The organism is Bifidobacterium sp. 2450 (assembly GCF_041900695.1).
GTDB classification, from domain to species: domain Bacteria; phylum Actinomycetota; class Actinomycetes; order Actinomycetales; family Bifidobacteriaceae; genus Bifidobacterium; species Bifidobacterium longum.
In genome coordinates, this window is sequence record NZ_JBHEEA010000003.1 from 57,672 (window position 1) to 115,342 (window position 57,671).

A 57,671-nucleotide genomic window follows, 5' to 3' on the forward strand; every position below is an offset into this window, starting at 1 on the left:
TGGGCAGGCCGCTCGTGCATCACATTGAAAATGCCTTCTGAAGCCCCCCCAAAAAAAACAGCCACGTTGCGAAACACATTGTGAAAGGAGTAGACATGGCTATCGGCAGTGCCCTCTCAGTCGGACTGATCGGCCTTAAGGCCTTCATCGTCCAAGTGCAGGCTTTCATCAGCCCTGGCTTGCCATACTTCAGCATCATCGGATTGCCAGATGCATCGTTGTCCGAAGCCCGCGAGCGCGTGAAATCGGCGTGTCAAGCCACTGGATTCGGTTGGCCGCAAACCCGTGTAACCGTGAACATGAGCCCTGCGGCCATGCCCAAACGCGGTTCGTCGCATGATCTGACCATCGCGGCCAGCGTCCTATGTGCGGCGGGTGCCATAGGGCATGATTGCCTAGAAGATACCATTGTGCTCGGCGAAGTGAATCTTGACGGCTCGGTGCTGCCGATTCATGGGCTGCTCCCGATCATGCTGCATGCCGAGGAACGTGGCGTGCGCAAAATGATTGTTCCCCATCGCAATCTTGACGAGGCTTCGATGGTGGATGGACTGGATGTAGTGGGCGTGAGGCATGTGGGTGAGCTCATCGAACTGATGGGCGGCGATGCCACCTATACGATTCCCGATACACCGGTTACCGACGAGACCACCACGGATCAATCGCCCACAAGTCATCCCAACGATTGTGGCGATATGAACGAGGTTCTGGGTCAGGAGCATGCCAAATGGGCGCTGCAAGTGGCGGCGGCAGGCGGGCATAATCTCATCATGACCGGCCCACCAGGCAGCGGCAAAACCATGCTGGCCTCACGTATGCCCGGCATCATGTGCCCGTTGAACGAGGCGGAACAACTGGAGGTGGCATCGATTCGATCGCTGTGCGGCATACTGCCTCAGTACGGCATCACCGACATGCCGCCGTTCGAGGCACCGCACCACACCGCCAGCACGGCGGCCTTGGTGGGTGGTGGCAGCGGCATCGCCGTTCCCGGCGCAATCACGCGCGCGCATCGAGGCATTCTGTTTCTGGACGAGGCACCGGAATTCAGCGCACGCGCCCTGCAGACGTTGCGCGAACCATTGGAATCCGGGTATGTGGCGCTTTCCCGTTCAAAAGGCAGCACCTATTACCCGGCCTCATTCCAACTCATCATGGCGGCCAACCCCTGTCCGTGCGGATACTATTACGGCACCGGCGAACGTTGCGCTTGCCGGGAAAAAGACCGTATACGTTATTTCTCGCGATTGTCCGGACCGATATTGGATCGTGTGGATATTCAGATGGCGGTGCCACCAGTCTCGCGCATTGCCGCGCAAAGCGAGCCAATCGGCGAGTCCAGTGCCGGGATACAAGCTCGTGTGATTCGTGCCCGTCAAGTGGCCAAAGATCGGTTCAGACAGTATGGATGGGTGTGCAACGCGCAAGCTTCGGGCAAATGGCTGCACGCCAATACATCGCTGAAAGCGATGGAATTGGTCAATCGGGCCCTGTCCAATCATCAACTCACATTGCGCGGGGCTGATCGCGCCATGCGTCTGTCTTGGACGCTCGCCGATCTGGCCGGCCGCGTATCCCCCACTGAACAGGACGTCCATCAGGGCATCGAAATGAGAACGAGGATGACATGAGTAACGCTACTGATATCCGGCAATCTGGCGGCACCGCAGGCAGTGTGGATCACACCGATACGAGTCTCGCCGTTTCGCGCACTATTCCCGTACCTCCCACGGATACGTTGTATCGTGCCGCGCTCACGTTCTGTCTTGATGGTGCGGATGTGATGATGTACGCCACGCTCAAAGGCGCGGAAAACGCCGAATCCCTCTGGCATGCGTTGGCGCAATCCCACCCAAGCCAGCCATCTGAAATCTGCGGCCCGGCGCTGTCACGTATTGACCGCATGTTCGTGGACGGCCTCACTCGATGGGGCCGCAAGGCGTCGGCGAACGCGATGCGCTCCTTCCGCAATGCACTGGCCGGCTGGCATAACCGCATGATGGACCTGCCCTCGCAAGACATCATCCAACTGGCCGACTGGTTCACTATGGATGGCACGCAATGGATTATCGGCCCTGGCCATCCATGTTGGCCCTCGCAGTTGGCCGACCTGTCCATTCGCTCCGATTGGGCGCCACCGCTGTGTTTGTGGATCAAAGGCGATTCACGCGCATTGATCAGTTGCGCCAAACCGGTCGGCATCGTCGGTTCACGGGACGTGACCGAATATGGCCGGTATGTGGCACACACCGTAGCCGAACAGGCAGCCGTTGCCGGGCATCTGGTCGTGTCCGGAGGCGCGATGGGCACGGATGCGGCGGCACATTGGGGAGCGTTGAATGCGCTGCACGGCAGAATACCCGCCAATGTGGGCAGAACCGTTGCCGTATTCGCCGGCGGGCTCAACCATATCGGACCGATGCGTAACCGCACGCTGTTCGAACGTATCGAGGCGCAGGGTGGTGCACTGATCAGTGAACTGTGCCCAGGGACGATTCCCGAAGCCCGTCGTTTTCTACTCCGCAACCGCATTATCGCGGCCATGTCTTCCACATTGATTGTGACGCAAGCCCGGTTGCGTTCCGGAGCGCTCAACACCGCGGGATGGGCATGCGAATTGCTGCGCGAAGTGTATGCGGTTCCCGGTGACATCAATCAGCCTTGCAACGCCGGGTGCAATAAGATGATCGGCGACCAACGAGCGATGATTCTGTGTGCCGCCACATCCACCGAGGATATATGCCATGAACGGCATAAGCCCGTTATGGCAGCATGCCCCGGCATATCGAAATCCACAGGTCAGGACTCGTCCGAAAACGAGGAGGCCATGGAAGTGCCGGCAACGACTCCGTTATCGCCAGCATCCTCGGAATCATCGGCGTCACAGGAGTCGTCACAAGATTCAGGTCATTCGAAACGTCTTAAGACCAAGCATACTCAGCCTACACTCGTTCAATCCAAGGATGGGCCGGCGAGCGCAACTGCCGAAGCCGGTGCCAACAAGAGCAAGGGTGAAGAGCTGCCCTCGTCGCATCAGATGCCGGATCTTCGTGCCAAGCCGAAGCCCGATCCCGAGAAGGAAGCCCAACAACGTATCATTATCGCCAAGCTGCCGGAAATGGAACGCACATTAGTGGCATTGATTCGTGAATGCCGTAAACGACATCTCATCGTCACCCCGGACGCACTATTGCGTGTGGCGCGAGAGACGGTACCCGACGAGATTCCCAATATCGGCACCATACTTGAGCTACTCGGCGCATTGGAGCTGAAGGGAGTGATCGAGCGTGATGCCGGCATACTCAAGCTGAGCAGCCGTGTCGGCTAATCGGCTTCCATGACACGGCTCGAAGGCTGTTCGGCGGGTGTGCGAGAATCGAACCCATGAGTCCGAAACGTTTGGAAGATATGTATGATGCGGTGATCGTCGGCGCCGGAGCGGCCGGCCTGTCGGCGGCGTTGGGACTGCTGCGCTCCCCCGAAATCACCGAGCTCAAGGAACAAGGCGTGGACCCGAAGATCCTCGTGGTCTCCAAACTGCAGCCGCTGCGTTCGCACACCGGTTCGGCCGAGGGCGGCATCGCCGCGAGCCTGGGCAATGTGGAGTTCGATGACTGGCACTGGCATTACTACGACACCATCAAGGGCGGCGACTGGCTCGTCGACCAGGACGCGGCCAAACTGCTCGCCGAATACGCGCCGCAGACCGTGATCAACCTGGAGCGTCAGGGCGTGGCCTTCTCCCGTACCGATGACGGGCATATCGCCCAGCGCCGGTTCGGCGGCCACACGCGCGAGTTCGGCGGTGCCCCGGTCAAGCGCGCCGCCTATGCGGCCGACCGCATCGGCCACCAGATTCTGCACGCCTTGTGGCAGCAGTGCGTGGCGGCAGGCGTCGAGTTCGCCGAGGAATGGTATGTGACCGACCTGGTGCTCGCCGACGACGGCAAGCAGGCGGCCAGCATCGTGGCATTTGACACGCATTCGGGCAAGATTCAAGCCATCCACGCGCGCAACGTGCTTCTTGCCACCGGTGGCGCGGGCCGACTGTTCCACACCACGTCGAATTCCTGGGACCTGACCGGCGACGGCATGGCATTGACCTTGGCCGCCGGATTGCAGCTTGAGGACATCGAATTCGTGCAGTTCCACCCCACCGGGCTCGCACACACCGGCATCCTGCTGTCCGAGGCGGCCCGCGCCGAAGGCGGCATCCTGAGGAACGCCGACGGTGAGCCGTTCATGGAACGCTACGCCCCGGAGCATAGGGATCTGGCCGCACGAGACGTGGTCTCCCGCTCCATCATGGCAGAGATCGACGCCGGCCGCGGCGTCGCCGACCCAAAGGACCCGGATGGTCCGAAGGACTGCGTCTGGCTGGACATGACCGGCATCAACCCCGAACGTATGAAGGAAGTGCTGCCGCAGGTGGTCGAAACCATCGAGCAATACGCGAACCTCGATCCGGCCAAGGACCTGGTGCCTATCAAGCCCACTGCGCATTACACGATGGGCGGCATCCCCATCACCACCAATGGCGAGGTGTACCGTTGGGCCGACGGTGCCGTGCAGGTAGTCGATGGATTGTTCGCCGCTGGCGAATGCTCTTGTGTCTCCGTACATGGTGCGAATCGTCTGGGCGGCAATTCTCTGCTCGACGCCTGTCTGTTCGGTACACGTGCTGGTCAGACGATGGCCGCACGCATCGCCGAGAACCCGGTTGACTCCCCCATGGCCGATGATTCGGCCGATGACATGCTGACCGATGCCGCCGGTCAGGCTGCCGATTCCCGCAAGGCAGAGCTTGACGAACTGCTCGCTGGACCGATGGATGATTCAGACGATGGCGGGCCCACCGACAATCCTTATCAGCTCATGGCCCAACTCGGATCAGTGATGGAGCAGGCTCTGGCCGTACGTTGCACCGCTCAGACCATCGATACGGCGTTGACTCAGATCAACAACGACATCACACCGGTTGCCGATACCTTGCGGGCCCATGACAAGACCGCCGCATTCAATCAGGAGGTCACCGCCATCTGGGAAGTCCGTCATCTGATTGAACTGGCCGAGGCCATGCTGCACGCTTCCGAATCCCGTCAGGAATCTCGCGGATCCATGCAACGCCTTGATTTCCCCGAACGCGACGATGAGCATTTCCTTGCTCACTCGATGGTCGCCGATGATGGTTCGGTAAGTTTCAAGCCGGTGCACATCACCGACTATCCGCCCAAGAAGCGCGAGTACTGATCCGCTGGTGGTAATACCCAAGCCGCCTAGGGCTTGTGGCACAATAGGTTGGCTAATATTGGACTTGACATCCCACTGTTTCATGGAGGCAGAACATGGCTGAGTCGAGCAACACGACGGTTACCCTGCAAGTGCATCGTTTCACGCCGCGACCCGGGCGTGCCGAACGTGCACGCGGTGGCAGCCCGTTTGCCAAGAAAAGCTCCCCGTTCGGCGGCGGCTCGGATTCGGCGGCGCGCCGTCGTCCGCGCGGCAAGCAGTGGGTGCAGGAATACACGATTCCCGCGCGCCCCTCGGACACCGTGCTCGACTGCCTGCTGACCATCAAACGCACCGTCGACCCGACGCTGGCCTTCCGTTATTCATGCGGTCATGGCATGTGCGGTTCGGACGCCGTGGCCATCAACGGCATCCCCACCCTGCTGTGCACAGCCACCATCCGCGATTGGGCCAAGCAACCCGGCGCCATGCCCGAAGTCGATGACGAAGGGTTCCGACACACCGGCACCGAGGCTGAGGAATCCGACGATTCCGCGGAAAACGTCGCAAACGCGGCGGCCGACCAGAACTCAGCCGCAAACGGTTCGCTGGGAGTCATCGAACTGGCGTCCCTGCCCGGCTTCCCACCGCAGCGCGACCTCATCGCCGACATCGACCCTATGCTCAACCAGATCAGGAAGCTCACCCCGTATCTTCAGGCGGACGGCGTGCTCGCCACCACCGCCGAAGGCAAGGTGGACGTGTTCGAATACCTGCAGAACCCCGAACAACTCGCCAAATACGAGCTGCTGAGCAACTGCATCGCCTGCGGCGTGTGCGAAGGCGCCTGCCCGGTGTACGCCGGCGGCGACGCCTTCATCGGCCCGGGTGCGCTGATTTGGGCCTCCCGTTTCGTCAACGATTCGCGCGACACCAAGGCCATGGAGCGTATGGATGCCATCGACACCGCCGACGGCGTGGCCGCCTGCCAGTCCGTGCGCGCCTGCTCCCGCCACTGCCCGCGCGGCATCGATGTGGGCGAGGAGATGTGGCAGATCGTGGCTAAGGTCCGCGAGCGCTAAGCCGCGCCGCGGCTGGCTGCGGCGATCGCCTAAGCACGTGCGTCGATGCATCCGCCGGGTGCCCGCACGAGAGAAGACATGAAGGAACGAGTTATGGACAGAACGCAGTACACCAACCTCGCCAAGGCATGGGAATTCACCGAGGAACACGCGCGCGAACGTGAATCCGATGCGTTGACCGACACCCGTACGGCCACCGACGAGTCCGGCCAGTTGCAGGGTTCGGCGGCGCAGGCCCGTCTGCTGGGCATGCTGGTGCGCATCACCGGCGCCGCTTCGGTGATCGCCGTGGGCACCGGCTCGCTGGTGGAGACCTTGCAGCTCGCCCATGCGCTGGATAACAAGGGCCTGCTGACTGCGGTCGATTCCACCGCTCAGGGCATCGCGCTGATTCGCAAGGCGTTCGCCGAGCTGCAGGATGAGACCGACACCACGTTGCGTGCGGTGAACGCCCCGGCCAGCGTGTTTCTGCCGCGCCTCAACGCCAATGATTACGATCTGATCGTGGTGGCGGGCGACGCCGAGAACTATGCCGCCACGTTCGCCCAGGCCTCTCGTCTGCTGCGCGCGCACGGCGTGATCGTGTTCACCGATGTGCTGGCGTTGGAGGACGGTCAGGGCGGCGTGATCAATCCGGCCGACCGCAGCGACAAGGCCATCGCCATGCGTGAGCTGCTCACCACCGTCGAAGATGACGAAGGTTTCGAGTCCACGCTCACCCCTGACGGCACCGGCCTGCTCATCGCCTACAAAAAGTAACTCTGTCCTTGGCTCCCCTCTCCGAGGGGAGCCACTCTATCTCGCTTACCTCACAATTGCGCTGACGGCCACGTCCACGGCTTCGTCGGCGTCATCGGTTACCGTGACCAGTTTCGGGTCGATCGTTGAGATCATGCCGTGCTCGGCCACCGGACCGTTGAGCCAGTCAAAGAGCCCCTGCCAGTATTCCTTGCCGTAGAGCACCACCGGAATATTCGCCACCTTGTGGGTCTGGACCAAGGTCAGCAGCTCGAACATCTCATCCAGTGTGCCGAAGCCGCCCGGGCATACGATCACGCCGGAGGAATACTTGATGAACATGGTTTTCCGCACAAAGAAGTACCGGAAGCTCATGCCGAGGTTCACCCACTGGTTCAACCCCTGCTCGTGCGGCAATTCGATGCCGAGTCCCACGGATTTGCCGCCGGCCAGTGCCGCTCCCCTATTCGCGGCTTCCATGATGCCGGGACCACCGCCGGTGATGACGGCGATGTTGCGCTTGGCTATCTGACTACCCATGCGCCGTGCTGCCTTGTAGATCGATTCGGTGCGCTGGGTGCGTGCGGAGCCGAAAATTGAGACCGCGGGTCCGAGCTCGGCGAGTGCCCCGAAACCGTCCACGAATTCCGATTGGATGCGCAGCACACGCCATGGATCCATGTGCAGCCAGCCGGTGTCCTGATCGGGTTTCAGCAGGTTGGCGGTGGTGTTGTCCGAAGGAATCATCTGGCCGCGTAGAATCACCGAGCCGCGATGATAGGTGTCGCCCAGCGGCGAGGCGTCCTCCAAGTCGACCGGGTTCACCGGTGTGGCCGCAGCCTCAGTTGCTGTCTCAGCCTCCAACGTTGCCATATCATTCGCAGCTGTGGCTTCCAATGGTTCCATATCGTCCACGACTGCGGACTCGGATGCGGCCTCGGCTAGATTCTTTGCTTCAGCGGCCTTCTTGCCGTCGTTCTTCTTGGATTTCTTCTGCTTCTTTGCCATCCAATGTCCTCCCGTACGGTGCTATCGACTCTTCGCATTCTAGCGCCTGAAGCTCTGCATACGTTTTCCGCGAAATCATCCTTGACTTCGTGAAGAACGTACGGTGAGTGACACTGAGCGTACGGTTTTCACGAAACAAGGCCTCATCTCGTGAAGAACGTACGGTGAGTGACACTGAGCGTACGGTTTTCACGAAACAAGGCCTCATCTCGTGAAGAACGTACACTGAGCACGTCTCAGCGTACGGTTTTCACGAAACAAGGCCAACAATGGAGCAGGGACCGTCTAAGCAATCAGTGGCGGAAGTCGATTTCCACACTGGCGGTGCCGTCGGCGAGGGTGCCGGGGTGTTCCGTGGGCGTGGTGGGCTTTGTGGTGTGGCTTGGCTGCCCGGTGCCATCACCATCAATCGATTCGTCATCCTCCGCATCGGCCGCTGCTGCAGCTGCGGCCTTCTCGAATCGCTTGGACTGACGGCTCAGCAGCACACCGGAAATCGCGGCGGCAATCAGGGAGGCCACCAGCACGCCGAAGCGCGCCTCAGCGGAAAGTTCCGCGTTCTTGTACGCCAGCGAAGCGATGAGGAAGGACACAGTGAAGCCAATGCCGCAGGCGACGGCAGCGGGAATCATGTCGCGCACGCGCAGCCCCTTGGCCATCTTGAGCCCGCCCACATGCGTGGACAGCCATGCCGTGGTGATGATACCCAGAGGTTTGCCGACCACCAAAGCCACAATCAGTGCGATGACCAGCGGCGAGGCCAACAATAGCGGGCTCATCGACTCGAAGTGTACGCCGGTGGCGAACAAGGCGAAGATGGGCAGGGCCAGCAGTGCGGAGAATGGCTGGAGCTTGTTGGCATAGCGTTCGGCACGCGGCGAGAGTTCGCCGTGCATTTCACGAGAGGGGGTCAGCAGGCCAACCAGCACGCCGGCCAGTGTGGGGTGCACGCCTGCCTCGAACATCATGATCCAAGCGAGGATACCGACGATGCCAACCGCGATCCACGGCACTTTTTTCAGTCGTACGAGGTATGCCCAGATGGCGGCGCATACGGCGATGCCGATGGACCAATACCAGGCGTTAATCGAGGAGAAGAATACGGCGATCAGAATAATGGCCAGCAGGTCGTCGACGGTGGCAAGCGTCATCAGGAACGCGCGGATCGAACCGGGCAGGGCCTTGGCAAACAGGGCGAGCACGGCCAGCGAGAACGCGATATCCGTGGCGGTGGGCACTGCCCAGCCGTGCGACATCTCCGAGAACGGGATGCTGCTGCCGGTGGTGGTCAGAATCAGCGTGCCGGGTTCACCAGGCCCGATCTGAGAGAACAATGCCGTGACGGCCAGGAACAGGATGGGCGGGGCGATCATGCCGCCCACCGCGCACAGCATCGGCACGGCGGCCGCTTTCGGATTGGCGAGCGAGCCGGTGGTGAGTTCCTGCTTCAGTTCGAGGCCCACGGTCAGGAAGAAGATGGTAAGCAGACCGTCCTGGGCCCAGTGGCCAATCGGCAGGTCGAGATTGGTGTAGGGGATGAACAGATGCGTTTCCGCGACGGTCTCGAACGCATGCGCGGTGGCGGGCAGGTTCGCGAGCACCAGGCCGGTGAGCGCGAAGCCGAGCATGATGAGTCCGGAAATACGGTCTGAGGCGGCGATTCGCCTGATGGTGGACCAAAGTCCCTTCTTCGCGCCGGCGGTCGTGGCCATCGCGTCTCCTTGCTGCACTCTCTTGGATGAACCGTATGTAATAGTACGGAATATCTCAGGACGTTCCGCTCCGGGCTGAGTCGCGAAGGGCAACCTTAGCCCAACCCTGTGTGGCCGACTCAACCGACTCAAACGGGCCAATACAATTGGAAAAGCCTCGAAAGCATTTCGCTTTCGAGGCTCACTGTGCGCCAGACAGGATTCGAACCTGCGACCTGCTGATCCGTAGTCAGCTGCTCTAATCCGCTGGGCTACTGGCGCATACCACTGTTATCCCCGTGGTTCGGGAGTGCGCCAGACAGGATTCGAACCTGCGACCTGCTGATCCGTAGTCAGCTGCTCTAATCCGCTGGGCTACTGGCGCATGTTGTCTTTCAGACAGCTCGATATATAATACACGCCGTTCAGCTGAATGCAACTCGGCGTGTTGCGGCGAGTCGCACCATCCCGACCACTACTGCAACGGCGTATTTACTGGCCTCACGCCTCGTGTGTGCGAACTCGGTCAAGCAAAACCGACTACACAACTTTGAGACGTCCCTGCGGCACATCCACGGCTTCGCGCAAGAGTTTGGGCGTGCTGGAACCCTCTACGGACGCCTTGTCCACAATCACCTGCCTCACATCATCCAAACTCGGCAACTGGAACATCGTGTCCTGCAACGTACGTTCGATAATCGAACGCAACCCGCGTGCGCCGGTCCCCTGCTTGATAGCGATATCAGCAATCGCCCGAATGGCCTGTTCTGTGAATTGCAGGTCGACGCCGTCGACGGCGAACAGTTTACGGTACTGCTTGATCAGCGCGTTGGCTGGCTGGGTGAGAATCGCCGTCAGATCGTCTACGGTAAGTTCCTTCAGCACACTGGTGACCGGCAAACGTCCGATGAACTCAGGCAACAGTCCGAACTCGGCCAGATCATCGGCATTGACCTGTTCGAGCAATTCCTCGTCTTTCATGTCGGCGTCGTGCCAATTCGCGCCGAAGCCGGTCTCTCGACGGCCCAATCGCTTGCGAACAATGTCCGTCAGCCCCACGAACGCACCGCCGCAGATGAATAGGATGCCGCGTGTGTCCATCTGCGCAACGTCCTGCTCCTTATGCTTGCGCGTGCCCTCCAACGGCACGGAGGCGATGGTTCCTTCCAAGATCTTCAGCAACGCCTGCTGAACGCCCTCACCGGACACGTCACGGGTGATGGAGGTGTTCTCACCGGATTTGCGGGCGATCTTATCGATTTCGTCAATGTAGATGATGCCGTGCTGGGCTCGGCTTACATCGCCATCCGCGGCTTGGAGAAGACGTTGGAGCACGGTTTCCACATCGTCGCCTACATAGCCGGCTTCAGTCAGGGTGGTGGCGTCGGTGATGACGAACGGCACGTTCATTACGCGGGCCAACGCCTGCGCAAGATAGGTTTTGCCCACGCCGGTGGGGCCAAGCAATAGAATGTTTGATTTGGCGACCTCGACGTCAGCCAAAGGGTCATTGCTGCGGCGGGTAGCACGCGTCTGGGTGGGAGCGGATTGCTTGGCTTGTTTGCCGGTCTGGCCACTGTGCCCGTTATTCCCGTCAAGCTGCTCAGCGGACTCCTGAAGCTCCATATTGACGCGCTTGTAATGGTTGTATACGGCTACGGACAATGCGCGCTTAGCGTTCTCCTGACCGATGACGTAGCGGTTGAGATAATCGAAAATCTGAGCGGGCTTGGGCAGGCTCAGCGAATTGACCTCGGCATCTTTGACACGCTCCTCGGAGATGATGTCCACGCACAGGGCGATGCATTCATCGCAGATGGAGGCATTGGGACCGGCCACCAGTTTTCGTACCTGATGTTCGGTTTTGCCGCAGAACGTGCAACGGGGTACGTCCTCGTTGTAGCTCACCACACGTCCCATGATTCTCCTTTGCCGACTGCGCCGCACCGTCGAACCGCCACGCTGCGCATTATCATTGTCATCCTTGAAGTACAATACCCCCGGTCGTTGCCGACCGAGGGTATTGCAATGTCCGGAAGTTTTACTGGCGGTGTTCCAACACCTCGTCCACGATGCCGTATTCCTTGGCTTCAGGAGCGGTCAGGAAAGTGTCCACTTCGATGTCGCGGCGAATCTTCTCGACGTCCTGGCCGGTGTGCTTGGCGAGGGTCTCCTCCAGCCATTCGCGCATACGCAGCATTTCCTTGGCCTGAATCTCGATCTCCGTGGCCTTGCCGAAGCCTTGGTCGATGGCCGGCTGGTGGATGAGCACACGGGCGTTCGGCAGCATCAGGCGCTTGTCCTTGGTGCCGGAGGCCAGCAGAATGGCAGCGGCGGAGGCGGCCTGGCCGAGACACACGGTCTGCACGTCGGGCTTGATGTACTGCATGGTGTCGTAGATGGCGGTCATGGCCGTCATCGAACCGCCGGGTGAGTTGATGTACATCATCACGTCACGGTTCGAATCTTGGGATTCGAGGACCAGCAGCTGGGCCATCACGTCGTCGGCGGAGGCGTCGTCCACCTGCACGCCGAGGAAGATGATGCGATCCTCGAACAGGCGGGAGTAGGCGTCCTGGGTCTTCATGCCATACGGGGTCTTCTCCACGAACTGCGGCATGATGTAACGGTTGGTCGGCGCGGGCTGGGCTGCGCGGGCGGAGGCCGGCATGAAACCGGCTACGCCCTGACGGCCGGCCAAGCGGTCGGCACGGGCGGCGAACTTTGCTTCTTCACTTGCCATGAGTCTCACTCCCCCTGCTGGTTGTTGCCGATGGTGTCCGGCGTGGTCACGAGCTTGTCCACGAAGCCATAGTCGAGGGCTTCCTGGGCGGTGAACCAGTGGTCGTATTCGTTGTCGCGGTAGATTTCCTCGAGGGTGTGGCCGGTCTGCTCAGCGGTCAGCTCGCTCATCGTCTTCTTCATGTCCATGATGAGCTCGGCGTTGATGCGCACGTCAGTGGCGGTGCCGCCGATGCCGCCGGAAGGCTGGTGCATGAGCACACGGGCGTGCGAGGTCAGGTATCGCTTGCCCTTGGTGCCGGAGCTCAGCAGGAACTGCCCCATGGAAGCACACATGCCCAGGCCCACGGTCGCCACGTCAGGCTCGATGAGCTGCATGGTGTCGTAGATGGCCATGCCGGCGGTGATGGAGCCGCCCGGCGAGTTGATGTACAGCCAGATGTCCTTCTTCGGGTCTTCGGCGGCCAGCATCAGCAGCTGAGCGCAGATGCGGTTGGCCATATCGTCCTTGACCTCTTCACCCATCCAGATGATGCGGTCTTTGAGCAGACGGTTAAAAATCGGGTCGACGGGGCCGGCCGGGACGTCATCGCCCGCCATGACCGGCAAGGTCGCAAAGGTATTGCTCACCTTGATTCTCCTTCTAATTACTCGAACATTGTTCAGACTACCGCCTTGAAGCGACTGAAGGCGTCTTTTCGCGTGCTTTTTGGCGGGTAGCGTAGGGATTTCGGTTTATTCCAAGGTATCGAGGACGTCGTCAATGAGGAGGCGCGTCTGGGAGGCGGCATCGTCGCCCAGACGCGGGAAGCGACGGGCGGCATTGGCGGGGCTGGCACCGGCGGCTCGCGCTACGTTGGACTTGCTGGCACCATGGGCCACGGCTTTTTCCGCAAGCCGATCGACCAGTGAATCGGCGACTTGGCGCATCTGTTCGGCCACCCATAATTGGGCCATATCCGCAGGTAAGTCGTAGTCTTCGGCCACATCGCTGGCTGCCTCCTGAATGGCGGCCCATAACACCATGAATGGCTTTCGATAGTAGTCAATCTGCTCAGTGAGCGGCTCAGCGGCAAGCAATTCAAGTGCCGAGCGAATTTCTGTATTTTCTGACATAGCTTTCTTTACCTCGGCTCCCCTCTCTGAGGGGAGCTGTCGCCATAGGCGGCTGAGGGGAGTTTCGACCGGGGCAGCTCCGCCTCAGAGAGGGGAGCCAGAATATATGTATTTACTTACTTACGACTCAGCAACCACTTTGATATCAGTGACGACGTGGCCACGGCCATGCCGACCGGCACAAAGAAGGCAATCGGCGCTTCAGAGAGCTCCATCACCAAGCACATGGCCATAAGCGGTGCCTGTTGTGAGGCCGAAAGCAACGAAGCCGCACCGATCAAGGCACACGCAGTTACCGAATCAGTCGGAAACATCAGTATCCATACGAGCCCGAGCATCGCACCCAGCGTGGAACCTAATGCGATGCCGGGCTGCAGCACACCGCCCGACGCACCGGAGCGAATGGTCATCAGCGTCACCAGCGCTTTGGCAACAAAGGTGAGTGCCAACACACCCAGCAACATCCAGATATTGGACTGGGACAGCGGGAAACCGGCGTTCATCACGGATCCAGAAGGGCCGCTCCCACCCTGAAGCATGGCCCAGAACGATGCCATTCCAGAGCCCGCTCCCCCGCCAGAGGCCGAATCGGATACATTACCGCCGCCCGTCAGCAAGTTCCATGGAGAGGCGGCCGCTGAAGATGCCGACTGCATGGCACCAGCAGTGCCGGCGGTTTCAGGAATGAATGTGCTGAATCCAAGTTGCGCTGCGGCACGGCCGTTGCCCATCACCTGCGGCACAACAATCGCCACCAAACCGGTGATGAGACCAGCCAGCGGCATCTGCCACAGAATAGCCTTACCGGTTGGCTTGTGCGCTTCCGCCCATTGCGAACCTTTTCGGAACAATGCGCCGCCCACTCCACATGCCGCACCGCAGATCGGAGCGAACAGCATTAACGTTGGCGTGGATTCCGGTTGCATGGCGGTAATGTCGTAGAACAGGTGATGCCCTTTGATCGCAACCGCCACGAATGCGGCAATGGCAGACATGCCCAGTCCAAACGCAACTTTTTCGATTGTCACATCTACCAACAGGATTTCGACGGCGAAGAACATGCCGGCCAGTGGCGCGTCATAGACGCCTCCTAGACCGGCACCGGCAGCCACTGCCACCACCATGCGCCGGTCGATGCCGTCAACGCCCTCGATATGGAACAGGTCGCAGAAACGTTGCGCGAGCATGGCGCCGAGTTCGCGTGGGGCGACTTCTCGGCCAATCGAGGCACCGGAGCCGACGATGAAAATCTGCAATACCACATGCACAATGGTTTGCCAGAAAGGCATTCGCTCCCCTGCCACTGCCTTCTTGACTGAAGGCATCGCAGTCGTTTTGCGCCGTAACAGATACCAGATAATGCCCGCGATGCTGAGTCCCACGGTCACCGATATCGCACGGCGTGCAGCGGGCACGCCGAATGGACCAGACAATTCTGGGCCTTCGATGTGGCCGAGCAGCACATGTTCAACGCCGTAGAGCAACAGGGTCAGCAGACCTGCTCCCACACCGATGAGCACGCCGAGCACAATGGTCGCCGCAGCGAGCCAACCAAGTCGTTTGATAGTAACCGTTGGCTGCATGTCAACCTCCGCACCCTATGCAACGAGTATGCCTTGGGAACTCCCCTTAGTCTCGCTACGCTCGACAGCTCCCCTCAAAGAGGGGAGCCAAAGAAATAGTCCTTTTGCCAGAATAGGAAGAGCCCGGAACCATGAAACACGATTCCGGGCTCAAACAATCACGCTAACGCGATGAGGCTATGCTCACTCAGCATCCTTGGCGTCATCCTTGGCGGACAGTTCGTCGGCCACGGCGGCAGCAGCGGAAGCGGCCTCGACGGACTCGGACTCTTCGTCCTCAACGGCCTCGCCCAGGAAGCCGGAGAGGTCCACAACCTCGCCATCAGCGGTGAACTTGACGGCGCGCATGCCGGCGAGCAGGCCCTTGGAACGGCCGACTTCCTGCACAGCGGAGCCAAGCTGGCCATTCTTGATGATGGCCTGGATAAAGTTGTTCGGGTCCATGCCGTACTGCTGGGCGATGGAAGCGAGGAAGTTGAACACGTCGGACTGGGACACCTGAACGTCCAGCTTCTCGGCCAGAGCGTCGAGCACCATCTGATCGCGCAGATCCTTCTCCACGGTCTCCTCGGCCTGAGCCTTCTGCTCCTTGGTGGCCTTCTCCGGGTCCGGGGTCAGGCCCTTGAGCTGCTCTTCGACCATGTTGGCCTTGACGCCCTTCGGCACCGGGATCTCGAGGCCTTCCTGCAGCTTGGCGATGAAGGCATCGCGAGCCTCGGTGGCCTGACGACCTTCGGCGTCCTGAGCGGCAGCCTTGCGAATGTCAGCCTTGAGCTCGTCCAGAGTGTCGAACTCGGAAGCTTCGGAAGCGAACTCATCGTTCAGCTCCGGCAGTTCCTCAGCCTTGACGGAGTTGACCTTGACCTTCACGGTGGCCTTCTGGCCCTCGTGCTCGCCGGCTTCCAGCGTGCCTTCGAAGGTGGTCTCCTCGCCGGCGGACAGGCCGTCAAGGGCCTCGTCCAGACCGTCAAGCATGGTGTTGGAGCCGAGCTCGTAGCTCACGCCTTCCTGGGAGTCGACGGTCTCGCCGTCAATCTCAGCAGTCAGGTCGATGTTGGCGAAGTCGCCCTTGGCGGCCGGGCGGTCCACGCCGACCAAGGTGCCGAAGCGCTGACGCAGGGTCTCGAGGCGCTTGTCGACGTCCTCATCCTTGACTTCCGGCTTGGAGATGGCGATCTCAAGACCGTCGATTTCCGGCAGTTCGATGTCAGGACGACGCTCGACGGTGGCGGTGAACTTCAGCTTGGTCTCGTCGTTGGCGGACTGCGGAACATCCTGCACGTCGAACTCCGGCTGAGCCATCGGGCGAATCTTCTTCTCATCCAGGGCCTTGGAGTACAGCTCCGGGACCGCGTCGTTCACGGCCTCACCGGCGACGGCGGCGAAACCGATGCGCTGGTCGATGATCTTGCCGGGAACGTGGCCCTTACGGAAGCCGGGAACGTTCACCTGCTTGGCGATTTCCTTACGGGCCGCATCCAGATACGGGTTGAGCTCTTCCGGTTCAACAGTGACGGTGAGCTTCACCTTGGTGGGCTCGAGGTTACGAACGCTGATCTTCACGCTAATGACTCCTCAAAAGTCGTTATTTCTTACAGTTCTGCCGTAAGGCAACCTATACATGATAACGCCACTTACGGACGGTGCAATGAGTTTCACTTGCCAGTTCCTTGCGCCCTGCTCGATCAGGAACGTCTCGACGTCCACTTCCACCGGGTCTTCCACCCAGCACAGGTTGCGTAGGGCCTGTGGCTTGATGATCATCTCGGCCGGCGTGCGGGTGTCTTCGGCGATGCGGTTGATCACACGCCGTACCCGTTGCAGACGGTCATAACGCTCCGGATGGCGCTGCTGCCACAGCCGCATGGATCGGGGCGCGTTCACCACACCGTTTTCGTCCTGTTCGGGGGCGGGCATGGTAGGCCATTGGGTGGGCTTCAGGGCCATGGCTCGATCGATGGCCTGCTTCCAGACCTTCGGTTTGACCGCACGCTGAATCGGCGCGTACCGCTCGAACATTTTGTCCTGCTCGGTGCCGGTATGGATGCGCACACGCTCGTTCAGGGATCGGAGCGCGCGGAATTGGGCAGCATTGTGCGGCTTGTTGGTCGCCGCCTCGATGATTGATGAATCGGCCAATAATAGGCTGGGCGCAATATCGTATTGCCGGGCGAGTCGGTCGCGCTCCTCCCATAGGGATTTGGCGATGGCCAAGCCCCTTGGATCACGACTCAGCTGGGTGATGCGCGAGATACGCAGCCAAGGAATCGGATGCGGTTTGCGCGGGGCAAGGCCCGCAACCAAAGCGTGAGAGAACTCTTCAGCGGCCCACTCGTCCTTGCCTGCGACTTTCAGGTCACGAAGCATTATGGTTTCAAGTTCGATAAGCACCTCCACGTCGAGCGCCGCATAGTTGCGCCAGTCGCGCGGCAGCGGACGGTAGGACCAATCGGCGGCGGAATGCTCTTTGGCTAGCGTGATGCCGAGGTAGTGTTCGGTGACGGCGGCCAGACCGAAGCGGTGCAGGCCGAGCAATCGCGCCGCTATTTCCGTGTCGAACAGGGCTTTGGGTTTGAGCCCGATTTCGGCGAATCCGGGCAAGTCCATCAGAGAATCATGCAGAATCCACGTGGCGTCGCCCACGGCGTCATTGAATTCATTCCAATCAGCTCCGGCCCGGGTCAGGGCGACGGGATCAAGCAAGGCGATGCCTGCACCCTCACGTTTGCACTGAATCAGCCAATCCTCGTGTCCATAGCGGAAGCCGGACGCCCGTTCGGCGTCGGCGGCCAGCGAGCCCGTCGCCTCGGCCAGCGCATCGCAGACACGATGATAGTCGTCCAGCGTCGAAGTGACATCGGGCACTCCCCCGCGAGGCTCTTTCAGCAGTCGGGGTTCGGTGTCACGGACGTCACTCAACTGGCGTCATCCTCCTCAAAACGGATGGTGGATCTGATGAATGCGGCCCACGAGCGGACTTGTGCGCCGGCGTCCATAGTACCGTCCGGCCCGGTCCCGTCAAGCGGGGTCCATGAGACGCGAATCTCACACCCGGCGCTGGTGGAGCCGGCCATCGAGCCAAAAGCCGTGTTCTGGGTCACGGTGACCGTGCCGGATACCGAATCCGGCTCGATGCCGTCGAAATAGTCGCACATGTCATCCCAGTACATGCCGGGGGTCAGAGAATCGTTTTCGGCGGTTTCCAGCGGCAGTCGCGCGAACGACACGCAACGCCAGTTGGAATCCCAGTCAATGCGCAGCTCATGAGCATAAAGCATCATGATCCAGCCTGTGGCGATTCGTGATTCAGCATCGCTGCCAAGACCGGCGGAAAAGGCATCGCCGAGGGCATGCTCTCCCGCTTCGAATTCCACGCCGATACCATAATCGGCCAAGGTGGAAGGCACGGGAATCTCCCGATAGCGCACGTCATGGATGCGCTTCATGGTGCTGACGGATTCGACGGCTGCCCATACTTCATCCGGCACACCCTGAGGGCGCACGGGGCGTCCGTCGTTGGACTCTCCCGTAGGAAATGCGTAGATGTCGGCCATATCTCTAGGGTATGGGCGAACGGGCCGAATCGTGGTATTTACGCGCGGTTCGGCCCTGCAATTTAATACACGGTGAAGCCGTGGTCCTTGAACTGGTTGGCCACCCGTTCGCGGGTGGCGGCGTTGGGTCCCTTCTGGTTCTCCAGCGGGTATGGGATGCGCAGTTCGTGCCACTTCGGGCGGCCAAGCTGGTGGAATCCCAGCACGTCGATGTGTTCGACGGCATCGCCGAAGGACTCGCAGATCTTCGCCACGTTTTCGACGTTCTCTTCGGAGTCGGTCAGGCCCGGCACGAGCACAAATCGCACCCAGATCTTCTTGCCGGCCTTGGCCAGTCGCTGGCCAAAATCGATGGTGGGCTGCAAGGTGCCGCCGGTGACCTTGTGATAGGTCTCCTCGTCGCCGGATTTGACGTCGAGCAGACACAGGTCGATGTCCTCGAGCATCTCGTCGGTGTAATTCGTGTTGAGGAAGCCGGACGTGTCGAGGCAGGTGTGCACGCCCATCTCCTTGGCGGCATGGAACACACGCGAGACGAAGGCGGGCTGCATCATGGATTCGCCGCCGGAGAAGGTGATACCGCCATGCGTGGCCTTGAACAGGTCCTTGTAACGATCGACCTTCTTGATCATGGCGTCAAGGTAGACGGGCTTGCCGTCGCGCATCTTCCAAGTGTCCGGGTTCTGGCAGTACTGGCAGCGCAGCGGGCAGCCGGACATGAACACGGTCATGCGGGTGCCCGGTCCGTCCACGGAGGTGTTGATGTCCCAAGAGTGGACGAAGCCGATATCGCCGGATTTCAGGGCGGAAAGGCGGTCACGTCGGTCGAGTCCGATTGGGGATTCAAAGCCGGAAAGGCCGCCCATCAAAGTCTGCGAGGCATAGGTCTTCGATTCCTTGAGCATATGCCTGGTCGTGGTGCGGAACGTGGGTGTTGCGGGCATCGTTGTCCTCCTGTTCCAAATGATGCGAAAGTCTGTGGGAAATAAGGAAGGGGTGGAGCCGTGCCCCACCCCTTCAGTTAGTCATTGCCGCGGTTCGCGGGGTTGGTCATCAGTCGACGACGGCACCCTGGTGGAAGGTACGGGAGATGACGTCGAGCTGCTGCTCCTTGGTGAGCTTGACGAAGTTCACCGCGTAGCCGGAGACACGCACAGTCAGGTGCGGGTACTTTTCGGGGTGCTCGACGGCGTCCTCCATGGTCTCCTTGCGCAGAACGTTGATGTTCGCGTGGTAGAGGCCGTGGCCGTTGCCGGCGTCCAGGATGCCGACCAGGTTGCCGATGCGCTCGTCCTCGTCGCGGCCCAGGCCATCAGGGGTGATGGTGTTGGTCAGCGAGATGCCGTCAAGAGCGTCGTTGTAGTCGATCTTGCCGACGGAGAACATGGACGGCAGCATGCCGTGGGAGTCCATGCCGTTCTCCGGGTTGGCGCCCGGAGCGTACGGAGTGCCCTTCTTGTGGCGGGACGGGAAGGAACCGGTGTTCTTGCCGTACTCCACGTTGGAGGTGATGGTCAGGATGGACTGGGTCGGGACAGCACCACGGTAGACGGGCAGACGCTTGACCTGGCCCATCACAGTAGAGACAACCCACTTGGCGATGTCGTCGGCGCGATCGTCGTCGTTGCCGTAGACCGGGAACTCGCCCTCGGTGCGGTAGCCGACAACCAGATCGTCATCAGCGCCCTCGACGTACTCGTACTCATGGCCTTCGAGGTCCTTGGCTTCCTTGTTGTAGATCGGGTACACCTTGGCGTACTTGATGGCAGCCAGGGAGTCGGCGGCGATGGACAGACCGGACATACCGCAACCGAGGGTACGGTACACTTCCTTGTCGTGCAGAGCCATCTCGATGGACTCGTAGGCGTACTTATCGTGCATGTAGTGGATGATGTTCAGGGCTTCGACGTAAGTCTCGGACAGCCACTCGAGAGCCTTCTCGTAGTTGTTCTTGACCTTCTCGTAGTCCAGGGTGCCGTCGGCTTCCGGGGTGACCGGGTCGATGACGCCCTTGTTGATGACCTGCATGCCGGTCATCTCATCGCGGCCGCCGTTGACGGCGTACAGCAGGGCCTTGGCGGAGTTCACGCGAGCGGCGAAGAACTGCATCTGCTTGCCCACGCGCATCGGGGAGACGCAGCATGCGATGGCAGCGTCGTCGCCCCAGTGGTTACGAATTTCCTTGTCGGACTCGTACTGGATGGCGGAGGTGTCGATGGAGATCTTGGCGCAGAAGCGCTTGTAGCCTTCCGGCAGCTTCGGATCCCAGAAGATGGTGATGTTCGGCTCAGGGCCAGGTCCGAGGTGCTCAAGGGTCAGGGTGTTGAGCAGACGGAAGGAGGTCTTGGTGACCATCGGACGGCCATCGTCGCCGAAGCCGGCGTCGGACCAAGTCGCCCAGTACGGGTCGCCGGAGAAGATGTTGTCGTAGTCCTTGGTGCGCAGGAAGCGGACGATGCGCAGCTTCATGACGATGTTGTCGATGAGCTCCTGGGCGTCAGTCTCGGTAATCTTGCCGGCCTCGAGGTCGCGCTCGATGAAGCAGTCGAGGAAGGCGGAATTACGGCCGAAGGACATGGCAGCACCGTCCTGAGACTTGATGGAGGCCAGGTAGCCCATGTAGGTCCACTGCACGGCTTCCTGAGCGGTCTGAGCCGGGCGGGACAGATCCAGACCGTACTCGTTGCCGAGGTTGATGAGCTGCTTCAGAGCCTTGATCTGCTCGTCGTGCTCCTCGCGGAAGCGGATCCAGTGCTCAATCTCCGGCTCGGTGAAGTCGTTGCGGTACGGGATGGAGTCCTTGTCGCGCTTCTTGAATGCGATCAGCTTGTTGACACCGTACAGGGCAACACGACGGTAGTCGCCGATGATGCGGCCACGGCCGTAGGCATCCGGCAGACCGGTGAGGATCTTGTTGTGGCGGGCGACCTTGATGTTCTTGGTGTAGACGCCGAACACGCCGTCATTGTGGGTCTTGCGGTACTTGGTGAAGATCTTCTTGATCTCCGGATCCGGCTCCCTGCCGGCTTCCTTGATGGCCTGCTCGACCATACGCCAGCCGCCGTTCGGCATCATGGCGCGCTTGCAGGGCACGTCGGTCTGCAAGCCGACGACCACGTTGTCGACTTCCGGGGAGTCGATGTAGCCGGCCGGGAAGGCATCGATGCCAGCCGGGGTGTGGGTGTCCACGTCGTAGACGCGCTGCTTGCGCTCCACGGCCAGGTAGTTGTCGTCGAGGTACTTCCACAGGTGCTTGGTCTTCTCGGTGGCAGGAGCCAGGAATGTCTCGTCGCCCTCGTACGGGGTGTAGTTCTTCTGGATGAAGTCGCGGACGTCAACATCCTTCTGCCAGTTGCCCTCGGTGAAGCCGGCCCACGCCTTGGCGTCGAGCTCCTCCTGGGAGACAGCTGCATTTTCCACTGCGGTCATGTCACTCCTTAAATGGGGTTGTAGGTTTCGCATCTTCACGGAACTCTTGCTTCACTAGTGTAGTTTGCACAGTCTTGAGAAAAACTGAAATTGGGAGTGAGCTATCTCACATTCTTCTGTGAGCGCTATCATTCCAATGGTTTCTAGCGTTTGCGGGCCTTATTATGGCCCATTGGACAAGAAAAAACCGCTCATGTCTCGCTGTGAGCATGAGCGGTTTCCCAACAATCGGACAATCGCCCCGCACTCGTCCGTCCTGACGGGCGGTGCGGGGCGCAACGGGAGGTCATAGGTCAGTCGTCTTCCTGTTGCGCCGACCTCACCCCGTAGTTCTTCCAGCGCCGGTTCTCTTCCTCCCATTTGGCGTTGCGATCCACGACGATATCCCAAGCGTGTTCGGCGTCCTCCTTGGTCTTATACGGCCCCATGCGCTGTTCGATCGGTGAGACCATGCCCAACTCGGCCTGCTTCTTGACGGTGTTGAAATACCACTGCTTCTTGTTATCGTCTGTCATTGGTACCTCCTCAACGGTATTACTTGCTCCCGCTGGCGGGAGCAATATATGTTTATTCCCTGAACGCGTTGGTGACGGGCAGGCGGCGGTCGCGGCCGAACGCGAGGGCCGTGACCTTCGGTCCCAGCGGGTATTGGCGGCGCTTCCATTCGGCGCGGTCCACCAATCGCATCACGGTGTCTACGGTGACCTGGTCGAAGCCGTCGGCTAACAGGTCGGCACGGCCGTGCGCGTGCTCGATGTATGCGGCGAGCACCTTGTCGAGCAGCGCGTATTCGGGCAGGGAGTCGGAGTCCTCCTGCCCGGGGCGCAACTCGGCCGAGGGTGCCTTCTCGATGGAGGAGACCGGAATCATCACGCCGTCCTCCAACGGGATGCCGGCGTTGCCGTCCTCATTGCCCACTATCTTGAGCCCGCCGATGCCGACGCCTGCGGCCGCGGCCTTGTTACGCCAACGGCTGATCTCCCAGACACGGGTCTTGAGCAGGTCCTTGATGGGCGCGTAGCCGCCTACCGCATCGCCGTAGATGGTCGAGTAGCCGCAGGCGAGCTCTGACTTGTTGCCGGTGGCCACGGCGAGCAGGCCGCGAGAATTGGAACTGGCCATCACGATCACACCGCGGATGCGGGCCTGCAGGTTCTCGGCGGAGACGCCATCAAGGTCAAGTTGCTGTTGGTAGGCGTTGAACAATGGCTCAATGGGCTGGACCTCGTAATGGGCACCGATGTTGGAGGCCAAATCGGCGGCGTCGTCTTTGGAACCATCGGAGGAGTACATGGAAGGCATGGAGATGCCCCAGACGTTCTCGCCGCCGCATGCGTCGGCCGCCATGGCGGCTACCAGTGCGGAGTCGATGCCTCCTGAAAGGCCCAGCGTCACGCCGGTGAAGTGGTTCTTGGCCATGTAGTCCTTGAGGCCGAGCACGCAGGCGGTGTATACCTCTTCGTCCGGGTCGAGTTCCGGAACGATCTCAGCCCTGGCCTGATGTTCGGCGGCGGAATCGAAGTCCCAGAACGTCAGGTTTTCCATGAACATCGGGCTGCGTTCGATAAGCGTGCCGTCGGCGTCGACCACGAAGCTGCCGCCGTCGAAGACGAGGTCGTCTTGACCGCCGACCTGATTCAGGTAGATGACCGGGGCGTTAACCTCGGCGGCACGACGCTGGGCGAGCTCGAAACGGGTGTTGGTCTTGCCTTCCTCATACGGCGAGCCGTTGATGGTGAGCAGCAGGTCGATGTTCTTGGTGGCCAGGTCGGCCACCGGGCCGCCGTCCTGCCAGATGTCCTCGCAGATGGCCACGCCAATGGTGGCGCCGTCCACGTCGAGGGTCACGGAGCGGTCGCCAGCGGAGAAGATGCGGAATTCATCGAACACGCCGTAGTTGGGCAGGAAGTGCTTGTCGTAGCCAGCCCAGACCACGCCCTGGTGCAAGACCACCAGTCGGTTGCGCGGCTTGGATGTCTTGCGGTCGGTGCCCACGGTGCCGACCACCACGAACAGATCGCCGAGGCCGTCGTCGTTGAGCTGGGTGGCGAGTTCGTTGGCCTTGTCCCATGCGGCTTGGCGGAAGGTGCGGCGCAGGGCCAGATCCTCGATGGGGTATCCGGTGAGGGTCATTTCCGAGAAGACGACCACCTGGGCGTTTCCTGCGGCGGCTTTACGGGAGTAGTCGAGCACCTTGGCGGCGTTGGCGTCGAGCGCGCCGACGCAGGTGTCGATTTGGGCGAGTGCGAAGCGAAGCTGTGTCATAGCTCCTTAGTGTAGCCGCGTATGGCGTCGGATTGCCCGTTCTTCCGGCTCGGCGCCATTCATTAGGTCGTTTTTGCATTCATTAGGTCATTGCAATGCGATATCGGTTGTTGCAATGACGCGATTCCAACAACCGGTATCGCCGCTCACCGACCTAATGAACGACGAATCGACCTAATGAACGAATGCCACTCCCTTCAGTCAGCTTCGCTGATAGCTCGTCCTGCACTTATGGACGGGCGAGGCCCGCGCATATCTGGTTCGGCTGTCGCCTCACCTTCGGCTACAGACAGCCCACTGGGCTGTCTGCCTAACGCCTCAGCCTCCAGAGGGGAGCCAGAAAAGGATTTACCTCAGCTCGTTGAGCACGCGCAGAGCGGTGTTGACGTAGAAGTTGACGAAGGTGGGAATGGATTCGTCGAGACCCACGAAATGCGGGCTATGCCAGTCGGCGCAACCTTCCTGGCCGTTTGACCCGACGAACGCGAACACCGGCAACGTCACCTTGGCGAATTCGCAGAAGTCCTCCCCCGCCATCGACTGACGTATCGGTTCGAGCTGCGCGTAGTCGTTGACATCCGCCGCCACGGCCTTGGCAAGACCTGGATCGGAGACCAGCGGGTCTTGAAAGTCATCCCAGACCACGTCGGCGCTGATGCCGTATGCCTCGGCGGTGTGTTCCACCACTTCCTTGAATCGGCGGCCGACCAGATTGCCATCCGACTTGTGGAAATAGCGCACAGTCCCTTGGAATCCGGCTTCGGCGGGCACCACGTTCCACACATGGCCGCCGTGCACTTCGGTAACGGACAGCACCAGCGGGTGGAAGGGCGTGACGTTGCGGCTCACGATGGTCTGCAGGCTCAGAATAATACTGGCGAGTGCTTCGATGGGCCCGGTGCCCTTGTACGGGTAGCCGGCGTGGGTGCCTTGGGCGTGGAGGGTCACGCGGAATTTCACGCAGCCGGCCATCATCGGCTCAACGCCGATGGCCAGCTGGCCGGGCGCATAGTTGGGGTTGTTGTGCGTACCGATAATGGCTTCGACGTCATCCACGAGTCCGGCGTCGATCATGGCGCGAGCGCCTTGGCCGGTCTCCTCACTCGGCTGGAACAGAATCTTGATTGAGCCGGCGAACTTGTCACGGTGCTCGGCGAGCCAGAAGGCGGCACCGAGCAGACCGGTCATGTGCAGGTCGTGGCCGCAGCCGTGCATCACGCCTCCATTGACGGAGCTGAACTCCAGTCCGGAGTCTTCCACGATGGGCAGGCCGTCGATGTCAGCGCGCAGCCCGATACGCGGCCCGGGACCGGCCTCGCCCTGAATGAGCCCCACAACACCAGTCTCCAGCGGATTGTGCAAGATCTCGATGCCGTGCGCCTTGAGCTGGTCGGTCAGATAGATGCTGGTGCCGAATTCACGGAAACTACGCTCCGGATGGGCGTGCAGGTAGTGGCGGATGGTGATGAGTTCGTGGTCGATGTCGATATGTTCACTCATGGTTCCCGATTCTAGTAGCGCGAAGAATATATTGCGGCCCTCGCTCCATATTGGCGAGGGCCGCTATCTATGGGGTCAGTATGCCTTGTTATTGCTGGCGTTTGAGCAGTCGTTTGGCGATGGCGTTGGCGATGCCCTGCACCACCTGGACCAGTACGATCATGATGATCACGGCCGTCCAGGTGACGGTCTGGTCGAACTTCTGGTAGCCGTAGGCGATGGCGAAGTTACCGAGACCGCCACCGCCGATGTAGCCGGCCATGGCAGACATGTCGAGCACGCCGATGAACAGGAAGGCGTAGGCCAGGATCAGCGGTGCCAGGGCTTCGGGGATGAGCACGGTGCGGATGATGGTGAGCTTGCCGGCACCCATCGAACGCGCGGCCTCGATTACTCCCGGGTCGACCGGCACGAGATTCTGCTCGACCAGACGAGAAGTGGCGAAGGTGCACATGACCACCATCGGGAAGATGGCGGCCACGGTGCCGATGGACGTGCCGACCACGACGATGGTGAGCGGCTGCATGGCTGCCAGGAAAATGATGAACGGAATCGGGCGCACGATGTTGACGATGATGTCAAGGATGCGGTAGACGACCGCGTTCTCGAACAGGTTGCCGGGGCGGGTGCCATAGAGCACCACGCCGAGGATCAGGCCGAGGAATCCGCCGATGACGAGGGTGACGAGCACCATGGTCAGGGTCTGGCCAATGGATTCGAACAGTAGCGGGCGCAGCACGTTCCAGTCGCTACGCGGGTTGGCGAGGATGATCATGCGTTGTCTCCTTCATGTGCGGCGGCGGATACAGCGGGCGCGGTGGATACAGAGGCAGTATCGGCCGCCAGCGGGTCATAGGATCGGTCTTCGGCGTAGGCGGCGTGTCCAGCGACCGCGTCGGCGTAAGCCACAGGCTTTGCGGCGGTGCCGAAGTCGATGACGTCGCTATTGACGGCGAGCTCGCGCAGGAATTCGTCCACATGCCAGCCGGGCCCGTTGAATTCGTAGGTGATGGCACCGATGGCGGTACCTTTGACCGTGTCGATACCGCCGTAGAGCAGGCTGGATTCAACGCCGTATTTGGCGATGAGTCCGGAGATATTCTGTCCGGATGCCTTGAGTTCATGGCCTTGGGTGCCGGAAACGTCCTTTTGGCGGATAAGCACGGTGACAATGCGGCCCGACCATTCGTGATGCAATCGCTCGACCCGGTCTTCCTCGGGCAGGCCAGACAATGCGGTGGCGATGAATCGCTTGGTCACCGGCTGCTGGGGTGCAGCGAACACGTCGTATACGTCGCCGGATTCGACCACGCGTCCGGCGCTCATTACGGCCACGCGGCCGGCAATCTGCTGGACCACGTTCATCTGATGGGTGATAAGCACAATGGTGATGCCGAATTCCTCGTTCACACGCTTGAGCAAGGCCAGCACTTCGGTGGTGGTTTCCGGATCGAGCGCGCTGGTGGCTTCGTCGGCGAGCAGAATCTCCGGATTAGTGGCCAGTGCGCGGGCGATGCCGACGCGCTGCTTCTGGCCGCCGGACAGCTGCGAAGGGTATTTGTTTGCGTGCTCACTGAGGCCCACGAATTCAAGGAGTTCGTTGACACGACGATCCTGATAGTCCTTGCGCCAGTGATCGAGTTGCAGCGGGTAGGCGATGTTCTGGGCCACGGTTTTGGTGGAGAACAGGTTGAACTGCTGGAAAATCATGCCGATTTTCTGGCGGATGGGCCGCAGCTTGGTCTCACTCAGAGAGGTGATATCAGTGCCAAGCACGGTCACAGTGCCGGAGGTGGGTCGTTCGAGCGCGTTGATAAGCCGGACCAGTGTGGATTTGCCTGCACCGGAATAGCCGATGATGCCGAAGATGTCGCCGCGATCGATGGTCAGGCTGACGTCATCCACGGCTCGTGCGATGTTCGCGCCGCGTCCGCGTGTTTTGAATTCCTTCACGACATGGTCGAAGGTGATGATGGGGTCGCTCATAGTGCTCCCTGATGCTGGTTGTTGGTGTCCGGTCACGGAAGCGGAGCGAATCCCGATTGTTGGCTCGGGTACTCGTTCCGCTTGGTGGTAATGGCTATGGATAGGTTAGTCGTGCACTCGTATCAGCACGGCTCACTGCTGGGCTTTGGCGTCCTTCTCAATGTCGGACAGGAAGCCTTGCAGCTCGCTGGCGCTGAACTTGTCGGCGAACACCGCGGTACCGCCGGAGTTCTCCTGCAGGGCGTCGAGCACATCTTTCTGCTGGTAGATGGAAACGAGCTTCTTGTAGGTCTCGTTGTTCACGTCCGCCTTGCGGGCCACCCACACGTTGATGTAGGGGCGAGCTTCTTCGGATTCGGCGTCATCCTGGTAGATGGCGTCCTTCGGGTCGAGACCGGCGTCGGCCACGTAGTCGTTGTTGATCACACCAGCGGCGATGGTCGGGTCCTTCAGGGTGGTGGCCACCTGTTCGGCCTTGAGCGGGGTGACCTTGACCTTGCTCTTGGCTTCGTTGATGTCGGCCGGGGTGGAGAAGGCGGTCCAGTCGCCCTTGAGCGTCACGAGACCGGCGGCCTTGAGCACGCCGATAGCGCGAGCCTGGTTGGTTTCGTCGTTCGGAATGGTGACGGTGTCGCCCTGCTTCAGGTCCTTGATGTCCTTGACCTTGGTGGAGTACACGCCGAGCGGGTAGATGGCGGTGCCGCCGATGGGCTGCAGGTCCTTCTTGTTGCTCACGTTGTAGTTGGCCAAGTAGAGCAGGTGCTGGAATTCGTTGAGGTCCAGCTCGCCGGAGTCAAGGGCCGGGTTTTCGGAGGTGTAGTCCTGGAAGTCGACGATGTCGACGTAGATGCCGGCCTTCTCGGCGTCCTGCTTGAACTTGACCCATTCGGGGTTGGTAGCGCCGACCACGCCGATCTTGACCGGGTTGCCCTTGCTGCCCTTGGCGGACGACTCGTTGGCACCGGCAAACGCGCGGTAGCCGAAGAACGCGGCCACGGCGATAATCGCCACGACCACGATGGTGATGATGACGTTGCGGGCGGTGTGGTTCACACGCACCGGCTCGTTATTGTTAGGAGCGGCCGGAGTTGCCGGCTGGGTTGCTGCGGTCATTGGATTTCCTCTCTCCAAAACCGATGTCGGGTAACACCATAACGCGCTTGAACCGCGAAAGTGGCGGAAATGGCCGATTGCCATATAGGTGTCTTTTATGGCGCGCATGCAATGTCCGGGATTCGTGCGTTTGATAACCCGCTATAGGCGTGCCGAACACGCCGGAAAGCACGTCGAGAGGGGCTTTGACAATGGAAACTATGACTACCGATACCGCCAATGCCGATATCCGAGCCGTATTCTTCGATATCGATGGCACGCTCACCAGTTTCACGACCCATACGGTGCCGGATTCCACAATCGAGGCGATTCACCGGCTGCAGGCCGCAGACGTCAAGGTGCTGATTTGCACGGGCCGAGCGCCTTCACAGATGCACGTGGTGCTGGATACCATGCCGGTGACGTTCGATGGCGTGGTGGCGTTCAATGGGCAGTATTGCTTTGATGACACCGGCTTCTTTGCCTCGCAGGCCTTGGATACTGCTGATATTGAGGTGATTCTCGACTGGCTGGACCGTCACCCCGATGTGGTGTGCAATTTCGGTGAGAAGGATTACGTGTACTTCAACCAGTCCAATGATCTGCTTCGCGCCACGTGGAGCAAACTGGGCAAAACCGCACCGACCCGGTATTTTGAGGACCCACGCACCCGCGCGCTGGATCATGAGACTTTCCAGATCAGTCCCTTTGTCAGGCCCGAGTTGGAGGCCGAACTGGTGGGACTGTGCAGCAATGTGCGCGGGGTGCGTTGGCATCCGGATTTCACGGATCTGATTCCGGCCGATGGTGGCAAGCCGCGCGGCATCCAGCGGTTCATGGCGCATTACGGCATCACGCGCGAGCAGACCATGGCCTTCGGCGATGGCGGCAATGACACGGATATGCTCGCCTACGCCGGCATCGGGATCGCGATGGGCAATGCGGCCGCCGAGCCCAAGGCCGCCGCCGACTACATCACTGACGATGTGGACCACGACGGTGTGCGCAATGCCCTGCTGCATTTCGGGGTGCTACGCGATTAAAACATCACAACAGTTCGCTTTGTTCTGCCCCGCCGTGACAGGGCTTATGAATAAGCAAAGGGCTCGGGACGAATCCCGAGCCCTTTGGTGTTAGCGAACTAACAACACCGTGGAGGTGTTATCACTCGTTGTCGCCAGCGGTAGCGGCGGTAGCGGTGACGGCACCCTTCTTGTCGGTGTTCACGCCGGAGTACACCCAGTCGGTGTAGTCCGGGTGGTCGTAGCCGTTGTCGACGGCGAACTGGAAGGCCTCATCACGGAACTTCTCGAGCTCGTCGATCTTGTCGGCGTACTTGTCGGCGTCGATCATGCGCAGAGCCTCAGCGGTCAGCTCGTAGCGGTCGATGCGGTTGACACGAACCATGTCGTACGGGGTGGTGGTGGAGCCCTCCTCCTCGTAGCCGTGGACGTTGAAGTTGTCGTGGTTCGGACGGTCGTAGATCAGGCCACGCACGTCGTGAGCGTAGGAGTGGTACGCGAACAGCACCGGCTTGTCGGCGGTGAAGATGTCGGCGAACTCCTCGTCGGTCAGAGCCTCGTCGTTCTCCTTGGCGGACTGCAGGGAGAGCAGGTCGGCAACGTTCACAACCTTGAACTTGACGCCCAGTTCCTTCAGCCTGTCGGAAGCAGCCATGATCTCCTGAGTCGGGACATCGCCGGCGGCGGCAAGCACGACCTCGGCCTCATCGTTGTTCTTGGCGGTGGAAGCCCAATCCCAGGCGGCGGCACCCTTCTCGAGCTCGGCACGAGCCTCGTCCAGGGTCAGCCAGGTGGCAGCAGGCTGCTTACCAGCGATGATGGCGTTGATCTTGTTGGTGGACTTGTAGCACTTCTCGGCGATGGCCAGCAGCATGTTCGCATCGGTGGCGAAGTAGATGCCGATGACGTGGTCGTTGTGGAAGCACTTGTTCAGCAGGACGGAGGTGACACCCGGGTCCTGGTGGGAGAAGCCGTTGTGGTCCTGACGCCAAACGTGGGAGGAGACCAGCAGGTTCATGGAGGCGATCGGCTTGCGCCACGGAATCTCGCGGACGGTAGCCTCAAGCCACTTGGCGTGCTGGTTCAGCATGGAGTCGATCACGTGGACGAAGGACTCGTAGGAGCTCCAGATGCCGTGACGACCGGTCAGCAGGTAGGCCTCGAGGAAGCCTTCCATCTGGTGCTCGGACAGCTGCTCAACGACCTGGCCGGAGACGTGCATGTGCTCGTCGACCTCGTCGGAGATGTAGCCGGCATCCCACTGCTTGTTGGTGACTTCGTAGGAAGCCTGCAGACGGTTGGAAGCGGTCTCATCCGGTCCGAAGATGCGGAAGTCGCGCGGGTTGTTCTTGATGATGTCGCGAGTGTAGACACCCAGGGTACGGGTGGCCTCGAGCTGGCCCCAGCCGTGACCGTACTCAGCCACTTCCTTGACCTCGTAGTCTTCGAGGTTCGGCAGCTTCAGGTCGTTGCGGATCACACCACCGTTGGCGTTCGGGTTGGCACCGATACGCAGCTCGCCCTTCGGCATGAAGGCAAGGACGTCGTCCTTGACAGCGCCGTTGGCGTCGAACAGCTCTTCCGGCTTGTAGGACTCGAGCCAGTTCTTGAGAACCTCGAAGTGGGCCTCGGTGTCGCGGGCGGAAGCCAGCGGCACCTGGTGGGAACGCCAAGAGCCCTCGGTCTTCTTGCCGTCGATGTACTTCGGGCAGGTCCAGCCCTTCGGGGTGCGGAAGATCAGCATCGGGTAGAACGGACGGTGCACGTTGTCGGTCTGAGCGGTGGCCTTGATGTCGCAGATCTCGTCCCAGATGGTCTCCCACAGCTCGGCGAAGCGACGGTGGATGGACATGTGGTCCTCATCATCGAAGCCAGCGACGAACTCGTAGGGCTCGTACCCCATGCCGTGGAAGAACTCGTGGAGCTCTTCGTCGGAGATGCGGGACAGGATGGTCGGGTTGGCGATCTTGTAGCCGTTGAGGTGCAGGATCGGCAGCACGATACCGTCGGTGCGCGGGTTCACGAGCTTGTTGGACTGCCAACCGGTAGCCAGCGGGCCGGTCTCAGCCTCGCCGTCGCCGACGATGGCCGGGACGAACAGGCTCGGGTTGTCCATGATGGCGCCGTAAGCGTGGGACAGAGCGTAACCCAGCTCACCACCCTCGTGGATGGAGCCCGGGGTCTCCGGAGCGAAGTGGGACGGAATACCGCCCGGGTAAGAGAACTGACGGAAGAACTTCTGCAGACCAGCTTCGTCCTTGGTGATCTTCGGGAAGGTCTCGGTGTAGGTGCCGTCCAGGTAGGACTGGGAGGTACCGGCCGGGCCACCGTGGCCCGGGCCCATGATGATCACGGTGTTCTGGCCGTGGTCAGCAATGAAACGGTTGATGTGGCCGATGAGGAAGTTCAGGCCAGGGGTAGTGCCCCAGTGGCCCACCAGACGGTGCTTCACATCTTCGCGGGTGAAGGGCTCCTTCATCAGCGGGTTGGAACGCATATAAATCTGGCCGATGGAAAGGTAGTTGGCAACGCGCCAGTACTTGTCAACGCCTTCGAGGGCTTCCTCGGAAACCGGAGCGTTGAGCTTCTTCCAAGGGGTGCCAATAACAGGACTCGTCATGTGTACTCCTGTACTCCTGCACGTGATCGTGCGATTGATTATTTCTGTTCGGTCACGGTCCCTGACCCTTGCGGTGCCAAGGTTTTCCGTTCCCAATCAATCGTCATGGTACGAGGACAACGCGACTTTTGAACGATTTCTTGCGGGTGTGTTCGAAATTGTTGCGGATATTTCAGTATTTGTGCGGTTCGACTGACCGTTTGTCAACATTAGTTTTTTCAGCTAACTTTTTCAAAACGGCGGAAGCATGCGGAAATTCAGCATTTGGCTAGAACAGCGCACGTTCGATTTCCCATGTTCGAAATCGGCGTGTTGTCCGACTACAGGCATGTAGTTTGTTCGATTTACGCACATAGTCTCCGCGTGTCGGCCTTGTCGCCTTGACCGGTGATAATCAGGGGTGTTCAGCCCACGTAAAATTCCAATGAACGTTAGGGGAATATCAATGGCAAACGGTCCTGTGCTTGTCGTCGACTTCGGCGCCCAGTACGCCCAGCTCATCGCCCGCCGCGTGCGCGAAGCAGGCGTGTACTCCGAGCTGGTCCCTCATTCCATGCCGGTTGACGAGATCCTAGCCAAGGATCCGAAGGCGATTATTCTGTCCGGCGGCCCGGCCTCCGTGTTCGAGCCCAGCGCGCCGACCATAGACACTAAGGTATTCGAATCCGGTGTTCCGGTGCTTGGTATCTGCTACGGCTTCCAGGTCATGGCCTATGAGCTCGGCGGCAAGGTGGATAAGGCCGCTCTCGGCGAATACGGCAAGACCTCAGCCACCATCGGCGACGCCGACGGCATCCTCGCCGACTCCCCCGCCGAGCAGACCACGTGGATGAGCCACGGTGTGGCGGTCGAACAGGCCCCGGCCGGCTTCGAAGTGCTGGCCCACACCGAAGGCGCGCCCGTGGCCGCCATGGCGGACGAATCCCGCAAGCTCTATGGTGTGCAGTGGCACCCGGAAGTCAAGCACTCCCCGCTTGGCCAGAAGCTTATCGAAAACTTCCTGCACCGTTGCGCCGCGCTGCCCAACGACTGGGACGCCTCCTCGATTATCGAGGATCAAGTCAAGAAGATCCGCGAGCAGGTCGGCGACGCCGAGGTGATCTGCGGCCTGTCCGGCGGCGTTGACTCCGCCGTGGCCGCCGCCCTCGTGCACAAGGCCATCGGTGACCAGCTCACCTGCGTGTTCGTGGACCACGGCCTGCTGCGCAAGGGCGAAGTCGAGCAGGTCAAGCACGACTTCGTCGCCGCGACCGGCATCCGCCTCATCACCGTCGACGCCGCCGACGACTTCCTCGACGCCCTCGCAGGCGTCTCCGAGCCGGAGCGCAAGCGCAAGATCATCGGCGAGAAGTTCATCCGCACCTTCGAGAAGGCCCAGCGCCAGGTCCTCGAAGAGGCCGGCGCCCGCGGCAAGGAGGTCAAGTTCCTCGTGCAGGGCACGCTCTACCCGGACGTCGTCGAATCCGGCGGCGGCGACGGCGCGGCCAACATCAAGAGCCACCACAACGTCGGCGGCCTGCCCGAGGATCTCAAGTTCGAACTCGTCGAGCCGCTGCGCACCCTCTTCAAGGACGAGGTGCGCGCCATCGGCACCGAGCTCGGCCTGCCCGACGAGATCGTCTGGCGCCAGCCGTTCCCGGGCCCGGGCCTCGGCATCCGCATCGTCGGCGAGATCACGCGCGAACGCCTCGCCGTGCTGCGCGAGGCCGACGCCATCGCCCGCGAGGAGCTCACCCGCGCCGGCCTCGACCGCGACATCTGGCAGTGCCCCGTCGTGCTGCTCGCCGACGTCCACTCCGTCGGCGTGCAGGGCGACGAGCGCACCTACGGCTCGCCGATCGTCCTGCGCCCGGTCAGCTCGGAGGACGCCATGACCGCCGACTGGTCGCGTCTGCCCTACGACGTGCTCGCCACGATCTCCACGCGCATCACCAACGAATGCCGCCAGATCAACCGAGTCGTCCTCGACTGCACCTCCAAGCCGCCGGCGACCATCGAATGGGAGTAAGCCGATAGGGCTTTGACCTGCTCTTTTGAGTGCCGTGGTGTACCGCTGAGTTTCGTTTCGTATGCGACTCATGACAAAGCCACCAGCGGCATCGGTGAGCAAATACGGTAATCGAGCCTCCGTTCCCGCGTTGGGACGGAGGCTTCTTCTTTGCTGTTTTAGGCGCTATTGCTGTTTTCGTGGGTGGTGGTTCGTTGTTGAACCGTTGTGGGAGTAAATGAAGAGCGCTTTTTGGGTAGGCGAGGTGGTGCCGTTTTCTTGGACTGTGATCCGAGGAGGAAACGGCACCACCTCGAAACGGCAATCGTCGCCTGCCAAAAAACTACCGCACCCCCGTTTTTGTCACATGGGTTACAAACTGGCTGATTAAGCCATTCACCATGTACGGCATCGCAAGCCTGTTCTTCTTTGTCATTTTCAAAGGCTTTATTACGCCGGAACTGGCAACGGAATATCTGGCAGGTGCGGTTCTGTTGGGTGCTGCTCCCTGTACCGCTATGGTGTTTGTGCGGAGCAGTCTGACCAAGGGCGATCCAGCTTACACTGTCGTTCAGGTGGCCACCAATGACTTGATAATTCTGGTAGCTTTCGTCCCGATTGTAAAGTTTTTGCTGGGCGTTTCCAATGTTCCCGTTCCGTGGGATACCCTGATTCTCTCTGTGGTACTGTTTGTGGTGATTCCTCTGGCTGGCGGTATGCTGACCCGTTCGGCTGTCATCAAGCGGAAGGGGCAGTGTACTTTGAGGAGACTTTCATCCGTATGTTTGACAGTGCAACTACCATTGGCTTATCGCTGATGCTGGTGATGATTTTCTCGTTCCAAGGCAATACCATTCTGGAAAAACCTCTGCACATTGTTTTGATTGCGGTACCGCTGATTTTACAGACCTTCCTGTTTTTTGCGATTGCGTATATCGCTTGCCGGGTTTTGAAGTTGCCCTACAAGATTGCTGCTCCCGCCGGAATGATTGGGGCTTCCAACTTCTTTGAACTGGCTGTTGCTGTTGCAATCGCCTTGTTTGGAACGACTTCCCCTGCGGCACTGGCAACGACTGTGGGTGTGCTGACAGAAGTTCCCGTGATGCTGTTCCTTGTAAAAAAACGCAAATAAGACGAAAGACTGGTTCAAATATGAGTAAGAAAAAGGTGGCATTTATCTGTGTCCATAATTCCTGCCGCAGTCAGATTGCCGAGGCCCTGGGAAAGCACTTGGCTTCCGATGTGTTTGAAAGCTATTCCGCAGGAACGGAAACAAAACCGCAAATCAATCAGGATGCTGTCCGCATTATGAAAGAACTGTACGGGATTGACATGGAGAAAACCCAGTATTCCAAACTGATCTCGGATATTCCTGCCCCTGATATTGCAATCTCCATGGGGTGCAATGTAGACTGTCCTTTCATTGGTAGAGCATTTGACGATAACTGGGGATTAGAAGATCCGACCGGAAGCGAAGATCAAGTCTTCGTCGAGGTCATTCGAGAGATTGAAAAACGGATTCTACAGTTGAAGCAATGCTTGGAGCCACGCGTGTAGCCCCGGGCATTCGCGTATAATCTTCCCGTTTACGACGCCGTTTCGGAAAGGTCTGCCGGACCACATGCGACAGGGATTCGACAACGACAAATACATCGAACTGCAGGCCGCCAACATCAGGAGGCGCATCGACCAGTTCGGAGGCAAGCTGTATCTGGAATTCGGAGGCAAGCTCTTCGACGACTACCACGCCTCGCGCGTGCTGCCCGGCTTCGAGCCGGACACCAAGTTCCGCATGCTCGAGAGCATGGCCGCGGACGTGGAGATCGTCATCGCGATCAACGCCAACCACATCCAGCAGGGCAAGACCCGCGGCGACCTCGGTATCCCCTACGACGAGGACGTGCTGCGCCTCATCGACGTCTTCCGCTCGCGAGGCTTCCACGTGGGAACCGTGGTTCTCACCCAGTACGCCGGGCAGCCCGCCGCCGACGCCTACCGCCACCGCCTCGAGCAACTCGGCGTCACCTGCCGCCTGCACTACCCGATCGCCGGATACCCGCACGATATCGAACACATCGTTTCAGACGACGGATACGGCAGGAACGAGTACATCGAGACCACCCGACCGCTCGTCGTGGTCACCGCGCCTGGCCCGGGCTCCGGCAAGCTCGCCACCTGCCTGAGCCAGCTCTACCACGAGCACAAGCGCGGCATCAACGCCGGCTACGCCAAATACGAGACGTTCCCCATCTGGAATCTTCCGCTGAACCATCCCGTGAACATCGCGTACGAGGCCGCCACCGCCGACCTCGACGACACGAACATCATCGACCCGTTCCATCTGGAGGCGCACGGCGAGACCACCATCAACCACAACCGCGACGTCGAAGCATTCCCCGTGCTCAAGGCCATGATGGAGCGCATCATGGGCGAAAGCCCCTATCAGAGCCCCACCGATATGGGCGTCAACATGGCCGGATACGCCATTGTGGACGACGATGCCTGCCGCGATGCCGCGCGTCTGGAAATCGTGCGCCGCTACTTCACCGCCTGCGTGAACCTCAAGCGCACCGGCAACGGCGAGGAGCAGATCGAACGACTCCGTTCCATCATGAAGAAGGCGGGCGTCGACCTGGAGCTGCCCGTCATCCACGACGCGGCCATCGAACCGATCTGCCGTCTCAAGACGGAGCACCTCAACAGCACGAACCGCCGTCTGCACTCCGACGAGACGCTCATCGCGCTGTCCATCACCAGCGCGACGGACCCGGTGGCCAAGCGCGTCATCGACGGCCTCGAACTGCTGCACGGCGCCGACGCCTTCTTCTCCGTTATCATCTCATCCACGGACGAGGCGCTGTATCGCAAACTCGGCATCAACGTGTGCTGCGAACCGAAGTACGAACGGGTGAGTCTGTATCACCGGTAAGCGCCACCGATAAGCGCGGTATGCCGCGAATCGTCAAGCCGGTAATCATGCAGCATGCGGCCTGACGATTCGCTGCTGTCGCATTGTCTCTCCCCTCGGCCATGCTGGGCTTGTTTTCTGTTTGTTAGAGAGAACGGGGAATACCATCAGCACTACGGCGAGAGAAGGATTATCCGTGAAGCGGTTCGTGGGTTTAGACGGTATTAAAGGACTGGCGCTGATAGCCATTGTGCTGTACCACTGCATGCAGCAACGGCTGCCAGGCGGATTCTACGGAGTCGACGTGTTCTTCACCGTCTCTGGATTCCTGATTGCCGTCAGTTTGATCCGTTCTCTGGCGAAAACCGGATCGCTGAATCTCGTGCGATATATTCCCAAGCGTGCAGTACGTCTCTATCCGGCGCTGTTTCTGCTGATTCCGGTCATCGTCTCCGTCGGCTGGCTGTTCGATCACGACGTTCTAGTTTCCATCCGCGACCAAGTCATCACCGTGCTGCTGGGCTGCTACAACTGGTACGCCATTGCCGGAGGCCAAAGCTATTTCGACCAAATGAACCCGCAGGTGTTTCGCCATCTGTGGTTCATTGGCGTGCTCATGCAGTTCTACGTCATCGTGCCGTTCATCGTCTGGCTGATGTGGAAGCTCCGCCAGACGAAACTGCCCTCACTCATCCCACTGGGACTCGCGGCGTTCAGCAGTATCGCCATGTGGGTGATGTATGTGCCCAAGGGCGACCCCACCCGCGTCTACTTCGGCACCGATACCCACAGCATGGGCCTGATGCTGGGTGTGGCTCTCGCCTGGTGGGTCACCGCTCCTCAGTTGGGCCACGCTCGTCAGAGGGCTGTGCCGATGCCCCGCACCATTAGCTCGAGCGCTTCGGCCGCCGCACATCGGGCTCTGTTACCTCGGATTCCCGTGGAGCATCGCATCTGGAATGCGGCGGCACCGGTATTGGCGTTCCTCAGCCTGATTGCCTTGGTCACCATGGCGGTTATCGGCAAACAGGATGCATTCGCCTTCCGCGGTGGCATCATATTGTCCAGCTTGTTGTCCGTGCTGCTGATTGCCGGTACCATCTCCGACGATTCCTGGATGCAAAGCCTCATGGTGTTCAAGCCATTGGCCTCCCTCGGCAAGTATTCGTACGGCATCTACCTGTGGCACTGGCCGTTGTGGATTCTTTCCAGCGCCCTTGCCCCGAAGATCTTCAAGGCAGTAGGGCCTTGGCCTCTCATCATGACCGCGTTGCTCACCGCCATTGCGGTGATGATTTCCTGGCTGATGGTGGAGAAACCGGCGGCAACGCACTCGGTGATATCCGTCGTGGTGCCCCTTCGCACGAACAAGAAGAATCATGCGGCCCGGGTTATTGCCGTTGACGTTATCCTGGTGCTGTCGTTGGTCGGCTGCGCGCAGGGCATTGCTCATGCACCTGCGAAAACCGCCATGCAGATCCAGCTGGAGCAACAGGCCGCACAACTGGAACGTATGCAGAAAACCGAACACGTGCTGCTGCGCCATGCCGTGCCGGCACCGCCCAAGCCCAAGCATGAGATGCCCACCGGCGATCAGATTACCGCCATAGGCGATTCGGTGATGCTGGCCTCATCACAGGGCCTTTCGGAAGTCTTCCCCGGCATTCAGACCGACGCGAGCGTTTCCCGCTCCATCATGGTCGCCCCCGAACTCATCGGCAACGATCTGTCCGCCGGCAATCTGCGGCAATGGGTGCTGATCGGCCTTGGCACCAATTCGGCAATCACCCCCGATCAGTTGGACCAGATTCGTAATATGATCGGCCCCGACCGCGTGCTGGTACTGGTCAATGCCCATGGAGACCGTACGTGGATTCCACCTACCAACCAGGTGCTTGCCGACTATGCGGCCGCACATCCGGACAATGTGGTGCTGGTGGATTGGGATGCCACAGCCAACGCGAACGCGCAGGTGCTCGGCTCCGACGGCATCCACCCGAGCATGGATAGCGATATCTATGCAAAGGCGGTCAAACAGGCCACCGAACAATGGATCGCAAGCGGCAGGTGAACGGCAGGCAACGCTGAGTTGTCCAACCAGTCGTGAAGAACGGCTATGCTGAAGACTGCATCAACGAGACCACACGTTGGGAGACATGGTGAGCGCAATCCTTGAAGGGAAGCCCGATAAGAATCTTATTCTCGTTACGGGAAGGATTCATCCGAAGTTGGCTGAGGATGTCGCCGAGCAGCTCGGCATCGACGTCCTTGAAACCACCGCATACGATTTCGCCAACGGCGAGATGTACGTGCGCTACACTGAATCGGTGCGTGGCGCCGATGTGTTCGTGCTGCAAAGCCACTACCAGCCCATCAACAAGGCGATCATGGAGCAGCTCATCATGATCGACGCATTGAAGCGCGCCTCGGCCCGTTCCATTACTGCGGTCTGCCCGTTGGTCGGCTACTCCCGTCAGGACAAGAAGCACCGCGGCCGCGAGCCCATCTCCTGCCGTCTGGTGTTCGACCTGCTGAAGACCGCCGGTGCCGACCGCATCATGTCGGTCGATCTGCATGCCGCGCAGTCCCAAGGCTTCTTCGACGGCCCGGTCGATCATCTGGTGGCCATGCCAGTGCTGGTCGACTACATCCGTGATCGTTTCCAGGGCCATCTCGACAACGTCGCCGTCGTCTCCCCCGACGCCGGCCGCATTCGCGTGGCCGAGCAGTGGGCGCAGCGTCTCGGCGGCGGTCCGCTCGCTTTCGTGCACAAGACGCGCGACATCACCCGCCCGAACCAGGTGGTCGCCAACCGTGTGGTCGGCGACGTCGCCGGCAAGGACTGCGTGCTTGTCGATGACCTGATCGACACCGCCGGTACCATCGCGGGCGCATGCCACGTGCTGCAGGACGCGGGAGCCAAGTCGGTGACCGTGGTCGCCACGCATGGCGTGCTCTCCGGCCCGGCCATCGAGCGACTCAAGAACTGCGGTGCGCGTGAGGTCGTGCTGACCGACACCGTGCCGATTCCCGAGGAAAAGCGCTGGGATGGCTTGACCGTCCTGTCGATCGCCCCGCTGCTGGCCAGCGCCATCCGCGCCGTATTCGAGGACGGCTCGGTCGCCGAACTGTTCGACACCTACCCCGAGCACCACGGTCAAGGCTTCCTGTTCGCCTGATCACGTGCGTGTTTGTTCGTGGAAAGCACACGATGCGAGACGCGACATGGCGTAGCCTTTCGGTAAATACCGACAGTATGGTATAAATGAACACTTGTGGGCCGAAAGCCCACGACTCCCCCATGGTGTAATGGCAGCACACGGGTCTTTGGAACCCTTTGTCTTGGTTCGAGTCCAGGTGGGGGAACGGCTGACGGCCGCTCGACATCCGGGCGGCCGTCTATTGTTTTGAGGTGTTTCCACCCTCAATAGACATTCCGATCGAAGGGAATACGTCAGTTATGGCATTATCCGCAGCCATCGTCCTCGCCGCCGGCGAGGGTACCCGCATGCGTTCCAACAAGCCGAAGGTGCTGCATACTTTTGCAGGCAAGACCTTCCTGAACAGGGTCATGGATTCGGTGGCCGCCCTGAATCCCGACACGCTGGCCGTGGTCGTGCACTTCCAGGCCGAGCGCGTCGCCGAAGCCGCCCGCTCCTATGACGAGCAGGTCACCATTGTGAACCAGGACGACATTCCCGGTACCGGCCGCGCCGTGCAGTGCGCAATGGCGCAGCTCACCGAGGCTGGCACGGTCGATGGCCCGGTGCTGATCGCCGCCTCCGACATGCCGCTGCTCGACAGCGAGACGCTGCACCGTCTGGTCGAATTCCACACCGTCTCCGGCAACGGCGCCACTGTGCTCACCACCATCCTCGATGACCCGACCGGCTACGGCCGCATCATCCGCGATCGCGAAGGCAACGTGCTGCGCATCGTCGAGCAGAAGGACGCCAATCGCAGCGAACTCGCCGTGCAGGAAGTGAACACCTCAGTCTACGTGTTTGAGGCTTCCGTGCTTACCGAGGCAATCGCCGGACTGAAGTCGAACAACGCGCAGGGTGAGTTCTATCTGACCGACGCGCTGGAAACCGCCAAGGCCGCTGGCAAGGTCGGCGCGTTCGCCGCTCCGGATCCGCTCACCGTCGAAGGCGTGAACGACCGCGTGCAGCTGGCCGCGCTGTCCAAGACCTACAACCGCCGCGTCTGCGAGCGCTGGATGCGCGACGGCGTGACCATTCTTGACCCGGAAACCACTTGGATCGAGGACGATGTCCAGATCGGCCGCGACGCCACCATCCTGCCCGGCTCCTTCCTGCAAGGCCACACGGTGGTCGGCGAGGACGCCATCGTCGGCCCGTACACCACCCTCATTGACACAACCGTGGACGAAGGTGCCGTGGTCGAGCGTTCCCGCGTGCAGGAATCGCACATCGGCGCACGCACGAACATCGGCCCGTGGACCTACCTGCGCCCGGGCAACGAGTTCGGCGAGGATGCCAAGGCCGGCGCGTTCGTCGAAATGAAGAAGGCGCACATCGGCAACGGCACCAAGGTGCCGCACCTGAGCTACGTGGGCGACGCCCAGCTCGGCGACCACACCAACATCGGCGGCGGCACCATTACCGCCAACTATGACGGCGTGCACAAGAACCGCACCACCATCGGCTCCGGCTGCCACGTGGGTGCCGGCAACCTGTTCGTGGCCCCGGTTGAAGTGGGCGACAACGTGACCACCGGCGCCGGTTCCGTGGTGCGCCACGCCGTGCCGAGCGACACGATGGTCTACTCCGAGAATACGCAACACAACGTCGAGGGCTGGAAGCCCGCCTGGGAGCGCTGAACCATGCCCGCACTTCAGGATTCCATCAACGCCGTCCGCGTGGCCGCTGAGGCCGCGGACCGTATCAAAGCCACCGACATCGTGGCCTTCGACGTAGCCGACCTGCTCGGCATCACCGACATCATGATGATCGCCGGCGCCTCCAACGAGCGTCAGGTACTGGCCGTGGCCGAGGAAATCGAAAAGGACCTGTTCCTTAAGTGCTCCGGCCGTCAGCCGCGCTCTCGCGAGGGCCTGACCGAGGGCCAGTGGGTGCTGCTTGACTACGGTGATTTCGTGATTCATGTCATGCACGAGGAATCGCGCGAATTCTACGGGCTCGAACGACTCTGGCGCGACTGCCCGGCCATCGATCTTGAACTCGCACACCCGGAAACGGCGGAGCATGCGGACGCTGCTGCCGTCACCACCGCGTAACGTGCGAATCACATAACGCTGATATTCGCTGATATTCGCGTGTCGGGCTGCCTGTTGCCGAACGTCATTGACGGCACCAGGCAGCCCTCCCCTTTTTCCCGTTTTCTCGCTGGAACCGAAAGGATCGTCACTATGACCAATCATGTTCGTTCCATTTTCCTTATCCGTCATGGACGCACCTCCTACAACGCCGCTCACAAGCTCCAAGGCCAGGTCGACATTCCGCTGGACGCCGTGGGTGAATGGCAGGTCAAGCAGACCGCCGCGGCCTTGAAAAGCCTGTACGTCGATCGGCGGCCGGAAATCAACCACCGGTTCATTGTCTGCTCCGATTTGAAGCGTGCGCACGCCACCGCGCAAGCTTTCGCCGACGTATTGGGTGGAATCGAGCCCGTCGATGATCGTCGCGTCCGTGAACGCAGCTTCGGTGATTGGGATGGCCATGCCGTGGCCGAACTGGCCGAACGCTACCCCGAGGACTTCCGTTCCTGGATGGAGTCTCGGGGCGGCGAGCTGAAGTATGGAGCCGAGCCCAAGGAAGCTGTGGGCAAGCGCGGCGTGGAGGCTCTTGAGGACTGGTCCACGCGTGCCGGAGACGACACGGACCTGTTCGTGTTCTCGCACGGCGCATGGATTGCGCAGACATTGCAGACCCTGTTGGGCATTTCCGCAATCGATCCGACCTTTTCTACGGTGGTTTCATTGCGTAATGCGCACTGGGTGCGCTTGGTGCCGATGGACAATCCCGATGGCACTGTGCGCTGGCGTCTGCTGGACTACAATCACGGTCCGGCCATCGCCGACACCGACGAGTGGGAACGCGAACGCTGATCGTGTCACGGTTCCCCTGCTGAGCCAACAGGTTCAGTGTATTCGAAAAACCGTTCAAGCAGTAATTGAATAACCCAATGCCTGAATAATGGCGGAAACAAGCCAAAAAGTGTCGCCAAATCCCACTTTTGTCATTTGGCGACACGCCGGCTTTTGCCAGAATCGACATCTCGTCGTAATGTATACGAGGTTCAAACAACGGGCCAACAATTGAAAACGGGGCTATAGCGCAGCTGGTAGCGCATCTCCATGGCATGGAGAGGGTCGGGGGTTCGAATCCCCCTAGCTCCACGACGAAGCCATCAAATCAGGCGATATGGTGGTTTCTCCGCTGGTTCGTGGCGGGTCTTGCGACTCCCATGAATCGGATAGCTTCACTCGGGGCTATAGCGCAGCTGGTAGCGCATCTCCATGGCATGGAGAGGGTCGGGGGTTCGAATCCCCCTAGCTCCACAATCAAGGCCGGTGCTTCATGCACCGGCTTTTCTCGTTTTCTGGCCTATCGGCCGACTTTTGCGCAACATTCCTCGGAAACGTCGCCAGGGGGACGCTCTTCCGATTGGCGCGACACCGGCGTGAGCGATAACAGTAATCGCCACTACAATGAGGTGTGGTCCCTACCGTGTTGATCATCAAAGGAGACAAAAACATCGTGACCGTCACCCGTGTATATATCGCCAGCCCTGAAGGCGCCAATGGCCGCAACGTCGTCGCTTACGGCATGCTCAACGCATTGACTTCCAAGTACAAGACCATGGTGTTCCGCCCTGCTGTGTCCAACCATGACGAATTCACCCCGATCCTGCTCGCCGCCTCCAATGCCGGACTCGGCGTGGCCCTGTCCACCGGTCTCGATGTGCACAAGGTGCGCGAGGATAAGGACACCGCCCGTGGCGATATCGTCGGCGCGTTCAACGATGCCATGGACGTTTCCCGCGCGGACGCCGCCCTGATCGTGGGCACCGACAAGTCCCACGTCAACGATCCGACCAGCTATGAATTCGACGCGAATGTCGCCGCTGATCTGAAGGCCGGCGTGTTCCTAGCCGTGTGCATCATCGACCGTTGGCCGCACGAGCTCGACGAGACCGTCAAGCTGTCCATCGAGGGCATGGAGGCCGCTGGCAACAAGGTGCTCGGCATCTTCGTGACCGGATGCGAGCCGCGTCACGCTTTCTCCGTTAAGGAGACCCTCGCCAAGTACGGCCTGCCGGTCTGGACTCTGCCGCAGGTGCCGTTCACCGATGAATCCACCAAGGATCTGGCGCTGGAGACCTTCCGTAAGAACGCTCCCACCGATGAAGTGCTCGCCGCGCTCGATGTGGACGTCACCGCGCCCATCACCCCGTACGCCTTCCAGTTCGGCCTGCTCGGCAAGGCCAAGAGCAACAAGAAGACCATCGTGCTGCCCGAAGGCGAGGAGGACCGCATCATCAAGGCGGCCGACTACCTGCTTGAGCGCGAGATCGTGAACCTCATCATCGTGGGCAACAAGGACGCCATTCTGGCTCGCGGCAAGGAACTGGGCCTGAACTACTTGGAGCGCGCCCGCTTCCAGGCTATGGACGACGAGAACGTGTTGAAGCCCATGGTCGCCAAGCTGTGCGAGTTGCGTGCCAAGAAGGGCATGACCGAGGAGCAGGCCCGCAAGCAGCTGGCCGACGCCAGCTACTTCGGCACCATGCTCGTGGTGCTCGGCTACGCCGACGGCCTGGTCTCCGGCTCCGTGAACTCCACCGCCAACACCGTGCGCCCGGCCCTGCAGGTCATCAAGACCAAGCCCGGCCAGAAGCTGGTCTCCGGCGCATTCCTCATGTGCTTCAAGGACCATGTGGCCGTGTTCTCCGACTGCGCCATCAACCTCAACCCGGACGCCGAGCAGCTTTCCGAAATCGCGCTGCAGTCCGCCGAGACCGCACGTGCCTTCGGCATCGACCCGAAGGTCGGTATGCTCTCCTACTCCACCCTCGGCTCCGGCAAGGGACCGGACGTGGACATGGTCGAGGAAGCCACCAAGCTGCTCAAGGAGAAGGCTCCGGATCTGCCGGTGGTCGGTTCCATCCAGTTCGACGCCGCCTGGTCCCCCACCGTGGCCGCCACCAAGGCCAAGGGCAACGATGTGGCCGGACACGTCAACGTGTTCGTCTTCCCGGACCTGTGCGCCGGCAACATCGGCTACAAGGCCGTGCAGCGCTCCTCCGGCGCCTTGGCCATCGGCCCGGTGCTGCAGGGCCTCAACAGGCCGGTAAACGACCTGTCCCGTGGTGCTCTGGTGCAGGACATCATCAACACCATCGCCCTCACCGCCATCGAAGCGCAGTGAGCCCGGCTTGGCTCCCGCTGGCGGGAGCTGTCACGCGCAGCGTGACTGAGGGTGGTCAGGCGCGAAGCAGAACCACCCTCAGTCGGCTTCGCCGCCAGCTCCCGCCAGCGGGAGCCACCGTAATGCTTATTTTGTAGCAAGCAACGAGTAATCTGATCAACGGTAACCCGTGTCTCACGGGAACATTCAATCACAATGGAGGATGCCCACAATGGCGAAAACCGTCCTTGTCATCAATTCCGGCTCCAGCTCGATCAAGTACCAGCTGGTTGATCTCGAATCCGGCGAAGGCCTCGCTTCCGGCCTCGTCGAGAAGATCGGTGAGCCGGTCGACGGCCACTACAAGCACGAGTACAACGGCGAAAAGCACGAGCTTGAAGAGCCGATTCACGACCACGAGCAGGGTCTGAAGCGCGTGCTCGGCTTCTTCGAGGAGTACGGCCCGAACCTGTCTGAGGCTGGCATTGTCGCCGTCGGCCACCGTGTGGTGCAGGGTGGCTCCATCTTCCCGAAGCCGGCCCTCGTGACCAACAAGACCATCAACCAGGTCAAGGATCTGGCTGTGCTCGCCCCGCTGCACAACGGCCCGGAGGCCAAGGGCGCCGAAGTCATGCGCTCCCTGCTGCCGGACGTTCCGCAGATCTTCGTCTTCGATTCCTCCTTCTTCTTCCAGCTGCCGAAGGCCGCCAGCACCTACGCGCTGAACAAGGAAATCGCCGATCAGTACCACATCCGTCGCTACGGCGCCCACGGCACCTCCCACGAGTACATCTCCTCCGTGGTGCCGGACGTCATCGGCAAGCCGGCTGAAGACCTGAAGCAGATCGTTTTGCACATCGGCAACGGCGCTTCCGCTTCCGCTGAGGTCTCCGGCAAGCCGGTTGAGACCTCCATGGGTCTGACCCCGCTTGAGGGCCTGATGATGGGTGGCCGTACCGGTGACATCGACCCGGCTGTGGTCTTCCACCTGATCCGCAACGCCCACATGAACGTGGACGAGCTTGACGCCCTGTTCAACAAGCGTTCCGGCATGATGGGCATGACCGGCTATGGCGATTTGCGTGAGGTTCACCGTCTGGTGTCCGAGGGTAATGAGGACGCCAAGCTGGCTCTGGATGTCTACGTGCACCGCATCGTCAGCTACATCGGCAACTACACCTACCAGATGGGTGGCTGCGACGTGATCACCTTCACCGCTGGCGTGGGCGAGAACGACGACGTGGTCCGCAAGATGGTGTGCGACAAGCTCGCTCCGTTCGGCGTCAAGCTGGACGAGGAGAAGAACGCCACCCGCTCCAAGGAACCGCGCATCATCTCCACTCCGGACTCCTCCGTGATCATCGCCGTGATTCCGACGAACGAAGAGCTGGCCATCGCCCGCAAGTCCGCCGCAATCGCCGAAGCCGGCACCGACACCTACGGCAACACCTTCGCCAAGTAAGTAACCGCCGTTAGGCATCTCACCAATCTCTAGTTGCAACACTATGGGGGGGGCTGATTCCGATTGGAATCAGCCCCCCCGTTCGTATATGGTCATGAGACCACTACCCCTGCGTCATACTCCCCTCAGTCGCCTCCGGCGGACAGCTCCCCTCAGAGAGGGGAGCTGTCCGCGTAGCGGACTGAGGGGAGTTCCACCAGAACACAGGACCCCTTACTGCCTCAGCATGCCGCTCCACATACCGACGAAATCAGGCAAGGTCTTGCGCGTGGTGGCCACGTTGATGACCTCGATATCGGGAATACGCAGCCCCAGCATCGCGGCGAACGTGGCCATACGGTGATCAGCATAGGTTTCCATCACGGCACCGTGCAACGTCTCCGCCGGCACCGGTTCGATACGCAATCCATCAGGCAATTCCTCAGCCGCTCCCCCAACACGACGAATCCCGTTGACCAATGCCTCCAGACGATTCGTTTCGTGGCCGCGCAAGTGACCAATACCAACCATGTCTGTCGACTTATCAGCAAACACCAGAATCGCCGCCAACGAGGGCGCAATCTCCCCGGCCGCCGTCAAATCGAACGTACCCAGCCCGCGCACGGTGCCGTCATCGGTCACCTCGCAATAGCGCACGCCATCGATTGTCGGGAACGATACTTTGGCACCCATCTGTTCCAGATAGCCCGGCAACAAACCACCCGGCTGGGTGGTGGTCTCAGGCCAATGAGGCACCCGGACCGTGCCGCCGGCGATCAATGCCGCGCCGAGGAATGGCGCCGCGTTCGACAGGTCAGGCTCAACGGGCACCTTGCTCGGCAGTTGCATTGCGCGCGGTTCAACCGTCCATGTGCGGGCGGATTCGTCGGCCTCAACCGCACCGCCGGCACCGGTCACATCAGCCACAGTCATGCGAATGTGCGGCAGGCTCGGGGTCTTCTCCCCCGTGTGCGCGAGGTGCAGACCGCCAGGCAGTTTGGAACTAATCAGCAACAGGCCGGAGATGAACTGGGAAGAACCGGACGAATCGATGCCGACCTGCGCCTGGGCAGCCGGCAAGGTTGCAGGCGGCGTAATAGTGAACGGCAGACGGCCAACCTCGCCGTGGTAATCAACCGTTGCACCCAGCTGTTCCAAACCGTCAAGCACCGGCTTCATCGGGCGTGCATAAGCCTGTTCGTCGCCATCAAAATTCACTGGGCCATCTGCAAACAGGGCAAGGCCGGGCACGAAGCGCATCACCGTGCCGGCCAGTCCGCAGAACACACTGACGTTGCCATGGAATCGGCCGGATACGGGAGGAGTAACCGTTACGGTGGTGTCGGTTGCGGGATCCACGTCGCAGCGGACACCGAGGGCTTCGAGGGCACCCATCATAAGGTCCGTGTCGCGCGAACGCAGCAGGCCAATCAGAGTAACGGGCTTGCTGCCGAGGGCGGCGAGAATCAGGTAGCGGTTGGATAGGGACTTGCTGCCCGGCACCGTTACCGTAGCGTTCAACGGCTGTGTGGCGAGCAGGGCAGGCCAGAGATTCGTGAGTTGTTCAGTCATAAGGCCAAATCTATCAGTATTTGGAGGCTTCAGAGCGTCCGCTGTCATTCATTTGGTCGATTTGTCGTTCATTAGGTAGGTCAGCCTCCGCACCCACCTTTGAAATGGCGCGATTCCAACATGGCGTAGGACACCGAACCTACCAAATGAACGACAAATCGACCTAATGAACGAGATATCTATCAACGGTCGGCGGCGATGCGGGATTCAATCTGCTGTGTGGGCTCGGTGGATGCTTCCTCCAGCCCGCCTTCGATGGCCTGCGCGTGCAGCAGCTGGGCGGCCACGCGGTCGGCCTCGATGGCGGCGATCTGGCGCGAGAACACGATGAACCAGCCTAGGAACGCCAGACCAGCCAATGCCTCCACATTGGTGAGGGTGTTGTGACCCATCATCATATTGACCCAGAATGCAGCACATACGAGCGCGGTCAGGTCGGAGGCCACCATCACTGCTTTGGACAGGCGTGGCGCAAGCCATGGCAGGAGCACGAACAGCAGCAGCATGACGAACGGCAGGCCTTTGGCGCATATATTGTGCAAGAGATTGTGCGGCGTGTACCGAAACACGCCGATGCCGATGAATGCCAGGCCGGCCACCATCAGCAGGAAGGACAGAATGGAGATGCGCAGCATGAAATGTGGGATTTCGTAGCCGCGATTCGGATCTCTGTTGGTGCGGTCGTGCCAGAGGCGCTGTAGCCGTTCGGTGGTCACCAATTCGGAGATGGCGAAGTAGCTGACGATGATGATGCATGTGCCGGCAAGAATCAGCGTGGAGTTGAACATACGGGCCGCGAACGTGGTTCTGTCACCAAGCTGCGAAAAGTTGTTGTGATACCAGTATGGGTCGTCGGTGGTCATGCCGGCGGTGACCACGCCGGAGATGACGAAGAACGGCAACAGGCTGGCAATGGTTTTGGCATTCATCATCTCCGCCTGTACAAAGGTCATGTACCCTACCACGCCGGCAAAGGCGGCGCAGACGCTGGAAATATAGCCGGAGAAAATAGCATTGCCCATCATATCGTTGGCCGCACCGATGAGGGCAAAGGACGACAGGAAGATGGTCGAGGCATACACCACCGAAAGGGCGACGATTTCGAAAATGCGACGAACCGGTGCAAACCAACCATGTTTGAGGTTCAATGAACGTGATTTACGCGCATAGCCAATAATGAAGGAAATGACGCCGCATGCCGCCACGATGCCCGAACATACCACGAATCGGCGTTGCGCCAGCTGCCAGATGGCCGGCGCGTATTCCATGTACAGGTTCATCGATACCGCGCCAACGACGGCGCAAATCAAGAAGGAGATGAGTCCGGAGGTTTCTGCACGCTGATGACGTCCCATGCCGGGCCTCCCCTATCTATTCGATGCCGCGTTATCTTTCAATAACAAACAAAACTCTCCCCGAGGACAACGCTTTACTAGCAAGCCAGCGGGATTTGGCTGTCGCCATTCTACTGAAAATCTGAAACATGGAATGGAATATCAGGCAAGCCGGAATCAGCCAGATGGCGTTCATACTTATCAATATGTTCCGCTACAGAATCGGACTGGACGTGAAGCACCAATGTGATGAGATAGTATTTACCCCACTCGCCAGATTCGTCCACGAAGATGCTCAATTCACTCAAATGGGCTCCTGCCAACGTTGGAGGAGAAGGAATGCCGGGGAATACCCCCGGCGACTTGGAGCCTCGCCCTTGCGGGCCAAAGCACTGCTTGTTATGCCAAAATACGTGACGACTCGCAATATCCTCATGAATGTTGTTACTGAATTAAACTGAAATAGCAGATACAGATTCAAACCTAGTCGTTGTAGAGCATCATTGAATAAAGATGTCGCTCACATGCAAGAGAATCCAGAACCTTTTTGAATTCATATGCTCGACACGCAATGTATCCAGCGTTGTTTATAATGACTTCTTGTGCCTTAATGGCGTATCGGGCTATAGCGCAGTTTGGTAGCGCGCCTGCTTTGGGAGCAGGATGTCGCCGGTTCAAATCCGGCTAGCCCGACTGCAAGCCCTACTTCCGACTGGGAAGTAGGGTTTTTCCTTTTATCCGGTTCGAAGTTAATGCAGTTCACTCATGTATCCGCCGTATTTGCGCCGTCACCGCAAGAGCCATGACGGTGAGCACCAGCATCAGGACAGCCAGAACGCCAAGCGTGACGCCAACGCCCCATAGCTTCATCGTGGTCCCGATGACGGCGTACAAGGCCACACCCATGAGCGAGCGCACCATGGAGATGACGGACAGTATGCGCGCCCTGATGGCACTCACCAGATAATCCTGTGTAACGCTCCCCACGACGATGAACAGCATCTCCGCCATGAACAGCGCCATCAAACTCACCACGAGCAGCATCATCGGCAAGGCAATTCCCGACACCACGAAAATGATCTGTGTGGAGTTCGCATAGCTCATCGCGGTCATATCAAGTGCTGCGGCCACGGTCATAAAGACGGCGAATACCCATACCGGCGCATACGTCGTCCAATGCGTAGCGACAGGAAACAGCCAGGCTTTTCCAAACTTCTTCCGTGATAAATCCTTGTCGGCGCCACGCCCGTTCCTCAGCCCCCTCACAAAGACCAACATCGCGAATTCAGCAGCATAGACGCCGACCATCAGCAGGTACAGCATGATCCATGAATACGATGCCAACAGAGCCCCGAAAAAGGAGGATACACCCAACATGATTTGCTGCCCGGCCATGGCCCTCGAACTATATGAGAGATAATCTCTCTTCTTTCCACCATCCGCATCCGACTGCTCGCCCTCCACCAGCTCATACAGCAACGAGTTGTCGGAACCGGACAAGAACGTGTACGCGAAGCCGCATAAGGTCATCATGCCCATATAGCCTGCAAAGCCCTGGACCAACAACATTCCCATGTTGTACGCCGCCAGCAGCGAGGTGCCGACCATGAGCGATGTCTTACGCCCGAACCGGTCGGACACCCAGCCAGTCGGAATCTCGAACACCACGGTAGCCAATTGAAACATGGCCTCGCACAAAGCCACCTGTTGCACGTCCAGACCATGCTGGCCCACATATACCAAGAACACGGCCCGGTTCAACACAAATCCGGTGGCGGCAAGAAAGACGCCGCGTCATGCCAGACAGCGGCAAAATCGGGCGGCACGCAACGGCAAAAAGCGACAGCTCTCGTCATATATGACAGATGCTTTCGCCTCGCAAAATCACGATTACGCGGAAATGGGCACACTACTCCCTAGGAACGCCGAATGTTGCCCACAAAAAGAACAGGAACGGTCAAGCGAACCACCCGCGTGGTTTGTACCTCTTGAACCTGATTCCCATGAAACATGCCGCCAGTATAGCATCGCAAAAGACCCCGCGGCTCATCCGTCTTGGACGATACTGTCGTAATCGTCGCAATCCCTCACACGCTGTGAGCCAATTCGTGAGCCAACTGACCGGAACGACATTCATGTCACGATAATTCCAATACCTCCCGATCACATCTCACTGCCACGTCAAATTGTCGAGATCCACACCGAATCTTGTCGCGTTGGCTTCAATCAGTGCAAGCAGCCACTGGGCCAAACCCGGTTCCAAAGCATCGTAATGCTGTACGAAACGCTCGTCGGCCACGTACATGCGGCCGAGGCACACGTGCATTGACGGGGTTACATCGAACCATACCAAGGAACGACGGTGGGCTTCCGCCAGCTCATTGCCCTCATCGCTGCCGGGCTTCACGCCGCGCCGCATGGCATCGGCGAGCCGCTGCTCGATGGCTTCGAATTGCTTCATGTCGCGCTCCTGCATATCAGACGTTCTCCTCACCTGGTATTCCGCAGCCTGCATCCACTGCCGGCTCCCGCCCCAACGGCTCTGCGCTTCTTCGGCCCATTCTCGGGATTGCTGCGTCGCATCATTCATATCGATTCCTTTCTGTGCAACGTTCATAAGCCGATCGATATCGGCCAATGCCTGATTGATATGTTCCGCCTTGCGTGCAAGTTGGCCCCGACGATCCGCCAACTCGCGTATTACCTCACTCGGCTTGGCATCGAGCAGCTGCTTGATACGCGGCACGGGCATGCCGAGCTCCCTGTACAGCAGCAGCCTGCGCAGTCGTCTGAGATCCGAATCGGAATACAGCCGGTATCCATTCCAGTCGCGTTGCGGAGACACCAGACCCGTTTCGTCCCAATGCCGCAGCATGCGAATACTGATGTTCGTCAGCCGCGACACATCCCCTACGTTGAGATGGGAAATACGCTCCGCCGGAGTGTCCATGTCGTGTGATTGCCGGTCATTCATGGTTACAGGCTAAAGTATGACATCATGTGAGGGTCAAATCAGCATGGCGACGCGAACACAGACATCGATTTCAGTTCACGGTGTCCACGGCTGGAATAAAAGTCCGATTATACTGAATCGCACATCGCACTAACGCCTAAAACCAACCGTCTCCGACAATCCATAGGGAGAACACATGGATGACATGAACCCACGCTGCGGCTGGTGCAATCTCAGCAATCCCGTCTATGTTGCCTATCACGATGCCGAATGGGCGGTTCAGTCGCATGATGACCACCACCTCTTTGAGATGCTGGTGCTCGAGACCTTCCAGGCCGGACTGTCATGGGAGACGATACTGAACAAACGCGAGCGTTTCCGTCAGGCGTTCGCTGGGTTCGACATCGAACGGATCCGGCGCTATGACGAGAACAAGATCGCCGAACTCATGAACGATCCGGGCATCATCCGCAACCGTCGCAAAATAGTCGCGACGGTCGGCAACGCCAACGCATTCCGGGATATCCAGACGTCGTACGGCAGTTTCGACGACTATATTTGGCGGTTCACCGGCCGTCGCATCATCTACGAGACGGGCATGACGACGTCCCGTCTGTCCGACGCCGTCGCATCGGAGCTCAAGGCGCACAGCATGCGATTCATCGGCACCACCATCGTCTACGCCTATCTGCAATCCATCGGCGTCATCAATGCACATGAGCCTGGATGCTTCCTGCACCGGGAAAGGTGACCCGCGCAAGGATTCATAAGGTCGCTCGGGCAGAATCTCTCCGAGAGGAACCAGTGCTTCTAGTTATTTTGCTTATCGAGTTCTTGGTAGCGCTCTTTGACCCCGGTAAGGATTCCGGCAGATTGTTCACGCTACTGCGCGGTGAGCGCTTCGAGCAGTTCGCCGAAAGTCAACCCACCTTCACTACCGGATGACGGATGATGGTTTTGAGATTTTCCGGTTTGGCTCGGCGCGGGTCGGATAGGTAGATCTCGTGATGGCGGCGGGTGTCGGAGAAGTCGAGCCCGTAGCCTTGCGAACGCGCGTAGCCGTCCAGAATCGTCACAGTCGCGGGCTCGTCGTCGTACGGGCCTTTGTGCATGACCTGCGCGACCACGCCTTCATCGAAGTCGAAGAGATATGCACGATTGATGTCGACTTCGGGATGCTTGGAGGCAAACGATGCCTTGGCCCACGCAAAGACCTCATCGGTCACGAATTCCGGCAGACGAATCATCGAAGTCCAATAGAAGTCGGTTTTACGCGTGTAATCGACGCCGGGCACACCCTTCTCCATGCTCCATAAGCCCTCCAGCGGAGGCACGGTGTAGTCGAAGTACCCGTCGATATGCTCGGCCTGTTCGACGCTGATATGGCAGGATTCCGCCATCATCGGCGCGCATGCGGCGACCAATTCATCGCTATTGGCATAGTCCTGAAGAAAAACGCCGTCTTCATAGCAGTAGTTGCAATAATCTCCGTTTCGCGTTCCATCCGGTTCGGTGCCGTGATCTTCCGGGCGGTAAAACGGCATGGCACAACTTTGGCAAAAACCATTGTCCGGCATTTCCATAAGCCTCGCCATCGGCACCTCAAAACGGGTGCTGATCAGCCGAATCATGTCGATGCTCGGCTCGTGGAGGAGCGTAAGGGGCGCGAGTAGGGGTTCGCGGCTTTGCTGCGGTCTCTCCCCCACCCGGCTACACCGGGAGCTCCCTCGTCAGAGGGAGCTTAAATTCGGTCTGGTTATAGGCCCATGGGCTTCTTGGGCTTTTTGTCGCTCATGAGCATGAGGAAGCTGCGGGACTGGGCGGTGATCATGAAGCCCGCCTCATAGCTCAGTTCCGGCCCATTCGGGTTGTGCGTATCCACGACCAGCTGCCATTTGTGGCCGTATCGCTCATCCGGCAGGGTGAACATAATCGGCTCGTAATGTGCATTGAAGATCAGAATGAAGTCATTGTCGACCATCCGGTTGCCGTACCAGTCGACCTCCGGAATATCCGAACCGTTCAGATAAATCATCATGGAGAACGCATGCGTGTTCCGCCAGTCGTCCATATCCATGATCGAACCGGTGTGGTCGAACCATTCGACCTGCGGAATCATGTTCGAATCGTCGCCGGGCTCACGGCCTGTGAAGAAGCGACGGCGGTGCAACACCGGATGATCCAAACGCAGATGAATGAGTTTGGAAACGAAGGCGAGCAGTTCCTTGCGTCTCTTGTCAAGATGCCAGTTGGTCCAGGAGATCTCGTTGTCCTGACAGTAGGCGTTGTTGTTGCCCTGCTGGGTGCGGGCCACTTCGTCGCCACCGCAAATCATCGGGATACCCTGGCTGAACAGCAACGTGGCGAACATGTTGCGCATCTGACGCTGACGCAAGTCGTTGACGTCCGGAATATTGGTCGGGCCTTCAACGCCGCAATTCCAAGAGCGATTGTTGCTCTCGCCGTCGCGATTGCCCTCGCCATTGGCTTCGTTGTGCTTTTCGTTGTAGCTGACCAGGTCGTTCATTGTGAAACCATCATGCGCGGTGATGAAGTTCACGGACGCCACCGGTCGACGGCCGTTGACCTGATACAGGTCGGAGCTGCCCATCAAACGCGAGGCGAATTCGGGCAACGTGGAGGGCTGCGAGCGCCAAAAGTCGCGCACCGTGTCGCGGTAGCGGCCATTCCATTCGGACCATCTGGGCGGGAAGCCACCCACCTGGTAGCCGCCGGAGCCCAGATCCCACGGTTCGGCAATCAGCTTCACGCGCGAGATGATCGGGTCCTGCTCCACGATGTCGAAGAACGCAGACAGCTTGTCGACCTCCTGGAACTGGCGGGCCAGTGTGGCGGCCAGATCGAAGCGGAAGCCGTCGACGTGCATTTCGGTGACCCAGTAGCGCAGCGAATCGGTAATCAACTGCAGCGCGTGCGGTGAGCGCATGAGCAGCGAGTTGCCGGTACCGGTGGTGTCGAAGTAGTGCTGCTGGTCGCCTTCCACCAGTCGGTAGTAGGAGGCGTTGTCGATGCCCTTGAAGCTCAGGGTGGGGCCCACATGGTTGCCTTCGGCGGTGTGGTTGTACACCACGTCGAGGATGACCTCCATGCCGGCGCGATGGTATGCCTTGACCATGGACTTGAATTCGTTGACCTGCTCGCCGCGCTCTCCGGAGGAGGAGTAGGCGTTGTGCGGCGCGAAGAAGCCGATGGTGTTGTAGCCCCAGTAGTTCGACAGGCCCTTCTCCTGCAAGAAGGAGTCGTTGACGAACTGGTGAATCGGCATGAGTTCGATGGCGGTGACGCCGAGCTTCTTCAGGTATTCGATGACGCTCGGGTAGGCCAGGCCGGCGTAGGTGCCGCGGATGTCCGGCGGCACGTCCATGTTGAGGTTGGTCATGCCGCGCACGTGCGCCTCGTAGATCACCGAATCGTGGTACGAGATGTAGGGGTGCTGGTCGTTGCCCCAGTCGAAATACGGATTGATGACGGCCGACTTCATGGTGTGGGCGGCCGAGTCAAGGTCGTTCATCGCCGAGGTGTCGTCCGGGCTCTTGAACCAGTATGAGAACAGGCTTTCGTCGCCGTCGATATTACCTTCAATGGCCTTGGCATACGGGTCAAGCAGCAGTTTGTTGGGGTTGCATCTGAGGCCGTGCACCGGGTCATAAGGACCGTAGACGCGGTAGCCGTAGCGCTGGCCGGGCTGGAGGCCGGGGATGTAGTCATGCCATACATATGAGTTCTGTTCGGTCATTTCGATGCGTGTTTCCGCATCGTGCTCGTCGAACAGGCATAGCTCGACTTTCTGCGCAACCTGTGAGTACAGCGCGAAGTTCACACCGGCGCCGTCATAGCTGGCGCCCAGCGGATACATTGATCCAGGTCTGATCTGCATAGTTTTCATTATCCCACTTTCTTGTGTCACTGATGTGTCGGGGAGTTGAACGTCAGGAGAACAGCGACGGCTTGCCTTTGTCGGAGTTCCTGGCGATGAGTCTGCGTAACGCCTCATGCTGGATGGCGATCATCGAATTGGATGAGGTTATGCGCGTGGCGGCAAGATCGCTCCACGGAATCCACGCGGATTCCACGTGCTCATCCGCGTCGAAATGGCGCTGCTCCCGCCTGAACGGGCCCAAATGCAACACCATGATGTGGGCCAGTTCGTCGGTCATGCCTTCGGACGAGTAGAAATCGCCCACGAAATCAACACCCATGGTGTCACGGTCCGGCACCACGCCGGTTTCCTCGGCCAGTTCCCTCAGGGCCGCGTCCATGATGCCCTCGCCCTCGTCCATGAGACCGGCGGGAAGCCCGTAGGCGAACATGTCCGATCCGGCACGGTATTCGCGTTCGATGAGGTAACGGTCGGTGGACATGTCGTGCACGAGCATGACCACACAGGGGGCGTGACGCAGCACCT

The 57,671-nt window shown here is 60.0% G+C and carries 44 protein-coding genes, 6 tRNA genes and 2 pseudogenes (2 of these 52 cut by a window edge); 23 read left to right on the top strand and 29 right to left on the bottom strand.

Features of this window, described 5'->3' with window-relative positions; genetic code table 11:
* The 6 genes from ACEUKI_RS01365 to ACEUKI_RS01390 form a co-directional block, all read left to right on the top strand.
* A protein-coding gene (locus tag ACEUKI_RS01365) for a YraN family protein (RefSeq protein ID WP_374156398.1) crosses the window boundary here: on the top strand, positions 1–41 show its final stretch. It extends 463 nt beyond the left edge of the window; the window shows 41 of its 504 coding nt (coding positions 464–504); the start codon falls outside the window, past its left edge; the stop codon is at positions 39–41.
* Between the two features lie 54 nt (positions 42–95).
* Positions 96–1,631, top strand: coding sequence for a YifB family Mg chelatase-like AAA ATPase (locus ACEUKI_RS01370; RefSeq protein ID WP_374156399.1), 1,536 nt, complete (start codon positions 96–98; stop codon positions 1,629–1,631).
* Positions 1,628–3,328, top strand: coding sequence for a DNA-processing protein DprA (locus ACEUKI_RS01375; protein WP_374156400.1), 1,701 nt, complete (start codon positions 1,628–1,630; stop codon positions 3,326–3,328). The genes ACEUKI_RS01370 and ACEUKI_RS01375 overlap by 4 nt, the downstream gene beginning before the upstream one ends.
* 56 nt (positions 3,329–3,384) lie before the next feature.
* The gene (locus tag ACEUKI_RS01380; RefSeq protein ID WP_374156401.1) at positions 3,385–5,250 is read left to right on the top strand and encodes an FAD-dependent oxidoreductase; all 1,866 of its coding nucleotides are present in this window, start codon (positions 3,385–3,387) and stop codon (positions 5,248–5,250) included.
* A gap of 95 nt (positions 5,251–5,345) precedes the next feature.
* Positions 5,346–6,311, top strand: a complete 966-nt coding sequence (locus ACEUKI_RS01385; protein ID WP_115769982.1) for a succinate dehydrogenase/fumarate reductase iron-sulfur subunit — start codon at positions 5,346–5,348, stop codon at positions 6,309–6,311.
* 93 nt (positions 6,312–6,404) lie between these two features.
* Positions 6,405–7,070 carry an O-methyltransferase gene (locus ACEUKI_RS01390; protein ID WP_179133420.1) on the top strand — a complete coding sequence of 222 codons (666 nt, stop codon included), beginning with the start codon at positions 6,405–6,407 and terminating at the stop codon, positions 7,068–7,070.
* Positions 7,071–7,115: 45 nt separating this feature from the next.
* Here the strand turns inward: ACEUKI_RS01390 and ACEUKI_RS01395 are convergent, their stop codons facing one another.
* The 20 genes from ACEUKI_RS01395 to ACEUKI_RS01490 form a co-directional block, all read right to left on the bottom strand.
* A complete protein-coding gene (locus tag ACEUKI_RS01395) occupies positions 7,116–8,057 on the bottom strand; it encodes a TIGR00730 family Rossman fold protein (RefSeq protein WP_080784959.1) in 942 nt (313 codons plus the stop codon).
* Positions 8,058–8,350: 293 nt separating this feature from the next.
* Positions 8,351–9,769: a Na+/H+ antiporter NhaA gene (locus tag ACEUKI_RS01400; RefSeq protein ID WP_080784960.1), complete on the bottom strand. Its 1,419-nt coding sequence runs from the start codon at positions 9,767–9,769 to the stop codon at positions 8,351–8,353.
* Positions 9,770–9,956: 187 nt separating this feature from the next.
* Positions 9,957–10,030: transfer RNA gene (locus tag ACEUKI_RS01405), tRNA-Arg, on the bottom strand.
* 29 nt (positions 10,031–10,059) lie between these two features.
* Positions 10,060–10,133, bottom strand: a tRNA-Arg gene (locus tag ACEUKI_RS01410).
* A gap of 155 nt (positions 10,134–10,288) precedes the next feature.
* Entirely contained in the window at positions 10,289–11,668 is a 1,380-nt protein-coding gene (clpX, locus tag ACEUKI_RS01415; RefSeq protein WP_179133421.1) for an ATP-dependent Clp protease ATP-binding subunit ClpX, read from the bottom strand.
* A 121-nt stretch (positions 11,669–11,789) separates the two neighbouring features.
* Positions 11,790–12,491 (bottom strand): ATP-dependent Clp protease proteolytic subunit, encoded by a 702-nt coding sequence (locus tag ACEUKI_RS01420; RefSeq protein ID WP_374156402.1) that lies wholly within the window; start codon positions 12,489–12,491, stop codon positions 11,790–11,792.
* A gap of 5 nt (positions 12,492–12,496) precedes the next feature.
* Positions 12,497–13,120 (bottom strand): ATP-dependent Clp protease proteolytic subunit, encoded by a 624-nt coding sequence (locus ACEUKI_RS01425; protein WP_007052058.1) that lies wholly within the window; start codon positions 13,118–13,120, stop codon positions 12,497–12,499.
* A 105-nt stretch (positions 13,121–13,225) separates the two neighbouring features.
* Positions 13,226–13,606: a hypothetical protein gene (locus tag ACEUKI_RS01430; protein WP_007052057.1), complete on the bottom strand. Its 381-nt coding sequence runs from the start codon at positions 13,604–13,606 to the stop codon at positions 13,226–13,228.
* 116 nt (positions 13,607–13,722) lie between these two features.
* Complete coding sequence (locus ACEUKI_RS01435; RefSeq protein ID WP_374156403.1) at positions 13,723–15,189, bottom strand: chloride channel protein; 1,467 nt, start codon at positions 15,187–15,189, stop codon at positions 13,723–13,725.
* Between the two features lie 183 nt (positions 15,190–15,372).
* Positions 15,373–16,752 carry a trigger factor gene (tig, locus tag ACEUKI_RS01440; protein ID WP_080784964.1) on the bottom strand — a complete coding sequence of 460 codons (1,380 nt, stop codon included), beginning with the start codon at positions 16,750–16,752 and terminating at the stop codon, positions 15,373–15,375.
* 12 nt (positions 16,753–16,764) lie between these two features.
* On the bottom strand, positions 16,765–18,108 hold the full coding sequence (locus ACEUKI_RS01445) for an HRDC domain-containing protein (protein ID WP_374156404.1): 1,344 nt from the start codon (positions 18,106–18,108) through the stop codon (positions 16,765–16,767).
* Entirely contained in the window at positions 18,105–18,743 is a 639-nt protein-coding gene (locus ACEUKI_RS01450; protein ID WP_374156405.1) for a DUF3000 family protein, read from the bottom strand. Before ACEUKI_RS01450 ends, ACEUKI_RS01445 begins: the two co-directional genes overlap by 4 nt.
* Positions 18,744–18,805: 62 nt before the next feature.
* Entirely contained in the window at positions 18,806–19,687 is an 882-nt protein-coding gene (gene pflA, locus ACEUKI_RS01455) for a pyruvate formate-lyase-activating protein (RefSeq protein ID WP_011068217.1), read from the bottom strand.
* Between the two features lie 109 nt (positions 19,688–19,796).
* On the bottom strand, positions 19,797–22,172 hold the full coding sequence (pflB, locus tag ACEUKI_RS01460) for a formate C-acetyltransferase (protein WP_374156406.1): 2,376 nt from the start codon (positions 22,170–22,172) through the stop codon (positions 19,797–19,799).
* 293 nt (positions 22,173–22,465) lie between these two features.
* A complete protein-coding gene (locus tag ACEUKI_RS01465; RefSeq protein ID WP_179133422.1) occupies positions 22,466–22,687 on the bottom strand; it encodes a hypothetical protein in 222 nt (73 codons plus the stop codon).
* Positions 22,688–22,739: 52 nt separating this feature from the next.
* Positions 22,740–24,437: an NAD+ synthase gene (locus ACEUKI_RS01470; protein ID WP_374156407.1), complete on the bottom strand. Its 1,698-nt coding sequence runs from the start codon at positions 24,435–24,437 to the stop codon at positions 22,740–22,742.
* 348 nt (positions 24,438–24,785) lie between these two features.
* The gene (locus ACEUKI_RS01475) at positions 24,786–25,937 is read right to left on the bottom strand and encodes a M20 family metallopeptidase (protein WP_115770287.1); all 1,152 of its coding nucleotides are present in this window, start codon (positions 25,935–25,937) and stop codon (positions 24,786–24,788) included.
* An 88-nt stretch (positions 25,938–26,025) separates the two neighbouring features.
* Positions 26,026–26,712, bottom strand: coding sequence for a methionine ABC transporter permease (locus tag ACEUKI_RS01480; RefSeq protein WP_007052047.1), 687 nt, complete (start codon positions 26,710–26,712; stop codon positions 26,026–26,028).
* A complete protein-coding gene (locus ACEUKI_RS01485; protein ID WP_115770285.1) occupies positions 26,709–27,923 on the bottom strand; it encodes a methionine ABC transporter ATP-binding protein in 1,215 nt (404 codons plus the stop codon). The genes ACEUKI_RS01480 and ACEUKI_RS01485 overlap by 4 nt, the downstream gene beginning before the upstream one ends.
* 132 nt (positions 27,924–28,055) lie before the next feature.
* Positions 28,056–29,036 carry a MetQ/NlpA family ABC transporter substrate-binding protein gene (locus tag ACEUKI_RS01490; RefSeq protein ID WP_080784972.1) on the bottom strand — a complete coding sequence of 327 codons (981 nt, stop codon included), beginning with the start codon at positions 29,034–29,036 and terminating at the stop codon, positions 28,056–28,058.
* 200 nt (positions 29,037–29,236) lie between these two features.
* On the opposite strand from ACEUKI_RS01490, the gene ACEUKI_RS01495 reads away from it, so the two are divergent.
* Complete coding sequence (locus tag ACEUKI_RS01495; protein ID WP_374156408.1) at positions 29,237–30,058, top strand: Cof-type HAD-IIB family hydrolase; 822 nt, start codon at positions 29,237–29,239, stop codon at positions 30,056–30,058.
* 121 nt (positions 30,059–30,179) lie between these two features.
* Here ACEUKI_RS01495 and ACEUKI_RS01500 read toward each other — a convergent pair whose 3' ends face one another.
* Complete coding sequence (locus ACEUKI_RS01500; protein WP_080784974.1) at positions 30,180–32,657, bottom strand: phosphoketolase; 2,478 nt, start codon at positions 32,655–32,657, stop codon at positions 30,180–30,182.
* A 445-nt stretch (positions 32,658–33,102) separates the two neighbouring features.
* On the opposite strand from ACEUKI_RS01500, the gene guaA reads away from it, so the two are divergent.
* The 14 genes and pseudogenes from guaA (at position 33,103) to ACEUKI_RS01570 (ending at position 47,407) form a co-directional block, all read left to right on the top strand.
* Positions 33,103–34,665 (top strand): glutamine-hydrolyzing GMP synthase, encoded by a 1,563-nt coding sequence (gene guaA / locus ACEUKI_RS01505; protein ID WP_374156409.1) that lies wholly within the window; start codon positions 33,103–33,105, stop codon positions 34,663–34,665.
* 335 nt (positions 34,666–35,000) lie between these two features.
* Positions 35,001–35,804: pseudogene (locus ACEUKI_RS01510) on the top strand (arsenic resistance protein); the annotation flags it as partial.
* A complete protein-coding gene (locus tag ACEUKI_RS01515) occupies positions 35,797–36,201 on the top strand; it encodes an arsenate reductase ArsC (RefSeq protein ID WP_115770282.1) in 405 nt (134 codons plus the stop codon). The pseudogene ACEUKI_RS01510 and the gene ACEUKI_RS01515, both read left to right, overlap by 8 nt.
* A 64-nt stretch (positions 36,202–36,265) precedes the next feature.
* A complete protein-coding gene (locus ACEUKI_RS01520; RefSeq protein WP_374156410.1) occupies positions 36,266–37,573 on the top strand; it encodes a DUF1846 domain-containing protein in 1,308 nt (435 codons plus the stop codon).
* A 175-nt stretch (positions 37,574–37,748) separates the two neighbouring features.
* A complete protein-coding gene (locus tag ACEUKI_RS01525; RefSeq protein ID WP_374156411.1) occupies positions 37,749–39,623 on the top strand; it encodes an acyltransferase family protein in 1,875 nt (624 codons plus the stop codon).
* 85 nt (positions 39,624–39,708) lie between these two features.
* Positions 39,709–40,731, top strand: a complete 1,023-nt coding sequence (locus tag ACEUKI_RS01530) for a ribose-phosphate diphosphokinase (RefSeq protein WP_374156412.1) — start codon at positions 39,709–39,711, stop codon at positions 40,729–40,731.
* Between the two features lie 116 nt (positions 40,732–40,847).
* A tRNA-Gln gene (locus ACEUKI_RS01535) sits at positions 40,848–40,918 on the top strand.
* 94 nt (positions 40,919–41,012) lie between these two features.
* Complete coding sequence (glmU, locus tag ACEUKI_RS01540; RefSeq protein WP_374156413.1) at positions 41,013–42,395, top strand: bifunctional UDP-N-acetylglucosamine diphosphorylase/glucosamine-1-phosphate N-acetyltransferase GlmU; 1,383 nt, start codon at positions 41,013–41,015, stop codon at positions 42,393–42,395.
* Between the two features lie 3 nt (positions 42,396–42,398).
* Positions 42,399–42,812 carry a ribosome silencing factor gene (gene rsfS / locus ACEUKI_RS01545; protein WP_029680362.1) on the top strand — a complete coding sequence of 138 codons (414 nt, stop codon included), beginning with the start codon at positions 42,399–42,401 and terminating at the stop codon, positions 42,810–42,812.
* A gap of 132 nt (positions 42,813–42,944) precedes the next feature.
* Positions 42,945–43,643 (top strand): histidine phosphatase family protein, encoded by a 699-nt coding sequence (locus tag ACEUKI_RS01550; protein WP_080784981.1) that lies wholly within the window; start codon positions 42,945–42,947, stop codon positions 43,641–43,643.
* Positions 43,644–43,861: 218 nt separating this feature from the next.
* Positions 43,862–43,934 (top strand) — tRNA-Ala (locus tag ACEUKI_RS01555).
* Between the two features lie 89 nt (positions 43,935–44,023).
* Positions 44,024–44,096, top strand: a tRNA-Ala gene (locus tag ACEUKI_RS01560).
* A 199-nt stretch (positions 44,097–44,295) separates the two neighbouring features.
* Complete coding sequence (pta, locus tag ACEUKI_RS01565) at positions 44,296–45,966, top strand: phosphate acetyltransferase (protein ID WP_179133434.1); 1,671 nt, start codon at positions 44,296–44,298, stop codon at positions 45,964–45,966.
* A gap of 211 nt (positions 45,967–46,177) precedes the next feature.
* Entirely contained in the window at positions 46,178–47,407 is a 1,230-nt protein-coding gene (locus tag ACEUKI_RS01570) for an acetate/propionate family kinase (RefSeq protein WP_115770808.1), read from the top strand.
* 213 nt (positions 47,408–47,620) lie between these two features.
* On the opposite strand, the gene aroA is transcribed toward ACEUKI_RS01570, so the two are convergent.
* The 3 genes from aroA to ACEUKI_RS01585 form a co-directional block, all read right to left on the bottom strand.
* Entirely contained in the window at positions 47,621–48,958 is a 1,338-nt protein-coding gene (aroA, locus tag ACEUKI_RS01575; RefSeq protein WP_374156414.1) for a 3-phosphoshikimate 1-carboxyvinyltransferase, read from the bottom strand.
* A gap of 182 nt (positions 48,959–49,140) precedes the next feature.
* Positions 49,141–50,313 (bottom strand): ABC transporter permease, encoded by a 1,173-nt coding sequence (locus tag ACEUKI_RS01580; RefSeq protein WP_080784984.1) that lies wholly within the window; start codon positions 50,311–50,313, stop codon positions 49,141–49,143.
* A gap of 110 nt (positions 50,314–50,423) precedes the next feature.
* Positions 50,424–50,600, bottom strand: a complete 177-nt coding sequence (locus ACEUKI_RS01585) for a hypothetical protein (protein ID WP_181896308.1) — start codon at positions 50,598–50,600, stop codon at positions 50,424–50,426.
* A 311-nt stretch (positions 50,601–50,911) separates the two neighbouring features.
* On the opposite strand from ACEUKI_RS01585, the gene ACEUKI_RS01590 reads away from it, so the two are divergent.
* Positions 50,912–50,985, top strand: a tRNA-Pro gene (locus tag ACEUKI_RS01590).
* Between the two features lie 66 nt (positions 50,986–51,051).
* On the opposite strand, the pseudogene ACEUKI_RS01595 reads toward ACEUKI_RS01590, so the two are convergent.
* Positions 51,052–52,068 (bottom strand): annotated as a pseudogene (locus tag ACEUKI_RS01595) (MFS transporter); the annotation flags it as partial.
* Positions 52,069–52,462: 394 nt separating this feature from the next.
* Positions 52,463–53,266 (bottom strand): MerR family transcriptional regulator, encoded by an 804-nt coding sequence (locus ACEUKI_RS01600; protein WP_115770098.1) that lies wholly within the window; start codon positions 53,264–53,266, stop codon positions 52,463–52,465.
* A 175-nt stretch (positions 53,267–53,441) separates the two neighbouring features.
* Between ACEUKI_RS01600 and ACEUKI_RS01605 the strand changes: the two genes are divergently transcribed.
* Positions 53,442–53,996 (top strand): DNA-3-methyladenine glycosylase I, encoded by a 555-nt coding sequence (locus ACEUKI_RS01605; RefSeq protein WP_374156415.1) that lies wholly within the window; start codon positions 53,442–53,444, stop codon positions 53,994–53,996.
* A gap of 169 nt (positions 53,997–54,165) precedes the next feature.
* Here ACEUKI_RS01605 and ACEUKI_RS01610 read toward each other — a convergent pair whose 3' ends face one another.
* The 3 genes from ACEUKI_RS01610 to ACEUKI_RS01620 form a co-directional block, all read right to left on the bottom strand.
* Positions 54,166–54,876: a zinc ribbon domain-containing protein gene (locus ACEUKI_RS01610; protein ID WP_374156416.1), complete on the bottom strand. Its 711-nt coding sequence runs from the start codon at positions 54,874–54,876 to the stop codon at positions 54,166–54,168.
* Between the two features lie 125 nt (positions 54,877–55,001).
* Positions 55,002–57,122 (bottom strand): glycogen debranching protein GlgX, encoded by a 2,121-nt coding sequence (glgX, locus tag ACEUKI_RS01615; protein ID WP_186289838.1) that lies wholly within the window; start codon positions 57,120–57,122, stop codon positions 55,002–55,004.
* 73 nt (positions 57,123–57,195) lie between these two features.
* Positions 57,196–57,671, bottom strand: the 3' portion of a protein-coding gene (locus ACEUKI_RS01620) for an NUDIX hydrolase (RefSeq protein ID WP_374156417.1). Its footprint extends 199 nt past the window's final position; only the last 476 of its 675 coding nucleotides appear in the window; its start codon lies beyond the right edge, outside the window; its stop codon occupies positions 57,196–57,198.

Excerpts from the sequence above, each read along its gene's own strand:
- ACEUKI_RS01370 (WP_374156399.1), top strand. The coding sequence starts at position 96 with ATGGCTATCGGCAGTGCCCTCTCAGTCGGACTGATCGGCCTTAAGGCC.
- ACEUKI_RS01375 (WP_374156400.1), top strand. The coding sequence starts at position 1,628 with ATGAGTAACGCTACTGATATCCGGCAATCTGGCGGCACCGCAGGCAGT.
- ACEUKI_RS01380 (WP_374156401.1), top strand. The coding sequence starts at position 3,385 with ATGAGTCCGAAACGTTTGGAAGATATGTATGATGCGGTGATCGTCGGC.
- ACEUKI_RS01385 (WP_115769982.1), top strand. The coding sequence starts at position 5,346 with ATGGCTGAGTCGAGCAACACGACGGTTACCCTGCAAGTGCATCGTTTC.
- ACEUKI_RS01390 (WP_179133420.1), top strand. The coding sequence starts at position 6,405 with ATGGACAGAACGCAGTACACCAACCTCGCCAAGGCATGGGAATTCACC.
- ACEUKI_RS01395 (WP_080784959.1), bottom strand. The coding sequence starts at position 8,057 with ATGGCAAAGAAGCAGAAGAAATCCAAGAAGAACGACGGCAAGAAGGCC.
- ACEUKI_RS01400 (WP_080784960.1), bottom strand. The coding sequence starts at position 9,769 with ATGGCCACGACCGCCGGCGCGAAGAAGGGACTTTGGTCCACCATCAGG.
- clpX (WP_179133421.1), bottom strand. The coding sequence starts at position 11,668 with ATGGGACGTGTGGTGAGCTACAACGAGGACGTACCCCGTTGCACGTTC.
- ACEUKI_RS01420 (WP_374156402.1), bottom strand. The coding sequence starts at position 12,491 with ATGGCAAGTGAAGAAGCAAAGTTCGCCGCCCGTGCCGACCGCTTGGCC.
- ACEUKI_RS01430 (WP_007052057.1), bottom strand. The coding sequence starts at position 13,606 with ATGTCAGAAAATACAGAAATTCGCTCGGCACTTGAATTGCTTGCCGCT.
- ACEUKI_RS01435 (WP_374156403.1), bottom strand. The coding sequence starts at position 15,189 with ATGCAGCCAACGGTTACTATCAAACGACTTGGTTGGCTCGCTGCGGCG.
- ACEUKI_RS01450 (WP_374156405.1), bottom strand. The coding sequence starts at position 18,743 with ATGGCCGACATCTACGCATTTCCTACGGGAGAGTCCAACGACGGACGC.
- pflA (WP_011068217.1), bottom strand. The coding sequence starts at position 19,687 with ATGCCCGCAACACCCACGTTCCGCACCACGACCAGGCATATGCTCAAG.
- pflB (WP_374156406.1), bottom strand. The coding sequence starts at position 22,172 with ATGACCGCAGTGGAAAATGCAGCTGTCTCCCAGGAGGAGCTCGACGCC.
- ACEUKI_RS01465 (WP_179133422.1), bottom strand. The coding sequence starts at position 22,687 with ATGACAGACGATAACAAGAAGCAGTGGTATTTCAACACCGTCAAGAAG.
- ACEUKI_RS01470 (WP_374156407.1), bottom strand. The coding sequence starts at position 24,437 with ATGACACAGCTTCGCTTCGCACTCGCCCAAATCGACACCTGCGTCGGC.
- ACEUKI_RS01475 (WP_115770287.1), bottom strand. The coding sequence starts at position 25,937 with ATGAGTGAACATATCGACATCGACCACGAACTCATCACCATCCGCCAC.
- ACEUKI_RS01480 (WP_007052047.1), bottom strand. The coding sequence starts at position 26,712 with ATGATCATCCTCGCCAACCCGCGTAGCGACTGGAACGTGCTGCGCCCG.
- ACEUKI_RS01485 (WP_115770285.1), bottom strand. The coding sequence starts at position 27,923 with ATGAGCGACCCCATCATCACCTTCGACCATGTCGTGAAGGAATTCAAA.
- ACEUKI_RS01490 (WP_080784972.1), bottom strand. The coding sequence starts at position 29,036 with ATGACCGCAGCAACCCAGCCGGCAACTCCGGCCGCTCCTAACAATAAC.
- ACEUKI_RS01495 (WP_374156408.1), top strand. The coding sequence starts at position 29,237 with ATGACTACCGATACCGCCAATGCCGATATCCGAGCCGTATTCTTCGAT.
- ACEUKI_RS01500 (WP_080784974.1), bottom strand. The coding sequence starts at position 32,657 with ATGACGAGTCCTGTTATTGGCACCCCTTGGAAGAAGCTCAACGCTCCG.
- guaA (WP_374156409.1), top strand. The coding sequence starts at position 33,103 with ATGGCAAACGGTCCTGTGCTTGTCGTCGACTTCGGCGCCCAGTACGCC.
- ACEUKI_RS01515 (WP_115770282.1), top strand. The coding sequence starts at position 35,797 with ATGAGTAAGAAAAAGGTGGCATTTATCTGTGTCCATAATTCCTGCCGC.
- ACEUKI_RS01520 (WP_374156410.1), top strand. The coding sequence starts at position 36,266 with ATGCGACAGGGATTCGACAACGACAAATACATCGAACTGCAGGCCGCC.
- ACEUKI_RS01530 (WP_374156412.1), top strand. The coding sequence starts at position 39,709 with ATGGTGAGCGCAATCCTTGAAGGGAAGCCCGATAAGAATCTTATTCTC.
- glmU (WP_374156413.1), top strand. The coding sequence starts at position 41,013 with ATGGCATTATCCGCAGCCATCGTCCTCGCCGCCGGCGAGGGTACCCGC.
- rsfS (WP_029680362.1), top strand. The coding sequence starts at position 42,399 with ATGCCCGCACTTCAGGATTCCATCAACGCCGTCCGCGTGGCCGCTGAG.
- ACEUKI_RS01550 (WP_080784981.1), top strand. The coding sequence starts at position 42,945 with ATGACCAATCATGTTCGTTCCATTTTCCTTATCCGTCATGGACGCACC.
- ACEUKI_RS01570 (WP_115770808.1), top strand. The coding sequence starts at position 46,178 with ATGGCGAAAACCGTCCTTGTCATCAATTCCGGCTCCAGCTCGATCAAG.
- aroA (WP_374156414.1), bottom strand. The coding sequence starts at position 48,958 with ATGACTGAACAACTCACGAATCTCTGGCCTGCCCTGCTCGCCACACAG.
- ACEUKI_RS01580 (WP_080784984.1), bottom strand. The coding sequence starts at position 50,313 with ATGGGACGTCATCAGCGTGCAGAAACCTCCGGACTCATCTCCTTCTTG.
- ACEUKI_RS01600 (WP_115770098.1), bottom strand. The coding sequence starts at position 53,266 with ATGAATGACCGGCAATCACACGACATGGACACTCCGGCGGAGCGTATT.
- ACEUKI_RS01605 (WP_374156415.1), top strand. The coding sequence starts at position 53,442 with ATGGATGACATGAACCCACGCTGCGGCTGGTGCAATCTCAGCAATCCC.
- ACEUKI_RS01610 (WP_374156416.1), bottom strand. The coding sequence starts at position 54,876 with ATGATTCGGCTGATCAGCACCCGTTTTGAGGTGCCGATGGCGAGGCTT.
- glgX (WP_186289838.1), bottom strand. The coding sequence starts at position 57,122 with ATGTATCCGCTGGGCGCCAGCTATGACGGCGCCGGTGTGAACTTCGCG.